We start from the raw sequence: 57,671 nt of genomic DNA, 5'->3' as shown, positions 1-57,671 counted from the left end.
ACAGAGAATTTATATTAAAATATTTTGATAATAAGTATATAACTAATTTTTGTAATAATTGTACAAATTGTATAAACAGTGATGAAATTCAAGACTTTACAAGAGAAAGTCAAATTATTTTATCAACTGTATTTAGAACTAGAGAAAGATTTGGTATATCTGTTTTAATTGATATATTAAGAGGAATAAAAGGCCCTAAAATAATACAAAATAAATTAGATAATATTACAACCTTTGGCATTATGAGAGAGTATAGCAATAAATTTATAAGAGAGATAATAAAAGGTCTAATACAATGTGGATATGTAAATTTAAAGCCAGGGACATATTCTATGTTAATATTAAATAATAAATCTATAAAAGTATTAAAGTCAGAAGAAAAAGTTCTTATGAAAATTGAAAAAGACTATGAAGAAATAATAAATAAAGAACTTTATAATGCTTTAAAATCATGGAGAAGAATTAAAGCAGTAAAAGAAAATATTAGACCTTATATAATATTTTCAGATTCAACACTTATAGAAATTTCAAATAAAAAACCAGAAAACAAAGAAGGTCTTATGAATATTCGTGGAATGGGTGAAAAGAAACTTTTAAAGTATGGAGAAGAAATAATAAGTTTAATAAAAAATATGAATTTAAAAAAACAATAACTGTATAAGAATTTTCTTATACAGTTATTTATTTTTTATAGATTTTTCTTTTTAGCTATACCTGTAAGCATAAGAGCAATTGCCCCGTCTCCTGTAACATTACAAGCAGTTCCAAAACTATCTTGAAGTGCAAATATAGTTAAAATAAGAGCAGTACCAGCTTCATCGAAAGCTAATATACTTATAATTAATCCAAGTGATGCCATAACAGTACCTCCTGGAACACCTGGTGCACCTATTGCAAAAATTCCAAGCAAGAATATAAATAATATCATTGTTGAAAGGCTAGGAAGCTTACCATAAAGTATTTGTGAAACTGTCATTAAGAAGAAAACTTCAGTAAGAACAGAACCACATAAATGGATATTAGAACAAAGTGGTATTGCAAAATCAACTATATCTTCTCTAAGAGATTTGGATTTTCTAGCACATTCTAAAGCAACAGGTAATGTAGCAGCACTAGACATAGTACCTACAGCTGTAAGATATGCTGGTCCATAATATTTAACAACTTCCCATGGATTTTCTTTTGATATAATTCCACCTATTATATATAAAACAGAAAGCCAAATAAAATGTCCTATTAGAACTATTATAATTACTATAAAAAATATTGGTAACTGAGTTTTTATTCCTCCCTCATATGTTAAAGCAGCAAAGTTTGTTGCTATAAAAAATGGAAGTATTGGAATAATTACTTTGTTTACAATACTTAATATTATATTTTGAAATTGATCTAATAGTTTTTCAAATAAATCTGATTTTGTCCAACCAGTAGCAAGTCCTAAAAGTAATGCTAGAGCTAATGCACTCATAACACTCATTATAGGTGGTATATCTAGTTTGAATAGTAGTTCAGGAAGTTTTTTCAAACCAGATGTATTTGATGCAATTGAAAGCTTTGGAATTAAATTATATCCAGCTATCATAGATAAAAATGCTGCAAAAACAGATGAAAGATAAGCTATAAGTACGGTATACATAACAAGCTTTCCAGCATTTTCTCTAAGTTTTGCTATGGATGGAGTAATGAATCCCAAAATTATTAATGGAACTGAGAAAAATATAATCTGACCTAGTATATATTTGATAGTTACTACTACACCTATTACTGAAGTAGAAGCAATATTACCAATTATAATACCAATTACAACTCCTAAAAGAAGCTTAAAAATTAAATTATTAAATAATTTCTTCAAAAGAAGTCCCCCTTTTTATTAATTTATTTATAAGCATAAAAAAACTCCTGCCTCTAAATACAGAGGCAGAAGTAATAGCTTCCACGGTTCCACTCTGTTTATATGTAACAAGATACATATAACTCAAAATTTTAAGTACAAAAATACTATAACGCTATAACGTGCGTTCACGCTTTAATCTACTTTTGATAAAATTCGACTAAAGAACTCATAGAGGCACTTTAAAATGGAAAATTACCTTAAAGTCTATCTCAGCTAAAAAGACTATTCTCTGTATAAGTTAAATAAACCACACTTTTCTAATCAAAGTTTTTAACATTATTTAATTATATTTAAAATAATAAAATACAATTAAATTATAAAGGAAAATTTTGAGAATGTAAATATAGTTTATATTATTAAATTTTATAAAATCTAAATATTTTTTTGTCATAGATTATATTACCTAATGAATATATTTTAACAAAAGGGGGGAGGAACAATATATGGATTTTAAACAATTTATTCAAAATGATAGAGAAAGCAGAGAAAAGGAAAAGTTTAATGGTACATTTCTTGACTATTTAGAAATAGTTAAAAAAGATCCAACTATTGCAAAATTAGCTCATAATAGACTTTATGATACTATTTTAAGAGATGGTGTAGAGGTTTTAAAAGGCGAAGATAACTATAAAGTAAAAAGAATTTATGGAAATGAAGTAATAAGAAAATATGGATTCTTTAAAGATGATTTTTTCGGAATTGATAAAATTTTAATGAAACTTGTTAACTATTTTCATTCAGCTGCAATGAGAGGAGAAGAAGCAAGGCAGGTTCTTTATTTAGTAGGTCCTGTTGGAGCTGGTAAATCATCATTAGTAGAATCATTAAAGAAAGCTCTTGAAAGTTGTGATCCTATTTATAGTATAAAAGGATGTCCAATGCATGAGGAGCCTCTTCATTTAATTCCTAAACATTTAAGACCTGAGTTTGAAGAACTTTTAGGAGTTAAAATTGAAGGTGATCTTTGTCCTGTGTGTAAGTATAGACTTATGCATGAATATGGAGGAAGATATGAAGATATTCCAGTGGAAAGAAAAACTTTTTCAATAAGATCAAGAAAAGGAATTGGAGTAGTGCCACCAGTTGATCCTAATAACCAAGATACATCAATTCTTACAGGTTCAATTGATATTTCAAAAATGGATATGTATCCAGAAGATGATCCAAGAATATTTTCATTAAATGGAGCATTTAATGTTGGTAATAGAGGAATGGTTGAATTTATAGAAGTATTTAAAAATGATGTTGAATATCTTCATACAATAATTACTGCAACTCAAGAAAAATCAGTACCTTCACCTGGTAAAGGTTCAATGATTTATTTTGATGGAGTAATTGTTGCTCATTCTAATGAAGCTGAATGGAATAAATTTAAAGCTGACCATACAAATGAAGCTATATTAGATAGAATAGTAAAAATAGAAGTTCCTTATTGTTTAGAACTTGATGAAGAAGTTAAGATTTATAAAAAGATTTTAGGAAAGAGTAGTTTTGATGCTCATATAGCTCCTCATACAATTGAAATAGCTGCTATGTTTGCAATACTTTCAAGACTTATGGGATCAAATAAAGTAGATCCTATAACTAAACTTAAAATATATAATGGTGAAGAAATAGTTGAAAAAGGCTCAACAAAGAGAATAGATATAGGAGAGCTTAGAGAAGAAGCTGGACCTTACGAAGGAATGAAAGGAATTTCAACAAGATTTATTATTAAGGCTATAGACAATGCTCTTTCTAATTCAGAGCATAATTGTATAAATCCACTTAGTATAATGGAAAGTATAATTAAATCAGTTAAAGAAATGGATATCGGAGCTGATGATAAAAAGAGATATTTAGGATTTATACAAGATACAATTAGAAAAGAATACAATAAAATTTTAGAAAAGGAAATTACAAAAGCATTTATCCATTCATTTAGAGAACAAGCTGAAAGTTTATTTAATAATTATATAGATAATGCAGAAGCATTTGTAAATAAGAGCAAAATAAAAGACTCATCAACTGGAGAAGAACTAAATCCAGATGAAGAATTTATGAGAAGTATAGAAGAACAAATAGGAGTATCTGAATCATCAGCTAAAGGATTTAGAGCTGATGTAACATCATATATGTTCTATCTAGTTAGAAATGGTGGAAAGATGGAATACACATCTTATGAACCAATTAAAGAAGCAATAGAAAAGAAACTTATGGCATCAGTTAAAGATCTTTCAAGAATAATAACTAAATCAAGGGTAAGAGATAAAGAGCAAACTGAAAAATATAATGCTATGGTAGAAGAAATGCAAAGAAATGGTTACTGTCTACATTGCTGTGATGTAATCTTAAAGTATGCTGCTAATAATCTATGGAAAGATTAAATAAGTATTATGGCTATATTTAGAGATAATACAATAAATCCTGTAGATCATGATAGATCTATTGAAGATAGAAGAAGACATAGGCAATTAGTAGAAAAATCCATTAAGGAAAATTTAGGTGATATTTTATCTGAAGAAAGCATTATTGGAGAAAGTAAAAATAAAAAATTTAAAATTCCTATAAGGGGAATTAAAGAATATCAGTTTGTTTATGGTAAAAATTCAAAAGGTGTTGCAACTGGTACTGGAGAAGAAAAGCGTGGAGATAAAATAGGTCAAGGAAAACCAGGACAAGGTCAAGGAAATAAAGGGGCTGGTAACTCAGAAGGTGATGATATTTATGAAACAGAAGTAACATTAGATGAGTTATTAGATTATATAGCAGAAGAATTAGATCTTCCTAATTTAGATAAGAAAAAGTATTCCGAAATAATTAGTGAAAGTGCAGGAAGAAGAAGTGGATATCAAAGATATGGAATAAGACCTAGACTTGCAAAAAAGAAAACTGTAATGTCTAAAATAGCTAGAAAGCAAGGAAAAAAGAGAGCACTTATGGAATTAAGTGATAGCAATAAATCTGTAGATGTAGGAAGGTTTCCTTTTAGGGAAGAAGATTTAAGATATTATAGAGTTAAACAAAAACCGAAAAGAGAAAGTAATGCTGTTATGGTATTTATAATGGATGTATCTGGTTCTATGGATAGTACAAAAAAATATCTTGCAAGATCATTTTTCTTTGTGTTATCTAAATTTTTAAGAAAGAAATATAATAACTTAGCATTTGAGTTTATATCTCATACAACAGTAGCTAAAAGAGTCAATGAATATGAGTTTTTCCATAAAGCAGAATCAGGTGGAACTTATATATCAAGTGGACTTAATTTAGCATTAGATATTATAAAAGAGGAATATCCTAAGGAGATGTGGAACATTTATCCTGTTTATGCAAGTGATGGTGATAACTGGACTGAAGATAATGAAAAAGCCATGGTAGCAGTAAAAGAACTTTGTGGTATTAGTAATATGTTTGGATATGCAGAGCTCTTACCGTCAACTTATTCAACAACTATGTATTATAGATTTAATAAAGAAATAAAAGAAGATAATTTTGCCACAGTTATTGTAAAAGAAAAGAAGGATTTATGGGAAGCACTTAAACAAATGCTAAGTAAGGAGATGGGGGAGGAGTAGATTTTCTTGGAATATAATTTAAAAGATTTAGAGATATGGAATGAGAAAATAGAAAAAGAAGCTAAAGCTTTAGGACTTAACTACTATCCTCAAGAGTTTGAAGTAATAGGTTTTAATGAAATGATAGGATATGAGGCATACGTTGGTATGCCTTCTAAATATCCTCATTGGAGTTATGGAAAGTCTTATGAAAAAAATAAGACTTTATATTCATTAAATCTTACTGGATTACCTTATGAAATGGTAATAAATTCAAACCCTTGTCTTGCTTATCTTATGAAGGATAATACTTTATTGCTTCAAATATTAACTATGGCTCATGTTTATGGACATAATGATTTCTTTAAAAATAATAGATTATTTAAAGAAGGTACAAATGCTGACAGAGCTCTTGAAATGTTTAAGTTAGATGCAGAAGTAGTAAGAGGATATATAAATAACCCTAATATAGGTTATGAAAAGGTTGAAAAAATACTAGATGCAGCTCATGCTGTAAGATATAGTATTAAAAGATCTATAGGAGTAAAGGAGTTAAGTGATAGTGAAATAAAAGATAGAAGAATTAATGATTATAAAGAGAAAATAGTAAATAGAGATTTTCTTGATATGGATACAAAAATAGAAGAACCTGAAGTAGATAAAATTCCTTTAGAGCCAAGAGATGATGTTGTTGGTTTCATAATTGAATATGGAAAGCTTGAAGATTGGGAAAAAAATGTTCTAAGAATAGTTAAAAGAGAAACTGAATATTTTCTTCCACAAATAGAAACTAAGACTATGAATGAGGGTTGGGCATGCTTTTGTCATTACAATATATTAAAAAATTTAGGATTATCAGAAGATTTATATTTAGAATTTTTGAAAAGACATAATGATGTAGTATCTCCAATACCTGGTGGTTTAAATCCTTATTATGTAGGGTTTAAAATATTTATGGATCTAGAAAAAAGATATGGAAGAGAAAAAATATTTGAAGTTAGAGCTCTTGAAAGAGATGCTTCATTTATAAGGAGATATCTTACAAAAGAGTTATGTGAAGAACTTAATCTTTTCCAATATGGAAGGAGAAGTTTTGACTTTGTAGTAGAAGAAGTTTCAGATGATGTTGGATGGGAAAGTATTAGGGATAATTTAGCATTTTCATCTGGTATAGGAAGTATACCTCATATTAGAGTTATAGATTTAAATAAGAGAGATTATACTTTAACATTAGAGCATGTTTTTGATGGACGAGAATTAGAATTATCTTATGCTAAAGAAACATTAAGATATTTAGGAAAGCTTTGGGGTTATAGAGTAAGACTTAACACTAAAGATAGAAATGGTGAGAAGTTTACTCTTATATGCGAAGGTGGCAAGGTAGCAATATCAGAAGGTAACAAATTTAAAAGATAGGAATAAAATAAATAGAAATTAATATTACTTAGGAGTATAAGGTGAAATTAAAAGGAAGTAAAACGGAAAAGAATCTTTATAAAACTTTTTCAGGAGAGTCAAGGGCACGAGGCAAATATAATTTGTATGCAGAGAAAGCTAGAGAAGAAGGATATAGATGGGTTGCTGAAATATTTGATGAAACAGCAGGAAATGAATATGCTCATTCAAGAGAGGTTTTTAAAAAATATTTAAGTAAAATAGGTTCTACAGAAGATAATTTAGTAGATTCAGCTTATTTTGAAAATCAAGAGAGTGAAAATATTTATAAAGAATTTGAAAAGGTTGCAGAAGAAGAAGGATTTGAAGAAATTGCAAAATTTTATAAAGAGCTTAGAGAAGTAGAAGAAAAACATAAGGAAAGATTTTTGGTTCTTTGTGAAAAAATAAGAACTGGTAAGATGTTTAAGTCAGATGAAGTAACTTATTGGCAATGTATGAATTGTGGTTATATACATGAAGGAACTGAAGCGCCAGCTGTTTGTCCATTATGCAAATATGAAAGATCATACTTTAAACCTTATTGCAAAATAAGTAAATAGGAGGAGTCTTTATGTATTGTAGATATCCAGATGGAAATGAATTCTTTTTTAAAGTTGATATATTAAATGATGAATTAGAAGAATTTGTTGAAGTAGAATTTGATTATAGAAATAAAGAGTGCTCAAAATGCCAAAAAAATATTAGTTGTGAAAAGGCAATGAATAATAAGGAGTTACAAGATGATTTTTTAAGATGGATAAATACAGATGTAGAATTTGCAGATGAAATTACTTCAAATAAGTAATTTATGGGCTGTTTTTTAGCAGCCCTATTTTTATGCTTTTTAGTAAAATTAAGTTATAAAAATCAGTATTAAAATAATGGAATAAAATATTTTTAAGAAAATAATATAAAAATATAGAACTATTTTGAAGGAGTACTTTATGCCAAAGAAAGCAATGGATGTACAATATGAAGAGCTTAGAAGATTATCAGATTTATTAAAGTCTTATGTTGATTCATATAGGTTATTAGTTGCTGGTGCGGCAGAGCTTAATAATATATATGGAAGAAAAGATAAGGAAGTAAAAAATGCAATTTGTAGAGTTGATGCAGTTGGGGAAAAAATAGATGAAATAATGGATGTTATAGAAAAACATCAACATAATTATTTGAAGTATAGCAAAATAAAAAATGATGTAGTATTTGATAGCTACACAAATGGAAAAGCAAAAAATGGAATGAAGAGTGTAATACAGACAGAAATAGATACAGAGTTAAATTTATTTAATGATTCAACACATCCTCATCCAATAAGGGATGAAGATGAAAGTGAATAAAAAATATCTCAGATACTAAAAATATCTGAGATATAAAATGTTATAATTTCTTAAGTTTTAATGTACTCACCATTAAATAAGATCCTAAAATCATAAGTATTACTGGTATAAATATGTTTATGTTTTCTATTTTGATATAAAATGATATAATTGCGAATAATGCCATAACACAACCTACGATTGTAATAGGAATTCCAGTAAATACACCATCAAATGTAGATGCATTGTATCTAGCTAATCTAAATGCACCACAAATTGGGAATGCTAAAAGTATAGCATAACCTATTATTCCAAATGGTCCTAAATCTTTAAAATTAAATAAAGTATAGATTAAAATAGAAGGAGCAACTCCAAATGATACAAGGTCTGCTAGTGAGTCTAATTCTTTTCCAAGTTCACTTGATACATTTAAATATCTAGCAACTCTTCCGTCATACCTATCTACTAATCCTGCAAGCAACACTAATATTGATGCTTGAACGTACTTTCCTTCAAATGTTGAAAGTAGAGAAAGAACTCCACATGACAAATTTATGAATGTAAATACGTTAGGAATACAACTTTTTTTCATATAACCACTCCTAAAAATCATAAATAACTTACAGTTAGTAATTATAGCATACAAATTACTGAAATATAAGGAAAAAATAAATCTTAAGAAAAATTTTAGATAGACTTTATAAATAATTATTAATTAATATTTCCGTTAAATTAAGTAGACAATATTTTCTAAGAAATGTATAATATTAGTTAACTTTGACTAAAGGAGGAATAATAATGAAAAGAGTACGTTTCATTTATAATCCTTACTCTGGAGAGAATGCAATAATAAATGAACTAGATAATATAATAAAAATATACCAAGAATATAATCATACAATAATTCCTTATAGAATAGAACGAGGAAGAGATATAAGTGAAGCTTTGGATTGTATTGATAATAGTTATGCACATATACTTATAGCTGGTGGGGATGGAACTGTAGATTCAGTTTTAAATGCCATGATGAAAAAAGGTGTTAATATACCGATAGCTATTCTTCCAGTTGGTACTGCAAATGATTTTGGAAAATTTATTGATATGCCTCAAGTTGTAAAAGAAGCATGTAATAGAATACTTACATCAATACCACAAAATGTTGACATAGGAAAAATTAATGATAAATACTTTATAAATGTTGCAAGTACTGGGCTTTTTACAGATGTATCTCAAAAAACTGATGTTCATCTTAAAAATGCAATCGGAAAGCTTGCTTATTATATAAAAGGAATTGAGGAATTACCTAATTTTAGAAAATTAAATGTAACGTTAAAATCAAAAGAAGTTAATTATAATGGAGAGATGTATTTATTATTAGTTTTTAATGGTAGAACTGCTGGAAATCTTAATTTAGCAACTAAAGCTGATATACAAGATGGAAAACTTGATTTAATTTTATTTAAAGCTGTTCCTGTTATAGAATTACTACCTCTTTTCTTAAAAGTTTTAAGAGGAGATCATTTAGAATCAGATAAAGTAATTCACTTTAAGACAGATGAAGTAATAATAGAATGTGATGAAGATATAGTAACTGATATAGATGGAGAAAAAGGACCAGATTTTCCGCTTAACGTTAAGTGCATAAAGGGTGGAATACAAGTTTTAGGTTTAAAGGAATAAAATAAAATAATATTTAATAAGTATAAGTAACATAGTTTTAAATTAGGAGTGTTTAATATGATAAGTATTATATATTACGTAGAACTTTTACTTATACTTTTTTTATTTTTAGGTATAATAAAAAAATTTAACAGAAAATTACCTATAAAGATAAAGGTATTTTTTATAATTGGTATGATGGGAATATTTTTAAGAAATTTAGCTATATTACTTATGTGTATAATAAAAAATTCTTCTATAGCATATAGTTTGAAAGGATTATTATATTTGGATTATTTAATAATACCATTAATTATAATAGGTATATATTATGTTTATTTTAGAATTGAAAAATTTTCATTTAATAAAATATATTTATTTAGTATTATATTTATAGCATTATATGTAATATTTAATAAATATTCTAAAGGTAAGATTATATTAAATAATACTTTTGGATATACATTAAAATTATATAATAATATATATATAAATCTAGTATTTATAATAATTTTAATTTTACTTTTAATTTTAGGAACATTATTTTTAAATAAAAAAAATGTTTTAAAGAGTAATTTAATTGAGTTAATGATAATAGTATCATTAATATGTATAGATATTATAACAATAATGATAGGAATAAATCCTATTCCATACTCTATATTTGGAGAAGCATTAATTTTAATAAGCTTAAATAGTTGTATTAAAACATTTAAATAATGTAGAAATATTATAAAAATGGTTGCCTTTTGAGTTTTATATAATATAATGTAATTATAGAGTAAGTTTATTATAAACATAAAATAAATTTATTATGTGAAAATTTATGCGGTTTTGTGTTATAACAAAGCCATTTTTTATTGTTATAAATTCAAGAAAAAAGGATGGTGAATTAATAAATGGAGACTGGACCCAATTTAAATGACAACCCAAAACTCAATAATGTCTTAGGGGAAACTCCTATTTAATTTATAAACTTTTTAACTGTCATAATTAATAGTTATAATGTTTCTCCTATAGGCAATAAGGAGGAGAATTATAATGAAGCAAATGACAGTATTTTCTTATACAGATATATTAGGAAAAAAGATATATGATGAATTTAACGATAGTATGGGTATATTAAAAGATGTATATGTAACTACAGAAGAAGGGTACCCAAAAATAATTGGTTATAAAGTAAAGAGAGATGGTTCTATATATCACTATGAATTTAGAGATATAAATTTTTATAAGTCTGATGGTAAAGTAACTATAGAAACAAAGGGAAGTAAAGAAATACTTCCAAGAACTTATAGTTATCTTTTATCAAGACATCTTCTTGATAAGAAGATTGTAGATATAAATGGTAAAAAAGTAGTTAGAGTTGATGATTTAAGAATAGCTAAAATTGCTGGTGAATATAGAGTTGTGGCAGTTGAAACTGGGCCACTTGTTAGATATAAAAGAATGGGACTTAGCTTTTTAATAAAACCTATATATAAATTGCTTGGGAAAAGTTTTGAAGAAACTGTTTTAATGTGGGATGACGTTGAATCATTAGAGATGATAAATAATAATTTAAAGTTACAAGTGCCATATAAAAAGCTTTCAAAATTACATCCAGCTGATCTTGCGGACATATTAGAAGAACTTGATACTAAATCAAGAAAGCAAGTTTTTGAATCACTTGATGATGATTTAGCTGCAAATACATTAGAAGAATTAGATCAAGAATATAAAGGTAAAATTATAAAGGAATTATCAGAAAGCAAAGCAGCTGAACTTTTAGAAAATATGCCAAGTGATGAAATTGCAGACCTTTTGGATGAATTAGATGAAGAAGAAAGAGAAAAAATATTAGTAAACCTTGAAAAAGAGGATGCTGAAGAAGTAAAAGAACTTTTAGAATATGAAGATGAAACTGTTGGTAGTATAATGGCTAAAGACTTCATATCATTAAATTTAGATATAACAGTTAAAGAAACAGTTGATATATTAAAAGAGATGCAACCTGATGAAGAAGTTATGTATTATATTTACATAACTGATAATGAGGACAAATTACAAGGTTCAGTTTCTTTAAGAGAATTAATATTAAGTAATGGAAATAATAAATTAAGTGAAATAATGGAAACGAATATTAACTATCTGAAACATGAAGATTATGTTGATGAAGCGGTAGAAATAGCTAATAAATATGATCTTTTATCAGTTCCGGTAGTTGACGAAGAAGAAAAACTTATAGGTATAGTTATAATTCATGATATAGTTGATGAATATTTATATCCATTATGGAAGAAGAAAAATAGAAAACCAAAAGAAAAATATTAAAATATAAGTGTGGTAAAACTATTTAAGATGTTTAAATCTTTTTAGTAATACTGCACTTTTTTTATTAAAATTTAAATTTTATAAAAGTGTTGACAATAAAATAAAAGAGAATATAATAATATATATAAAACATATCAGAATACTCTGAATTAAAAACTATGAAGAAGGAAAGTAGTATAAAGGAATATTACAGAGAGAAAAGCATTGCTGAGAGCTTTTTATAAAGAATTTATATGAAGTGCCCTTTGGAGTTGTGGTCTGAAATTTTAGTAAGACTCTCCGGATTCGCCCGTTATAGCGATAAAGTATTTTAATGTACTTGAATTTAAAAGAGGAATTATTTTAATTCAATTAGAGTGGAACCGCGGAACTTACTTCGTCTCTATATATTTAGAGAAGGAGTTTTTTTTATACATAAAATTAAAAATAGAAATTTTGGGAGGTATTAATATGATTTACAATAACAGTTTAGAAATGATAGGAAACACACCAATATTAAAAATGAGAAGTACGGATAAAGATAGTGCAGACATATATGTAAAACTTGAAAAATTTAATGTTGGTGGAAGTGTAAAAGATAGAGCTGCTCTTGGAATGATAGAAAAGGCAGAAAAAAATGGGATACTAAAAGAAGGAGATATCATTGTTGAACCAACAAGTGGTAACACAGGAATAGCTCTTGCAATGATAGGAAATCTTAAAGGATATAAAGTAATAATAGTTATGCCAGATACTATGAGTGAAGAAAGAAGAGCTTTAATAAGAGCTTATGGAGCAGAACTTATATTGACTGATGGAAGTAAGGGAATGAAGGGAGCTATAGAAAAAGCAACAGAACTTTCAAATAAAGATGGATACTTTATGCCACAACAATTTGAAAATAATGCAAACAAAGAAAAGCACTATGAAACTACAGCTATAGAAATATTAAATGATATAAATGATTTGGATGTTTTTGTTGCAAGTGTTGGAACAGGTGGAACAGTTACAGGAATTTCAAAAAAATTAAAAGAACAAATAAAAGATTTAAAAACTGTAGCAGTTGAGCCAGAAAATTCTAAAGTATTAAGTGGTGGAAAACCTGGACCACATAAAATACAAGGTATAGGGGCTGGATTTATTCCTGCAATATATGAAAGTGAATATGTTGATGAAATAATTACGGTAACAGATGAGGAAGCATTTGAGGCAGCAAGAGATTTTGCAAAAGAAGAAGGAGTATTAATTGGAATATCTTCAGGAAGTGCAATAGTAGCTGCTAAAAAGATAGCAAAAAAATTAGGAAAAGGTAAAAAAGTTTTAGCTATAGCACCAGATGGTGGAGAAAAATATTTATCAATGGGTTTATACTAAAGAAATTTAAAATCTAAAGGAGGAACTGCTCTTGTTTAAAAATTTAAATTATGATTTGGAAAGAATATTAAAAGAAGATCCAGCAGCAAGAAGTAAATTAGAAGTGTTTTTATTATATCCATCAGTTCATGCATTAATTGCATATAGAATATCAAATAAATTATATAAGCATAAATTATTCTTTTTAGCTAGATTAGTATCGCAAATAAGTAGATTTTTTACTGGAATAGAAATTCATCCAGGAGCTACAATAGGAAAAGGGTTATTTATAGATCATGGAATGGGTGTAGTAATTGGAGAAACAGCAGAAGTTGGAGATAATGTTACTATATATCATGGAGTAACTTTAGGAGGAACAGGAAAGCATAAAGGAAAGAGACACCCCACTATTGGAAATAATGTTATAATAGGAACTGGGGCTAAAGTTTTAGGTCCTATAAATATTGGGGATAATGTAAAAATAGGTGCTAATTCAGTTGTTTTAAAAGATATAGATGATAATAAAACAGCAGTTGGAATACCTGCAAAGGTTGTTCAAAAAGTAAGTGCTAAAATTATAACAATTAAAAATATTAAAGGTGAATATAAAGATATATATAACGAAATGATAATTTAAATATGGAGTTTAGTAAATGTGTTTGAAAATGGATATAAGAAATGAAATTTTAAAATTTTGTAGCAGTTTAAATTTAGATTTAGTTGGCTTTATAAAGTGTAGAAAATTTAAAGAACTTGAAAGTTTCTTAATAGAAAGAAAGGCTTTAAATCTTCAAAATGAATTTGAAGAAGAAGATATAGAAAAAAGAATAAATCCTAATATATATATGGAAGAGGGAAAGACTATTATATCAATAGCTTTCCCTTATGCTACTTTAGAAAACTTTAATGATAATGGTTTTTCTATTTATACAAAAGGGTTAGATTACCATAAAGTTTTGCATGAATATTTAGATAAAATATGTGAATTTATTAAAGAAATTGGAGGTAAGGCTGTTTCTTTAGTAGATAGTAATTCTTTACCTGAAAGATATATAGCAAGTTTAGCTGGTATTGGATTTGTTGGAAAAAATAATATGATAATTACGGAAAAGTATGGTTCATATATTTTTTTAGGTGAAATAATAACTGATTTGGAAATATATGAAGAAGATAAAATTACGTTAGAAGAATCATTAAAATATAAAAAATGTGGTGAATGTAACATTTGTTTTAATGAATGTCCAACTAAGGCAATTAATAAATTTAGGAAAAATACTAATATTTGTGTTTCTTATTTAACTCAAAAGAAGGAGTTAAGTGATAAAGAATTGAATTTATTAAATGGAAGAATTTTTGGCTGTGATAGTTGTCAATTAAAGTGTCCATATAATGAAAATATAAAATTTTCAAATATAGAAAAATTTAGAGTAAAAGACTTTATGAAAGATAATGATGAAGATTTTATAATAAATTTAAATAATAAAACATTTAAAGAAAGTTATAAAAATACTTCTTGTGGTTGGAGAGGAAAAAATACTTTGATAAGAAATGCAATAATAAGAAAAGCTAAGCTTAAAAAAGAATGTATAAAAGATATAAAAAGTGAATCTCCATACATAAATAATTATATAGATAGACTTTTGTAAGTATCTAGAATATAATATAGGTTGATTAATATTTTAGGAAGTGGGTGGGAATTTTATGTTATCACCATTTATGGCAAAGCTTATAGGAATGTTACCAGAAAGCTTAGTGGTGTACGTTGGAAAGAAAATTACTGACGGATACATAAAAAATCATGCAAATATGCATATCAATGGATATGAAAAAATAAAGGATATAAAAGGCCCTATAGTCTTTATATGTAATCATTTGAGTAATGCAGATGGGTTACTTTTAAATAAAATGCTAAAAGAAGATTTTGATCCATATTTTGTAGCAGGAGTTAAGTTATCAGGTGATCCTATAACTAATATAGGTATAAAAATGGTTAAAAATATTCCAATAAAACCAAATACAGCTGATAAGGAAGCTATGACAAGAATGGTAAAAGTATTAAGAGGGGGAGAAAATCTTTTAATATTTCCTGAAGGAACAAGAAGTAGAACTGGGGCTATGATAGAAGGTAAAAAAGGAATATTACTTCTTGCTAAAGTTAAAGGTGTAACTGTTGTACCAATAGGAATGGCTGGAACTGATAAACTTTTACCAATATGTAAAGATGGTGATATGGGTGGAGAAGTTTGGCAAGATGCTGATGTATATGTAAACTTTGGTGATCCATTAACATTACCAAAAAAAGAAAAAGAAGAAACTAAGCATGAATACGATGATAGATGTATGGAAATTTTAATGAAATCTATAGCTAAGGAATTACCAGAAAGTTATAGAGGTGTATATAAATAATTAAATTTTAAAAACTCGCTCTAATATTTTTTAGGGCGAGTTTATTTAAAATAGAAAACGGGGTGTGAATTATGAAGAAGAGAACAAAAGAAATACTTGAAATATTAAAAGAAATTTATCCAGATGCAAAATGTGAATTAAATTACAAAACACCTTTTCAATTATTAGTGGCAACAATTTTATCAGCTCAGACTACTGATAAAAAGGTTAATGAAGTAACAGAAACCCTTTTTAGAGATTATGGAGATTTAGATTCATTTTTAACTTTAACAAATGAAGATCTTGAAAAAAGAATAAAACAAATTGGTTTATATAGAAATAAAGCAAAAAATTTAGTGCTTATGGCAAGGCAGCTTAAAGAAAACTTTAATGGTGAAGTTCCAAAAACAATGGAAGAGATAATGTCACTTGCTGGAGCTGGAAGAAAAACAGCAAATGTAGTCTTATCAAATGCTTTTAATGTTCCATCTATAGCAGTTGATACACATGTATTTAGAGTTTCAAATAGATTAGGACTTGCTAACTCAGATAATGTTTTAGAAGTTGAAAAGCAGCTTCAAAAAGAATTACCTAAAAAGGAATGGTCACTTACACATCATCTTTTAATCTTTCATGGAAGAAGATGTTGTTCATCTCAGAGACCAAAATGCTTTGAGTGTCCTTTAAATCATTTATGCAAATGGAAAGATAAAAAAGAATATATGTAAAAAGCTAAGACAAATTTTGTCTTAGCTTTTTTAAAAATTATTTTAAAGATTTACTAGCTAATTTATTGTTATATATAAACATTGCAATTGAAGCTCCTATTACAATTAAATAACCAATTAAACTAAACTCTGTTGGAACTTGTCCGAAAAGTATAAATCCAATAAATGCAGTAAATATTATTTGAGTATATGAATAGATTGAAATTTCTTTTGCTGGTGCATATTTATATGCTGAAGTTAATGAGAATTGTGCAACAGATGCAGCTACCCCAGCCATTAATAAATAAAATAATTGAATTAGACTAAATGGTTTAAAAGTTACAATTACAAATGGTAATGTAAATAATATTGAAAATAATGAGAAAAAGAATACTATAGTAGGACCTTTTTCACGATTGCCTAAAAATCTAACAAAAGTATAAGCAGCACCTGCAAATATAGCTGAAGATAATCCAATTAAAGCTGGTATAATACTTAAGCTAAAGGAAGGTCTTATTATAAATAAGCTTCCAAGAAATGCAGTTATTAAAATTATAAATTGATTTTTTGTAATTTTTTCCTTTAAGAAAAGACTTGAGAATATTATTACAAAAAATGGTGAAAGTTGATTTAACATATTAGCGTCAGCTAATATTAAATGTTCTATTGCATAATAGTTAGCTATAATTCCAAGCGTTCCAAGAAGTGCTCTACAAAATAAGTATTTTCTATTTTCTTTTTTACCAAATAAACTATCTCCACTTTTTTTAATAACATAAAAAGCAACTACACAACTTACAAGATTTCTAAAAAGACTTTTTTGGATTGATGGTAAGTCGCCAGATAGTTTTACAAATGTACTCATAACAGCAAATGAAAGAGCTGATATTATCATAAGAATAATAGCTTTGTTTTTATTATTCATGTAAAAATCCTCCTATTTAAAATTTTTCTATGATAACAATATACTATTCTACAAATAAATGCAAATTTCATATTAAAGTTATACATTTTTTTTTAGATAGTGATATAATATTATAAGTTAAAATTTTATGCGCTTTGGAGGTACAGTATGAAAGTTGGAGTTATAATGGGAGGTATCTCATCAGAAAGAGAGATATCATTAAATAGTGGAGAATCAATATTAGAAAGCATAGATACTAAAAAGTATGATGTTTGTAAAATTGTAATAGATAAAAAAGAAGATATAATAAATAAAGTTAGAGATGAAAAGATAGATTTTGCATTACTTGCACTTCATGGTCAATTTGGTGAAGATGGAACTGTACAATCAGTATTACAATGTTTAAATATACCTTATTCAGGTTGTGGTCCATTAAGTAGTGCAGCATGTATGGATAAAGATATGACAAAAAGTCTTTTAAAAGCAGCAGGAATTAGAACTGCACCTTGGTTAAACTTAAGAAGTGTAGAAGAAATAAATTATGATAAAATAGAAGAACTTGGTTATCCAGTAGTAATAAAACCAACACATGGAGGATCAAGTGTTGCTACATTCATTATAAAAGATAAAAGTGAAGTTTTAAAAGCTGTAGAAGAAGGATTTAAATGGGATACAGAAGTTATGATTGAAAAATTTATAAAAGGAGAAGAAATAACTTGTCCAATTTTTAGTGATAAAATGTATCCAGTACTTGCTATAAAACCAAAATCAGAATTCTTTGATTTTGAATCAAAATACCAAGATGGTGGAGCAGATGAATTTATAATAAATTTAGAAGAAGACTTACATGAAGAAGTTGAAAATATGGCTCTTTTAACTTACAGAGCATTAAAATGTTCAGTATATGCAAGAGTAGATATGATAATAACAGAAGACAAGGTTCCATATATATTAGAAGTTAACACATTACCTGGTATGACTAAAAATAGTTTATTCCCAAAAAGTGCAGCTGGAATAAATATTTCATATAGTGGCCTAATAGATAATATAATAGAAGCTTCATTAAAAGAAAAAAGATAATAAATTTATAATATAAAAAAGGCTAGGCTTTAAAAGTTTAGCCTTTTATTTTTATATTATAATTTTTAAGAATTTATTAAGGAATTATTGTTTAATTATTTAAGATGTAAAAATTATAATTTTAAATATACTATTAAAATAGTTTGGAGGAATTAATTTGAGAAAAGAGAGAATTTTAATTGTTGATGATGAAAAAGAAATAAGAGATTTAGTTGAAATATATTTAAAAGGTGAAGGATACGAAACACTTAAAGCACAAGATGGGGAGGAAGCATTATATTTACTTAGAGAAAATGATATAGATTTAGTAATATTAGATGTTATGATGCCAAAATTAAATGGTATAGAAACTTGCCTTAAAATAAGAGAAGAAAGTGAAATGCCAATTATAATGCTTTCAGCAAAATCAGAAGATATAGATAAAATATTAGGGCTTAATATGGGAGCAGATGATTATTTAAGTAAGCCTTTTAATACATTAGAATTAATAGCTAGAGTAAAATCTCAGCTTAGGAGATACAAAAAATTTAACAATAAGCCAAAAGAAGATTCAGAATTAACAATAGTTATAGATGATTTATGCATAAAATTAGATACTCATGAGGTATTTTTAGGAGAAAATAGTATTAGATTTACTCCAACTGAATTTGATATATTGGTTTTACTTGCTAAAAACCGTGGAAAAGTATTTTCAATGAGAAATATATATGAAAGTGTATGGGACCAAGAATATATGGAATCTGATAATACGGTTATGGTTCATATTAGAAAGATAAGAGAAAAGATAGAGGAAAATCCAAGAAGTCCTAGGTTTTTAAAAACAGTTTGGGGGGTAGGATATAAAATTGATAAATAGAAAAAAGAAAAAAGATAAGGAGCCTAAAGAGAGAAAAAGAGAGAAGTTAAAAAGAAAATACGAAGAGTTTAAGGAAACAAAGTTAGGTATTAAAATTAGAGAATTAATTGAAAAATTTGATACTAAAATAAAGCAAAGTATTAGATTTGAACTTATGATTATGTTTGCTATATGTTTTATAATTTCAACAATATCATATGGAATATTAAATGATATGTTTAAAAATGTCCATACTAATGCAGAAATAAGATATGATTATAGTGATATGGAACATAGTGCTCAAGGTATAGTAAATGAGATAGAACATGAGAGTATAAGTAATGATATAAAAATAACTAATAAAGATTTCTTTAATAATTTAATTGATCGTTATTCAAGTGATAACAATAAAATTTATATAACTGATATAGATGGTAAAGTTTTATATAGAAATCAAAATGCATCAGAAGAAAAAATAGATATTTATACAGTACTTAAAAATGTTTCTAAAAATCCAAAAGATGAGTATGAATCAAGAGAATATACAGCAGTATATCCTATTGATGTTGATGGTGGTAAATTTTATATGATATATACTGGTATTCCTAGTGCAAGAATAGAATATGTTGATTATTTAGTTTCAAATTCTTATTTAGCTTTAACGTTATCTATAATAATATTTATAGTAATATTCTTAATTGCAACTAATAAGAAAACAAAATATTTAGATGAAATTGCAAAAGGAATTAAAGCTATAGCAGATGGTGATTTATCTCATAAAATACCTGAAAATGGAAATGATGAAATTGCTAATATAGCAACCAATGTAAATAACATGGCAAATGAAATAAATAATAGAATAGAAGCACAAGAAGAGGCTGAAAAAACAAAAGCTGATCTTATAACAAATGTTTCACATGATTTAAGGACACCATTAACTTCTATAATGGGATATATAGGTCTTTTAAAAGATAAAAGATATACAGATGAAAAATCAATGAATGAATATTTAGATATTGCTTATAATAAAGCAGAAAAGCTTAGAATACTTATAGAAGATTTGTTTGAATATACAAAGTATAATAATAAAGGAATAAAGCTTAATAAAGTTGATGTAAACTTAGGTGAATTTGTTGCCCAAGTTTCAGAAGAATTGAAACCTTATTTTGAAAGCTCAAGTGTAGATCAAATAAAAACATTATCAGATGAACCAATAATAGTAAGTATAGATCCAGATAAAATGGTTAGAGTATTAGAAAATCTTTTAACTAATGCAGTTAAATATTCTTATAAACCAGGAGCTGTAATTATTGGTGTTTATTCAAAAGATGGATATGCAACAATAGCTGTAAAAAATAGAGGAGAAAGTATTCCAAAAGAAAAGATGGATAAATTATTTGATAGATTTTATAGAATGGAAGAATCAAGAAACACAAATCTTGGAGGTTCTGGGCTAGGTCTTGCTATTTCAAAAAATATAGTAGAGATGCATAAAGGTGAAATTTGGGGAGAATGTTATGGAAATGATATAAGTTTCTATGTAAGGCTTAGAATTAAATAAATTATATAATTTTATGAATAATGTAACCTTAAGCTATTTTATTTAATATCTTAATAAGGAATAAGTATTTTTACTTTTGGAGGAGTTATGCAAGATAGAAATCCTAAAAGTACCTTTGGAATAGATATAAATGAATATAGCCAAGGTGTTGATTTTACGGTACTAGCAAAAACAATTGATTTTTTATATTTAAGATCTTCAGGGTCAGGCAGTGGATCTTTTAGAGTTGATAAGAAGTTTTTAGAATATGCTGCAGAAAGTAGAAAATATGGCATACCGGTTGGTGCATACCATTATGCAGTGCCTTCTTATAATCTTTTAACAGCTGATTCACAATGTGATGATTTTATAAACATTCTTCAAAAAGGATTTGGAAATAAAAATTATGGGGATTTATTTCCCGTATTAGATGTTGAAGCGCCAATAGAACCTAAAATAGGTACAGATGCACTTCTTAACTGGGTTGATAGATTTAGAAAAAGATTTGAGAAAAAAACTAGAAGAAGACTTATGCTTTATACAGGGTTATTTTTTATACAACTTTATGATGATTTTAAATCCAGTGAAGGAACATATCCATTAAAAAATATGCCTCTTTGGATTGCTATGTATACAAATATACCAAATAATCCAAAAGTTCCTCCAAATGTAGGAGGATGGACAAGGTGGAGAATTTGGCAATTTAGTGAAAGTCAAAAAGTTCAAGGAGTTAATAATCCACTAGATGCAAATTGGGGACCAGATAATTTAGATCTTTTAATGCAACCAAAACAAGTAAATGGATTAAAGGCATGGAAAGATGATAAATATATTTATGTATCATGGAAGAAAAATAGTGATATAGATTTATTGGGATATAATTTGTTTATAGATAATTATTGGGTTGGTACAGTTGATAGAGATGATACTTCTTTTAGAATTCCTTTAAGTAAAATTTATAAACCTAACAATAGGGTTTTAAATATTACTATAGAAGCTTTTGATTATGATGGTGAAACATCACAAATTAGAAGTTTATATAAGTTAGATGGTAGGATAATATAAAATAATATCATAGAAGTTAATAAGAGTCTTTCAAAATAAAAAATGAAAGACTCTTTTAATAAATTAAAAAAAAGTATTAAAAAATAATAAAAAATGTTATATAATGGAAAATGATGGAAGGGATTTTAAATGACAGGGGGAAGGTTAAAAATGAGTTCAAGTGGAGATGAATCATTAAGCAAAAAAGGTGATTCGAAAAAAAAGATAATTATAGGAATTACTGCTTTAGCTTCAATGATGATTATAGGTGGTATTGCATATGGTGTATCAGCCAATAATGCAATAAATGAATGGAGCAATAAAATTTATCCAAATGTTTTTATTAAAGAAATAAATGTTGGTGGTATGACAAAGGAAGAAGCTAAAAATGCATTAAACAATAATTATACAAAAAATATAGGAAATAAAGAAATTATAGTAAATATTAAAGGTAAAGATAAGGAGTTTGAAGCAAATTATTCTGAAATATCCCCTAAATATGATGTGGATAAAGCAATAGATGAGGCGTTTAATTATGGAAAAGACTCAAACTTTTTTAAAAAGAATTCCTTAATAAAAAATAAAAAAAATTATAAACAAGAAATTCAACTTAACTTTACTTATAACAACAAGAAATTAACTTCATTAGAAGATAAAATAGTTAAAAAGTTTACTATATTGCCTAAAGATGCTACTATATCAATAAATGGGAAAATTTTAATAACTCCTGAAAAAGTTGGGTATGGAGTAGATAAAAAAGAGTTAGATAATAAATTTAAAGAAGAATTAAATGGTGATATTGGAAATGAAACTAAGATAGTAGTAGAAGAAAAAGAAGTAATGCCTAAAGTAACTAAAAAGGAACTTTCAAAAATTGATGGTGTTATGGGAGAATTTACAACTTCATATCAATCATCGGATTCAAACAGAGCAACTAATATACAAGTTGTAACTAATTTTGTTGATGGTACAGTTTTAATGCCTGGAGAGGAATTTAGTTATAGTGAAACTAGTCAAAAAGATAAAAGTCTTTATAAAGAAGGAAATGCATATATAAATAATCAAGTAGTAAAAGATATTGGTGGCGGAATATGTCAGGTTTCAACTACTTTATATAGGGCTGTAATGAAGGCTAATATAAGATCAACAGAAAGATATAATCATTCACTAACAGTTGGATATTCAAAACCTGGACTTGATGCTACTGTTGCATGGGGATATTTGGATTATAAATTTAAAAATCCTTATGACTTCCCAATATATATAAAAGGAATAACACATAATAAAATGGTAACCTTTAAAATATATGGAGATGTAGATGGATTAAAAGGTAGAACTTATGATATGACAAATGAAGTACTTAGAGTTATAAATCCAACAGAAGAGATAATAAAGGATCCAAATTTAGAAGAGGGTAAGAGAATTGTTGAATCTAATGGACAAACTGGATATGTAGCAAGAGGTTATCAATTAACATATGAAAATGGACAGCTTATAAAAAAAGAATTAGTATCTACGGATAATTATGCTATGGTACCTAGAAAAGTTAGAGTTGGAACTAAGAAAAAATAAAGTTTGGATTAATGGTTAAAAAAGTTAAAAAACTCTTAATTAAATAAATGAATGTGGAAAAATATGATTATTTTTCATAAAATATAAAATAGGATATTATGAATTAAAAGCAAGTTATAATATATAACTTGCTTTTGTTATAGAAAGATATTGGAGATGGATATATGATTTATAAGATGGTATGTATAGATATGGACGGAACTATGCTTGGAAAAAGAAAATCTGTATCAGAAGAAAGCAAAAAGACTATAAAAGAAGTTAGTAAAAAAGGTGTTCAGGTAGTTGTTACAACAGGCAGACTTTATAATAATGCAGCTTATTATTCAAATCTTTTAGGTGCATCAGATGCTGTAATAGCTGGTAATGGAGCTGTTATAAGAGAAAAGTCTAAAGATAAACCTATATTTAAAAGTGAAATAGATTTAGAAATTATAAAAAAACTCCTTCTAGCAGCAAAAAAATGCAATGTAGTATTACATTTACATACAATTGATGAAGTTATAACAAATAGTAAAGTTAGCAGTTTAATAGCAAAAATAGTATTACCTGATATAAAAAATAGAGATTTCCCAGTAAATATTAAAGTTATTAAAAACTTAAAAGATATTGATGATAGTATAAAAGGTTATAAAGGAAAAGTAACTAAATGTATAATGTTTTCACCTTTTAAAGATAGAACAGAAATGTTTAGAAAAGAATTAGATAAAATTGATGGAATAACTTATTATTGTTCTGGTGGAAGAAGCATAGAAATAAATAAATTAGGTGTATCAAAAGGAAATGCTGTAAAAATGTTAGCTAAATATTATGGAATAAAGAGAGAAGAGATAATTTGTATTGGTGATAATGAAAATGATATATCAATGATAGAATATGCAGGACTTGGTATTGCTATGGGAAATGGAATTCCAAAACTTAAAGAAAAAGCAAATTATATAACAGATACAAATGTAAATGATGGTGTTAGAAAAGCTTTAGAAAAATTCATATTAAACAAAAGATAGAGAGATACTATTTTAGAGGTGATTTTATGTTTAATCCATCTAAAGTAGTATTTGATGAAAAATCATTAGAATATCCTTTAGGAAAAAAATTGTTAGAACTTTTTAAAAAAGAAAATAAAGATATAACAATAAATAAGGGTGGAAGAGTTATTGGAAAAAAAGGAGAAACTCCAATACAAAGTTTTGTATCTGGAAAAAGAACTTTAGTTATAGGAGTAAGAAAGATAACTGAATTTCAAAGTTGTAAGCCTTCAGCTAATTATCAATTACCATTAGTAAGTGGTTGCAGTGGTATGTGTGAATATTGTTATTTAAATACTCAACTTGGAAAAAGACCGGCAACTAAAGTTTATGTAAATATAGATGAAATTTTAAATAAGGCATTAAAATATATAGAAGAAAGAAAGCCGGCTATAACAGTATTCGAGGGTGCTGCAACATCGGATCCAATACCAGTTGAACAATACAGTGGTGCTATGAAGCGTGCTATAGAATTTTTTGGTGAAAATGAGTATAGTTTATTTAGATTTGTAACTAAATTTAAAGATATAGATTCATTAATTGGAGTTAAGCATAATGGAAGAACAACAATAAGATTTAGTTTAAATACAGATAAAATTATAAATGAATTTGAAAGAGGAACAGATTCTTTTAAAGAGAGGATAAATGGAGCTAAAAAGTTATATAATGATGGATATAAAATTGGATTTATAATAGCTCCTGTATTTTTATATGATAATTATAAAGAAGATTATTTAGAATTAATAAAAAGTATTGGAAATGAGTTTAAAAATAAAGAAAGAACAATAGAAATAGAAGTTATAACACATAGATATACAGAAAGAGCTAAAAATCAAATATTAAGTGTTTATAAAGATTCGAAACTTCCTATGAATAAAGAAGATAGAACATTAAAGTATGGACAATTTGGTTATACAAAATATGTTTATAATAAAGATATTTTGTTAGAAGTTAAAAATTTTTTTGAAGAAAATATAAAAAAATACATATGTAATTGTATAATAAAGTATATTATTTAAAAAATAATTTTATCTTATTTAAATTTAAATATTAATGATATAGCCAGCTTTAAATGCTTTGACTAAAGAGAAGGTATGTAGTATTATTTTTATTATAAGTTTAAAAATAAACTTTTGAAATCTTAAGATGAATGCGAATTCATCTTCTTTTTTCTGTTTATATGATTATGGAAGGTGATTTTTTTGAATTTAAATATAGTTATGTATCAACCAGAGATACCACAAAATACAGGAAATATAGCAAGAACTTGTGTATTAACAGGAGCTAAATTACATTTAATAAAGCCTTTAGGATTTGATATAAGTTCAAAACAAGTAAAAAGAGCAGGGCTTGATTATTGGGACGAATTAGAACTTGAAATTCATGAGAACTATGAAGATTTTATGAAAAAGTATGGGGATAAGAAAATATATTTAGCAACAACTCATGGTGGAGAACACTATGATGAAATTAAGTTTAATGAGGGAGACTTCATTATGTTTGGAAGGGAAACATGTGGAGTGCCAGAAGATGTTCATAATGCTCATGAAGGATTAAGAGTACCAATGATAAAAACAAGTACAAGAAGTTTAAATCTTTCAAATACAGTTGCTATAGTTGCATATGAAGCATTAAGACAAATGGGATTTCCTAATATGAAATAAAGTAAAGGGGAATGAGGGAATGGAAAAGATTAAAATTATTACAGATAGTACCGTTGATTTACCAAAGGAACTTTTAAAGGAATTGGAAGTTGAAGTATTACCAGTCCTTATAAATTTTGGAGAAGAAAGTTATTTAGATGGTGTTGAAATAAGTTTAGATGAAGTTTTTAAGAAAATAGATGAAGGGAATGTTTTCCCAACAACAGGTCAAATAACTCCAAATAGATTTGTTGAAACTTACAAAAAATATATTGATGAAGGTTACAAAGTTTTAGCTGTGTTAATGTCATCAGGTATGAGTGGAACATATCAATCAGCTTGTCTTGCAAAGCAAATGTTAGAGACTGAAGATGTTTATATTGTAGATTCACAAACAATAACAGCAGGACTTGGAGTTTTAGTTTTAAAGGCAACAAAGCTTAGAGATAGTGGATTATCTATAGAAGAAATAGTAAAAGAGTTAGAAGAGGTTAAACCTTATATAAATAGTTCATTAAGTTTTGACTCTTTAGATAACTTAGTTAAAGGTGGAAGACTTCCTAAGGCTGTAAGTGTTGTTACAGGAATGCTTGGAATAAAACTTATTCTTGAAGTTAAGGATGGAGTTATGGACGTAAAAGGTAAAGTAAGAGGTCCTAAAAAAGCAGTTAAAAGAATTATAAGTGATATGGAAGAACTTAAACCAAGAAAAGATATGCCAGTACTTTTAGTAGATGTAAATTATGATGAGATAACATCTCCATTAAAAGAATACTTAGAAAGCAATAATATTGATTATATTGAAGGTCCTGTTGGTTGTTCAGTAGGAATACATTCAGGAAATAAAGCAGGCGGATTATTTTTTATAAGTGAAAAATTAAATAAATAATATAAATAGAGGAGTATCAAATTTTGATGCTCCTTTATTTGTATTAAAAAATATTTTTGGGAAAAGATAAAATTATATAAATTTTATCGAGGTGAGTCGCTTATGGATAAACTAAAGAGAAACAAAGAAATCTCAATATTATTGTTATTATTAGTAAGTTTATATTTAATTATGTTAGTTGGAGGTTGTAAAGATGGAGTAAATTTAGTCAATAGACAGCAAATAAATATTGCTATTTTAGCTCAAAATTTTAATGATAAATCGTTTGGCTTTCTAGCAAAAAAAGGTTCTGAAGAGGCTAAAGCAAAATATGGAACAGAAACAGAATATGTTGAATTTCCATTTGAAGTTGAAGGTAGTTCTGAACAGATTGATAATCTACTTAGAAAGTCAAGTGAAGATAATTCAATGGTAATATGTATGGGAAGAGAAACAAAATCTTCAGTTGAAAAAGTTTCTAGAGAAAGAAGAGAAAAAAGTTTTACGATAATTGATTCAAAGGTTGAGGAAGCAAATGTTAAATCAATAATATTTAAACATCAAGAAGGTAGTTTTTTAATGGGAGTAGTTGCAGGTTCTGAAACAAAAACTAATCAAGTTGGATTTGTTGGAGCGCTGAATGATGAAATGGGATTAGAATTTTGCAATGGATATATGGCAGGAGTAAAAACTGTAAATGAAAAAGCTGCTAAAGGACTTATAGATGGAATAGATACTAGATTTATTCAAACTTATTCAGATGAAAAAAAAGCTTATGAAAAAGCTATTGAATTGTATAATCAAGGGTGTGATATAATATTTCAAACTTGTGGCAGGGCCGGAATTGGAGTTTTTAAAGCTGCTAAGGAAAGAGGTAAATTAGCTATAGGTGTAGATGTAGACCAAAAGGTAGAACTTCCAGAGTATAAAGATCAAATAATATCATCAATGATTAAGAAAGTGGATAAAACAGTATTGAATTCTTATAAGGAAATGGAAGAAGGAAGTTTTAAAAGTGGTATAGATAATATAGAAGAATATGGTGTTAAGGATGATATAATAGACTATGCACCTTCAACAGAAGAAAGTGTATCAAAGGAAACTATGGAAAAGTTAAAAAAATATAAAGAAAATATAAAAAATGGAGCGCTTGAAATACCTAAAAAAGTTTATGAAGTTATAGAATTTAAAGCAGAATAGTACAAAAATAGACAATTAAGAAAACAATTACATTTTAGTTTATAAGTAAATTTGTATATGATATAATAATTTATAAAACAAGTAATTTATAAAACTTTAGGTGGAGTTTATCTCCATCTAAATTAATATTATATTAAAACAAAATAAATTTTACATAAAACAAATAATTAAGTTATGGATGTTATATATTAATAATAAATTGTGGATGGGAAGGGTGATATTATGAAGATGGAATATTCTATGAATTTAACTCAAGAACAAAAGTTAGTAATGACGCAAGAAATGCAAATGTCTATAAAAATGCTTCAGATGTCAGTAAATGATTTAAGAGAATACATAGATAAAGAATATGAAGAAAATCCAATACTTGATATAAAAGACAATAGCCAAGAAAAATCTTCAATAAGTGAAGATAAGGTTATGGACAAGTATGATTATAAAGAGATGATAAAATATTTTGAGTTTGATAACTATGGTGCTCAAAGTTATAGCAATTATGATGATGAAGAATTATCACCATTTAATTTTATATCTGAGAAAAAATCATTAAAAGAATACTTACATGAACAACTTATGGAAGTTTCTATTGATGAGTACACAAAGCAAATTGGAGATTACATTATAGAAAACTTAGACCATAGAGGATATTTAGAATGCGATTTAAAAGAAATATGCATAGAACTTAAAATAAGTGATGAAAAAGGAGAGGAAGTTCTTGAGATAATTCAAGATCTTGAACCTTATGGTATAGGAGCTAGAAATATAAAAGAATGTTTACTTATCCAATTAAATAAATTAGCTTTAGATGATGATATTATAGTTAAAATGGTTGAAGATCATCTTGAAGATATAGCAGAAAATAGATATGGAGTTATTGCTAAAAAATTAAACATATCACCTAGAGAAGCTCAAAGATATGGAGATGTAATAAAAAGGTTAGAACCAAAGCCATCAAGAGGTTTTTATACTGGAGAAGAAGTTAAGTTTATAATTCCTGATGCAGCTATAAGAGAAATTGATGGAGAATTTATAATAATAATGAATGATAGTGTTTTACCTAAATTATCTATAAACAAAACATATAAAGATGTATTAACAAATAATGATGAAAATGCATCAGAATATGTAAAAGATAGACTTAATAAAGCTTTATTTTTAATAAAAAGTATTGAACAAAGAAGAAGTACTTTATATAGAGTTTTAGAAATAATAATAAAAAAACAAAGAGAATATTTTGAAAAAGGATATAATTATTTAAAACCTATGACATTAAAAGAAATTGCAGAGGAATTAGAAGTTCATGAATCAACAATAAGTAGAGCAATTAAAGAAAAATATATTTTAACTGATAGAGGAACTGTTAGAATAAAAGATTTATTTACAACAGCAATATCTGCATTAAATAGTGAAGATACTGGAGTTATAAAAATAAAAAATAAAATAAAAGAACTTATAGATTCAGAGGATAAAAAGAAACCTTATTCAGATCAATATATAAGTGATAAACTTAAAGAAATTGGAATGAATATATCAAGAAGAACAGTGGCAAAATACAGAGAGGAAATGCAAATAAGATCTTCAAGTAAAAGAAAAAGGTTATAAAGAATAAAGGAATAAATTTCCTTAAAATATAAAATAAAACGTTAAATTAGGTATAAAAATGAAAAAAAATAAAATTTATACTTTAAAAATTAGTCAATATAACTTATAATAAGGTTGTGGGACAAAAACATTAAGTGTGGGACGCTTTATGACCAAAGGAGTGTTGAAGTTGCAGGAAATATTAAAGTTAGAGAAAAAGATAGTTCCTGAACTTATAGAGGTACTCGAAAAAAGGTACAATATATTAAGGACTATATTTTTGAATCAGCCTATAGGAAGAAGAGTTTTAGCTAATGAACTTTTACTAAGTGAAAGAGTTGTTAGAACTGAAGTAAGTTTTCTTAAAGGGCAAGGATTAATAGAAGTTAACACAGCAGGTATGAATGTAACAAGTGCTGGTGAAGAGATAGTTGATAAATTAAGTGAATTTATTCATGAAGTTAGAGGATTATCAGAAATAGAAAAAGGAATTAAGACAGCTCTAAATTTAAAAGATGTTATAGTAGTACCAGGAGATATAAATATTAATCAATCAGTACTTAAAGATATTGGAAAAGCAGCGTCTAATTACTTAAGAAAAATAATAAAAGCCAATTCAATTATTGCATTAACTGGAGGAACTTCAGTTAAAGAAGTTGTTGAAGCTTTTGGAAGTTTAAGAAATGTTCCAAACATTTTAGTAGTTCCAGGAAGAGGTGGTCTTGGTAGAAATGTGGAAACACAGGCAAATACATTAGTAGCATCGCTTGCTAAAAAAGTAAATGGAACTTATAAAATGCTTCATGTTCCAGAAAGTGTTAGTTTAAAAGTTCTAAATTCTTTAAAAGAAGAAGATTCTATAAAAGATGTTGTAGATAGTATACATAATGCTAATATATTTATATATGGAGTTGGAAATGCTTTTGAGATGGCTAAAAAGAGAGGACTTACAGAAGAAAGTGTAAAAAAACTAACAGAGCTTAATGCTATAGGAGAAGCATTTGGATGTTATTTCGATAAAAATTCAATAGTAGTTTCAAGTACAACTGCTATTGGAATAAATATAAATGAAGCCAGAAAAATTAACACGCATATTGTTGTGGCTGGTGGAGAAAATAAAGTTGAGCCGATTATAGCGACTCAAAAAAATAATGAAAATGGTGTTTTAATCACCGATGAGGCTACTGCAAGAGAAATCTTGGACATTATGAGTAGCCAAAATAATTAATTTGTTTATAAAAAAAATTTTTATAAAAGCTATTTTTAGGAGGTATTTACATTATGGTAAATGTAGCAATTAATGGATTTGGAAGAATAGGAAGATTAGCGTTAAGATTAATGATCAACAACCCAGAGTTTAACGTTGTTGCAATCAATGACTTAACAGATGCTAAAACATTAGCTCACTTATTCAAATATGACTCAGCACAAGGAAGATTCGATGGAGAAATCGAAGTTAAAGAAGGAGCTTTCGTAGTTAACGGAAAAGAAATTAAAGTAACTGCAGAAAGAGAACCTAAGAACTTACCATGGGGAGAATTAAACGTAGATATCGTATTAGAATGTACTGGATTCTTCGCTTCAAAAGAAAAAGCTTCAGCTCATATCGAAGCAGGTGCTAAGAAAGTTGTTATATCAGCTCCAGCTGGAAACGACCTACCAACAGTTGTTTATAACATAAACAATGAAATATTAAAGGCTAGCGATACAGTTATATCAGGTGCTTCATGTACTACAAACTGTTTAGCTCCAATGGCTAAAGTATTAAATGATCAATTTGGATTAAAAGAAGGATTCATGACTACAATCCACGCTTACACAAATGACCAAAATACATTAGACGCTCCACACGGAAAAGGAGATTTAAGAAGAGCAAGAGCTGCTGCTGCTTCAATCATCCCTAACTCAACTGGTGCTGCTAAAGCAATCGGATTAGTTATCCCAGAATTAGCTGGTAAGTTAGACGGAAACGCTCAAAGAGTTCCAGTAATCACTGGTTCATTAACTGAGTTAGTTTGTGTACTTGACAAGAACACTACAGTTGAAGAAATAAACGCTGCTATGAAAGCTGCTGCAAATGAATCATACGGATACACTGAAGATCCAATAGTATCATCAGATGTAATCGGAATAAGCTTCGGATCATTATTCGATGCAACTCAAACAAAAATCATGGAAGTTAACGGACAACAATTAGTTAAAGTTGCTTCATGGTACGACAATGAAATGTCATACACTAACCAATTAATCAGAACTTTAGGATACTTCGCTAACTTAAAGTAATCTATTAATTAGATAGTAAACATAAAGTTTTATAAGTCTGGTTTTGTAGTATAAGGCTATAAGGCCAGACTATTTTAAAATATGGATATAATTTATTTTAAGAGGTGAAAAGAATGAACTTCAATAAAAAGACTATAGAAGATATCAATGTAAAAGGTAAAAAAGTTCTAGTAAGATGTGACTTTAACGTACCACTAAAAGATGGCGTTATAACTGATGAAAATAGATTAAATGGAGCACTTCCAACAATCAAATATTTAGTTGATAATGGAGCACAAGTTATCCTTTGCTCACATATGGGTAAACCAAAGGGAGAACCAAAGCCAGAATTATCATTAGCACCTGTTGCTAAAAGATTAAGCGAAATGCTTGGAAAAGAAGTTGTTTTTGCAGCTGACGACAATGTTGTTGGAGAAAATGCTAAAAAAGCAGTAGCAGAAATGAAAGACGGAGACGTTGTTTTATTAGAAAACACTAGATACAGAAAAGAAGAAACTAAAAACGGAGAAGAATTCTCAAAAGAATTAGCTTCACTTGCTGAAATATTCGTAAACGATGCTTTTGGAACAGCTCACAGAGCTCACTGTTCAACAGTTGGTGTTACTGATTTCATAGATACAGCTGTATGCGGATACTTAATTCAAAAAGAATTAAAATTCTTAGGAGATGCTGTTGAAAATCCAGAAAGACCATTTGTTGCAATTTTAGGAGGAGCTAAGGTTTCAGATAAAATCGCTGTAATAAATAATCTTTTAGATAAAGTTGATACTTTAATAATTGGTGGAGGAATGGCTTACACATTCTTAAAAGCTCAAGGATTTGAAGTTGGAACTTCATTAGTTGAAGAAGATAGAGTTGAATATGCTAAAGAAATGATCGAAAAAGCTAAAGCTAAAGGAGTTAACTTCTTACTACCAGTAGATCATAGAGTAGCTACAGAATTCAAAGATGTAGAAGCAACTATAACAGAAGATCAAAATATTCCAGCAGGAAGTATGGGATTAGATATCGGACCAAAAACAGAAGAATTATATGCTGATGCAATTAAAGATGCTAAAACAGTTATCTGGAATGGACCAATGGGAGTATTCGAATTCGAAAACTTCAACAAAGGTACAATTGCAGTAGCTAAAGCTATGGCTGATTCAAACGCTACAACTATAATAGGTGGAGGAGATTCAGCTGCAGCTGTAAACATCTTAGGATTTGGAGATAAGATGACTCACATCTCAACTGGTGGTGGAGCATCACTTGAATTCTTAGAAGGTAAAGTATTACCAGGAATAGATGCTTTAAACAGCTAATTGGCTGCCTAAATAGTTTTTATAAATAAATATTGCCACTCTTTATACAAAAAAAAGGAGTGGCAATATGTTTCGTTAGAATTTAATAAAAAGAAACATTAAATAAATTTAGAGGTGATTTCAATGAGAAAAGCAATAATCGCAGGAAACTGGAAAATGCACAAAACTCCAGCAGAAGCTGTAGAGTTTATAAATGAATTTAAACCATTAGTAAAGGATGCTACTTGTGATGTAGTTCTTTGCCCAACTTTTGTATGTTTAGAAGCTGCTGTAAACGCTGCTAAAGGATCAAATGTTAAAATAGCTGCACAAAACATGCACTTTGAAGAAAGCGGAGCTTTCACAGGAGAAGTTGCTCCAGGAATGCTTGAAGCTATGGGAGTTGAATATGTAGTAATCGGACATAGTGAAAGAAGAGAATACTTCAATGAAACTGATGAAACTTGCAATAAGAAAGTTAAAGCTGCACTTAAGCACAACATAACTCCAATCCTTTGCTGTGGAGAAACTTTAGAGCAAAGAGAATCAGGAAAATATGTAGAAGTTTTAGCTGGACAAATCAAAGCTGATTTAGAAGGATTAACTAAAGAAGAAGCAGAAAAAGTTGTTATAGCTTACGAACCAATCTGGGCTATCGGAACTGGAAAAACTGCTACATCAGAACAAGCAAACGAAACTATAGCTGCTATAAGAAACGTTGTAGCTGAAATGTTCGGACAAGAAGTTGCTGATAAAGTAAGAATTCAATACGGTGGATCAGTTAAGCCAGCTACAATAAAAGAGCAAATGGCTCAATCAGATATTGATGGAGCTTTAGTTGGAGGAGCTAGCTTAGTAGCTTCAGACTTTGCTCAAATAGTTAACTACTAGTATTAATTAGATTTAATAGCTAGAATTAACATGAAAGGCAATAGTCATGATTGAATAATACCAATTCTTTCATACTATTGCTTTTTGTTGTTTGTAGTATTATCTTGTAGTATAATATAAATGAAAAAAATAGAGTATAATATAGTAATATGTATTATTATTTATTAAAAGGTAAATAAATGGAGGTAGAGTAATGGCAAAGAAACCAGTAATGTTAATGATACTAGATGGTTTTGGAATAGCAGAAGCTTCAGATGGTAATGCTGTTTCATTAGCTAAAAAACCAAATTATGATAGATTAGTGAAGGAATATCCACATTCAATGTTACAAGCTTCAGGAATGGCTGTAGGTCTTCCAGAAGGACAAATGGGTAACTCAGAAGTTGGACATTTAAATATAGGTGCAGGTAGAATAGTATACCAAGAACTTACTAGAATAACTAAAGCAATAGCTGACGGAGAATTCTTCCAAAATGAAGAATTATTAAAGGCTATGAAAAATGCTAAAGAAAATAATTCAGCATTACACTTAATGGGATTATTATCAAATGGTGGAGTTCATTCACACATAGATCACTTAAAAGGACTTTTAGAATTTGCTAAAAAAGAAGGTCTTCAAAAAGTTTATGTTCATGCATTTATGGATGGTAGAGATGTTGCTCCTTCATCAGGTAAAGAATTTATAGAAAAAACTGAAGCTATGATGAAAGAAGTTGGAGTAGGACAAATCGCTACAGTAAGTGGTAGATACTACGCAATGGATAGAGATAATAGATGGGAAAGAGTTGAACTTGCATATAATGCAATAGTTAAAGGAACTGGTGAAACTTCAAATAGTGCAGTAGAAGCTATAGAAAACTCATACCATGATAATAAAACTGATGAGTTTGTATTACCAACAGTAATATTAGAAGATGGACACCCAACTGCAACAATAAAAAATAAAGATTCAGTAATATTCTTTAACTTTAGACCAGATAGAGCTAGAGAACTTACAAGAGCTTTAACTCAAAAAGATTTTGATGGATTTAATGCTGAAAAGTTGGATTTAACTTTTGTTACAATGACTCAATATGATAAAACTTTTGAAGGAGTTAATGTTGCATTTAAAGCACAAACATTAACAAATACTTTAGGAGAATATGTTGCAGATAAAGGATTAAATCAATTAAGAATAGCAGAAACTGAAAAGTATGCTCACGTAACATTCTTCTTTAATGGTGGAGTAGAAAAGCCAAATGAAAATGAAGATAGAGCATTAATAGCTTCACCAAAAGTTGCTACATATGATTTAAAACCAGAAATGAGTGCATATGAAGTAACTGAAGAATTAATTAAGAGAATAGATAGCGATAAATATGACATGATTATATTAAACTATGCTAATCCAGATATGGTTGGACATACAGGAGTGATTCCAGCTGCTGTTAAAGCTGTTGAAACTGTAGATGAGTGTTTAGGAAAAGTTGCTGATAAAATATTAGAAAAAGATGGATCATTATTTATAACTGCAGACCACGGAAATGCAGAAACAATGATAGATTTCTCAACAGGAAATCCATTCACTGCTCATACAACTGATCCAGTTCCATTTGTTTGGGTTTCAAATCATTCAATAGGAAAAACTTTAGAAGATGGTAAATTATCAGATATAGCACCAACAATGCTTAAAGAAATGGGTGTAGAAAAACCAGAAGAAATGACTGGACACTCATTAATAAAATAATATTTTAATTGATATTAAAGAACTCACAAAATTTTTGTGAGTTCTTTTTGTATTAATCTTAATATAAATATAATTTGAATAATATTTATATTAAAAATATAAAATTTATAAATTTTATATAAGCATAATTTATAAAGTATTTTAATTTTAAATATAAAAAACATATATTTTTATATTATTTAAAGAAAAAATATAGTAAAATAAAAAAATAAGATATATTAAATAATAATTAATATTAATGGAGGAGTTATGAAGAAATTAATAAATACATCATTTATTTATGCTATATTAGCGTTAGTGTTAGGAGTTTTTTATCGTGAATTTACTAGAATGTTCAATTATGAAGGTAAAACTACTTTAGCAGTCACCCATGTACATTTATTTGTAATGGGAAGCTTAGTGTTTTTAATACTTGTATTATTCGAAAAACAATTTAAAATAACAGAAAATAAACTATTTAATAAGTTTTTTATAACATATAATGTTGGACTAGCATTTATGGTTATCATGTTTATATGGAGAGGAATAGATCAAGTTTTATTGTTAAATGGAGGAGCTATGATCTCAGGAATAGCGGGGATTTCACATATATTATTTTCTATTGGAATTATAATGTTATTTATTATAATTAAGAAAGAAGTAGTAAAAGATAATGCATAAAATAAGAAAATAACAGTAGAATTTCTACTGTTATTTTTTATTTTATATCAATTTATAAAAATTTTTATTTAAATAATTTAAATACTGTTTGGACTCCTATTCTTAAGTTGTTATTAACTATTTCAAATGAATTTACAGATATATTGTAGTTATTTTTTAACTTAAGTATTATGTTGGAATTAGCTTTATCAAAACTTATTGAATCAGTACTAGTTAAATTATCAAATATAATATCTTTATTAATATTTATAAATCCAAGTTTACCACCTTCATAATGAAGAATTCCATTTCCATCTTTAGAAGAGCATGTAAAAGTAAGTTTTGCTTCTAATGGTATATTTAAATATTTAAATTGGACATAAAGATTTAAATATTTCCCATCAATTAATACTTTTAATCCATCTATTTTTTGACTAAGATTTGAATCTTTTTGTATAGCAAGTATAGCTAAATTAGTTAAATCAACATCAGAAAGTTCAATATTTGATTTTGTTACAATTTCTTTTAAGGAAAAGTCTAAATCATTAGGAATTAATTTTATTGCGATATCTAATGGATCAACTTTTATTTCTGACGTTATAGGTGTAACTGGAACTTTTGGTTCAAATGAAAACTTATATAAAGAAAAAGCACCAATTATTATTACAAGTAATATTATAATAGGTATTAAAATAAATTTACCTTTGCTTTTTGACATAATATCAATCTCCTTTAAAATTCGTTGTATATATTTATGATAACATAAATTAAATAGGCCAAATTTTAATAATATAAAAATAATAGCTAAAGATATAATTATATCTTTAGCTATTTTAAAATTAATATTTATTTATCCAGTATAAACATTTGTTATCCTATAAGTGTTTCCACTTCTTTCGATATCTACAAAATTAATTTTACCTATAATCCAGTTTTGATCAGAGATTATGCCATTTCCAGCATACCATCCATCAGTTTCGTTTGCTGCTTGAACATCATAACTTATTAAAGCAGTAAATTTATTACCTTTTATATTATGGATATTGATATCATTAATTTTATAGTCTATAACTACAGGTAAAGGATCTCTTTTTAAATTATTATCAAGAACAAATGCCCAGTCTGTTGAGTGAATTTTTATGTATTTTTCAAATAAATCACTTGAAATTAAAATCTTATCTTTTTTAGATGTTTTTATTGTTGGATATCTATCCTGTAAAGTATAATCTTTAGGATTGTCTTCTAAAGTTAAAATAATATTATTATATCCTATAAAAGATAAACAAAATAATATTATAAGAAATAATAAATTAAGTTTTTTAAACATAATATTAAGTTTTCCTCCCACATTAACCCTTTTGTGAATTATTATACTTTAAATTTATAATAAGGTAAATATTGTTATATTCAAATAATATTATAAATTATCACAATAAAAAATAACTTTAATATTATATAGTGAGGAAACAATATATTGGGATAATAAAATGAAAAAAAATTATAATTATTCAGTTTGCTTTGATAAGAAAACAGAAGCATTGTTTAAAAAATCAAAGTATTTAGGTCAAGGTAATAATGGGATAGTATTTGAATTACCAGAAAATAAAATAATAAAAATATTTCAAAAAGAAAAGATATGTAAGGCAGAAGCTAATACTTTAATTAAGTGTAGGAAGTCAAAATATTTTCCTAAAGTTTACGCATCAGGTTCATTGTATATTATAAGAGAAAAAGTAAATGGTGTACGTTTGGACAAGTACATAAAGAGAAACGGATTATCAATGGAATTAACAAAAGAAATATATAAATTATTGATGGAATTTAAAAAACTTAAATTTACAAAGATAGATACAAGGTGTAGAGATGTATATGTAACAAAAGATTTTAAACTTATGATGATAGATCCAAAAGGATGTTATAGTAGAAAGGTAGACTTTCCAAGGCATTTAATGAAAAAACTTAATAAGCTTGGAATTTTAAAGACTTTTTTAGAAAATATTAATGAGATAGATTCAAAAGCAGCAAAGTATTGGAAATATCAGCTTGATAAATATTTTGAAAAAGAAAATATAGAGTATTTATAAAGTATAAAAAAGTCCTATTATGGGCTTTTTTATACTTTATAAACATGTAAAATAAATGAATTAATAAAATATAATGTTATGGAAATATATACAATATTAATAAAATTGAAACAAGATATCAGTTGATTGACATTATCAATAAAAGATGTATAATATATATAAACAAAAGATGTATATTATATATAAATAAAATATATTAAACTTGTAAATAATATTTAGAGTGAGAGTGTAAAAGGAGGAGATTACATATGAAACAATATGTAGAAATAGTAGATATAGTAGCAAGAGAAATTTTAGATTCAAGATCATTTCCAACAGTTGAAGTTGAAGTATACTTAGAAGATGGAACAGTTGGAAGAGCAGCAGTACCATCAGGTGCATCAACTGGTATATTCGAAGCTGTTGAACTTAGAGATGGAGATAAAGAAAGATTTAATGGAAAAGGTGTTTTAAATGCAGTTAAAAATGTAAATGACACAATTGCTGATGAACTTATTGGTCTTAATGCTTTAGATCAAACATTTATCGATAAAACTTTAATAGAATTAGACGGAACTAAAAACAAAGGAAAACTTGGAGCAAATGCAATACTTGGTGTATCACTTGCAGTAGCAAGAGCAGCTGCTGAATATTTAGGATTACCTTTATATCAATATGTTGGTGGAGTAAATGCTAAAGTTTTACCAGTACCAATGATGAATATTATAAATGGTGGAGAACATGCTGATAATTCAGTAGACCTTCAAGAATTTATGATTATGCCAGCTGGAGCTAGTGATTTTAGAGAAGCATTAAGAATGTGTTCAGAAGTATATCATGCTCTTAAAAAGTTATTAAATGAAAAAGGATATTCAACAGGTGTTGGTGATGAAGGTGGATTTGCACCAAACTTAAAATCAAATGAAGAAGCAATTGAAGTTATAATAGAAGCAATTGAAAAAGCTGGATTTAAACCAGGTAAAGAAATTTTCATAGCTTTAGACCCAGCTTCATCAGAATTCTTTGAAGATGGTAAATATGTATTAAAACATGAAGGAAAAACATTAACACCAGAAGAAATGGTTGGATTCTATGAAAACTTAGTAAATAAATATCCAATTATATCAATTGAAGATGGTATGGCAGAAGAAGATTATGAAGGTTGGAAAATCATGACTGAAAGATTAGGAAACAAAATCCAATTAGTTGGTGATGATTTATTTGTAACAAATACTGAAAGATTAAAAATGGGTATTGAAAAAGGTCTTGCAAATTCAATACTTATAAAACTTAACCAAATTGGTACATTAACAGAAACATTAGATGCTATTGAAATGGCAAACAGAGCTGGATATACAGCAGTAATTTCACATAGATCAGGAGAAACAGAAGATACAACAATTTCAGATTTAGTTGTAGCTGTAAATGCAGGTCAAATTAAGACTGGTGCTCCAGGAAGATCAGAAAGAGTTGCTAAGTATAATCAATTATTAAGAATAGCAGAAGAACTTGATGATGTGGCTGAGTATAGAGGTATGAATGCTTTCTTTAATATAAAAAAATAATATAAAGCGTATTTTTGTATAAATTTTCAAGATGAGTATAGAAATAAATTTTTCTTTATGATATACTGATTAAGTTAAATAGTATAAAATTAGCTTTTAAATATTAGGAGGTGTTCCCATGCAAACAGCTTTATTAGTACTTGAGGTTATACTTGGAATTGTTGTTGTTATATCAGTTCTTATGCAACCAAGTAAGTCAGATGCTTTAAGTGGACTTATACAAGGAAGTAACAATGATACTTTCTTCTCAAGAAACAAATCAAGAACAAAAGAAGTTATGTTAGAAAGAGTAACTATAATAAGTATGTTACTATTTGCTATAAACACAATGGTTTTAAATATGATATAACATGTGTGGGAATCACAAGTTAAATTTTAATCTGGTACAAATTTAATTTTGTATCAGATTTTTATTTTTTATAAAAATATCTTAAATTAATTTATATTAAATTCTAATAATCATATAAATCTCATAGGTATATAATAGTACAATTTGTACAAAATTATATTAAGTGAGGTGTAAATATGAATCTTTTAATATTACCATTACTTTGTGGAATTATATCATTGATAGTTCTATTATTTATGAAAAGTGGAATTATGAAAAAAGATGCTGGAAATGAAAAAATGAAAGAGATTGCATCACATATAGAAGAGGGAGCTATGGCATTTATAAAGAAAGAGTATAAATATCTTTCAATATTTATTGTATGTATTTTTGCACTTATTTTTGCATTTTTAAATTATAAAACAGCTATAGCATTTTTATTTGGAGCAATATTTTCTATGATTGCTGGATATGTTGGCATGAGAACAGCTGTTAAAGCTAATGTAAGAACAGCAAATGCAGCAAAACATGGGATTAAAGATGCACTTGGAGTTGCTTTTTCAGGTGGAGCTGTTATGGGGCTTTGTGTTGCTTCACTTGGAATAATTGGATTAACTATATTTTCTTATATATTTGATTTAAATGCGGAATATATAACAGGATTTGGACTTGGAGCATCATCAATTGCACTTTTTGCAAGAGTAGGTGGAGGAATATATACAAAGGCTGCAGATGTTGGGGCAGATTTAGTTGGTAAAGTTGAAGCGGGAATACCAGAAGATGATCCAAGAAATCCAGCTGTAATAGCTGATAATGTTGGTGATAATGTTGGTGATGTATGTGGAATGGGAGCGGATTTATTTGAGTCTTATGTTGGTTCTATAATATCTGCAATAACCTTAGGTTCAGTGTTAGCTTCTTCTCTTGGAAAAGAAACTATTTTATATCCATTAATATTAGCATCAGCTGGGATCTTTGCATCACTTATAGGGATGTTTGTAGTAAAGTCTTATAAGGGGGATAATCCTCAAAAGGCTCTTAATTTAGGAAGTTTTTTAGCTGGAGGAATAGCACTTATACTTAGCATAATAGCATGTTTATACTTATTCTCTAATTTAACATTATTTATACCAGTTTTAGTTGGTGTTTTAGTTGGGCTTTTAATTGGAAAGATTACAGAAGTTTACACATCATCAGATTATAAATCAGTAAAACTTATAGCTAAGGAAAGTGAAACTGGTGCTGCAACTAATATAATTTCAGGACTTGCAGTAGGGATGAAATCAACGGTTATGCCAATACTTTTAATTGTTATTGGTATTTTAATATCTTATTTTTTTACAGGAGGAGCTGAAAATTCAATAATAGGATTATATTCCATTGCTATATCTGCTGTAGGAATGCTTTCAACAACAGCAATAACAGTTGCTGTTGATGCTTATGGACCAATAGCTGACAATGCAGGTGGAATAGCAGAAATGAGTGAATTAGATGAAAGTGTAAGGGAAGTTACAGATAAATTAGATTCAGTTGGTAACACAACAGCTGCAATAGGTAAAGGGTTTGCAATAGGTTCTGCAGCTCTTACAGCATTGGCTCTTTTTGCATCATATACTCAATCAGTTAATTTAGAAACAATAAATCTTTTAAATCCATTAACTTTAGTTGGCGTTCTAATTGGAGGAATGCTTCCACTTTTATTTGGCGCACTTACAATGCAATCAGTTGGAAAGGCAGCTGGACAAATGGTTGAAGAAGTAAGAAGACAATTTAGAGAAAAGCCTGGTTTATTAAAAGGAACAGAAAAACCAGATTATTCAACTTGTGTTGAAATATCAACAAGAGCAGCGCTAAGAGAAATGATATTACCGGGATTAATAGCTGTTTTATCTCCAATAATAGTTGGAATTTTATTAGGAGCTGAAGCTCTTGCAGGGCTAATTGCAGGTAGCGTTATAACTGGAGTAATGATGGCTATACTTATGGCAAATGCAGGTGGTGCTTGGGATAATGCTAAAAAGTATATTGAAGGTGGAGCGCATGGTGGAAAAGGTAGTGATGCGCATAAGGCAGGAGTAGTTGGAGATACTGTTGGAGATCCTTTTAAAGATACATCAGGTCCAAGTATGAATATATTAATTAAGCTTATGACAATTGTTGCTGTAGTATTTGCACCGCTTATAGTTGAGTTTGGAGGAATACTATTTTAAATTATATAAATTTTTATAAATAATATTTAAAATTTTAATTTAAAAGAGCTAAATAATATACTTAGTGTCTATTATTTAGCTCTAATTTTATAATAAAAAATTAATAAGTCTAATATTTTTACAAAAATATTTTTATATAATTTTCTAATTAAGGAATTATAGTATATAATATGGTACTATATAGGTAGAATAATATATAGTCGGAATGGAGAACATATAATAATAATATAGATATTAAATGGAGGAAAACAATGGGAATAAAAGATACATTATTACAGTTTATGCAAGAAGATGCATATAAACCAATGGACCTTAGTGAATTAACAGCAGTTTTTGATATAAAGTCAAATGAATATAAAGCTTTTAAAAAAGTACTTAAGACAATGGAGAAAGAAGGATTAATAGTTAGAAATCAAAAGGAAAAGTATACAACACCAGAAAGAACTGGATTAATAACAGGAAGACTTCAAGGACATCAAAGAGGTTTTGGATTTTTAATATCAGAGGTTGAAGGGGAAAAGGATGTATTTATACCATCATCATGTATGAATGGTGCTATGAATGGAGATAGAGTTTTAGTTAAAATAACTAGAGATGATAGAAATGGTAAAAAAAGAGAAGGAGAAATTGTTGAAGTAATTGAAAGAGCTAACAAAACAATTATTGGAGTTTATGAAAGCAGCAGAAATTTTGGATTTGTAGTTCCAGAAGATACAAGATTACATCAAGATATATTTATATCTAAAAAAGATAAAAATGGTGCTACAGATGGAGATGTTGTATTAGTAGAAGTTACTAAATGGCCTGAAAAAAGAAGAAGCCCAGAGGGTGTGGTTAAAGAAGTTCTTGGTAAGAAGGGTGATAAAGGACTTGATATACTTACAATAATTAAAAAGTTTGGATTACCTGAAGACTTTCCAACTAAAGTTTTAACATTTGCAGATTCAATACCAGAAGAAATTGATAAAAAGGAATATAAGAGAAGAACAGACTTTAGAGATGTAAGAATGGTAACTATTGATGGAGAAGATGCAAAAGACTTAGATGATGCTGTATCAATAGAAAGATTAAAAGATGGAAAGTTTAAACTTGGAGTGCATATAGCAGATGTTACTCATTATGTTAAAGAAAACAATCCTTTAGATAAAGAAGCTTTAAAAAGAGGAACATCAGTATATCTTATAGATAGAGTAATTCCAATGTTACCTAAAAAGCTTTCAAATGGTTTATGTTCACTTAATCCAAAGGTAGATAGATTAACTCTTAGCTGTATAATGATTATTGATAAAAATGGTAAAGTCGTTGAGCATGAAATACATGAAGGTATAATAAGAACAAATGAGAGAATGACATATACTGATGTAACAAAAATCTTAAAAGATAAAGATGAAGAATTAATCAAAAAATATGATTATCTTTATGATGATTTTTTAGCTATGGAAGAGTTAGCTAACATATTAAACAAAAAAAGGGTGAGAAGAGGAGCTATAGATTTTGATTTTGAAGAAGCAAAAATAACTTTAAATGAACTTGGAAAACCAATAGAAATAAAACCATATCCAAGAGAAATTGCAAATAGAATAATAGAAGAATTCATGCTTGCTTGTAATGAAACTATAGCAGAATATATGTACTGGACTAACTTACCATTTGTATATAGAGTTCATGAAAATCCAGATGAAGAAAAACTTATGAAATTTAGAGAGTTTATTTATAATTTAGGATATACAATGAAAATGAGTCAAGATGTACATCCAAGATGTCTTCAAGAAGTTCTTGAAAAAGTTAAAGGTAAAAAAGAAGAAACAGTAGTTAGTACATTACTTTTAAGATCAATGATGAAAGCTAGATATTCACCAGAAAGTCTTGGACACTTTGGATTAGCAGCAAGATATTATTGTCACTTTACATCACCAATTAGAAGATATCCAGACCTTCAAATACACAGAATAATAAAAGAACAATTAAATGGTAAAATTGATGGTGGAAGAGCTAAGAAACTTATAGGAATAGTTGATTATGCTTCAAAACAATCATCAGAAACAGAAAGAGTTGCACAAGAAGCGGAAAGAGAAGTTGATGATTTAAAGAAGGCAGAATATATGGAAGATAGAATTGGAGAAGAGTTTGAGGGAATTGTATCTTCAGTTACATCATTTGGTATGTTTGTAGAACTTCCAAATACAATAGAAGGATTAGTCCATATTAATTCATTAGAAGATGATTACTATATATATGATGAAAATCATCTAGCATTAATAGGTGAAAGAACAAAGAAAATTTATAGACTTGGTGATGAAGTAAAGATTAAATGTAGTAGAGTAGACATTGAAAATAGAGAAATTTATTTTGATTTATTAGAAGATAAAGAAGAGGATGAAGATGAAAATTTCTCAAAAGAACTTCAGGAAAAAATACCATATGTTAAAGATAAAGTAAAAGAAGCTTTAGCAAATGGTGAGATTGAGGAATTACTTATTGAAAAATCATTAGAAGAAGAATAAAATATTTTATATTAATAATAAGGGGCTGTATGCCCCTTATTTTAAGGATTATATAAAATAAATATAACTATTAAAGCAGAGAATTGATAATAAATAAAATATATAATATAATTTTAGTAATGTATAACTTTGTATGTAAAAGTAGGTGAACAAAATGGCAAGAAAGAAAAATTCAAATTCTTTAGTAGAAAATAGAAAAGCAAGACATGATTATTTTATACAAGAAACTGTTGAAGCTGGATTAGTTTTAGTAGGAACTGAAGTAAAATCAATAAGAAATGGAAGAGCTAATCTTAAAGATTGTTATGCTGAAGTTAGAAATGGTGAAATCTTTATAAGAGGAATGCATATAAGTCCTTATGAACAAGGAAATATATTTAACGAGGACCCTTTAAGAGATAGAAAGTTACTTCTTCATAAATCAGAAATTGGAAGACTTGCAGGTCTTGTATCAAGAGAAGGATTAACACTTGTTCCTTTATCATTATATTTAAAAAATGGAAGAGTAAAGGTGGCACTTGGAGTTTGTAAGGGTAAAAAAAATTATGATAAGAGAGATTCTTTACTTGAAAAAGCTCATAATAGAGAAATGCAAAGAGAACTTAAAAATAAAAATAGATATTAATTTTAAAGAGTATTTTAGTAATTCTAGAGTACTCTTTTTTTATACATAAAAAAACATAGAATTAATATTTATTAATTTCATATAAGATTATTAAAATAATTATTACAAATAAAATTAATATTAAAGAAATTTAATATGATAGTCCTTTGTATAAAATTTATAATTAGATAATATATTAAGTTGTTTTATATTGATTTTTCAAAAGAAGACATATAAATTTTTTATTTTAGTATTATAATGAGAAATTATCATTTATATTATTATAAATATTATATAAAAGAATTTATACAATTATATTTTTTAGTATTATAATAGTAAATGTGGAAAATATTGAAATGATTGGGTCAGTAGGAGGAGCTAGTATGGAATTTAATAATAGAAATATAATTATTAATTCGCATAAAAGAAGTAGGAAATATGGAATAAAAGAAGATAGAAAATTATCTAATAAAAGAATTAGAAGTGATATATTAGAAAAGCTTCTTAAGGAAAATTGTGAACTTATAAGAACTTCTAAAATATATATGGATATATTTAAAGATGTATTAAAGGATGAAAATTTTATAATAGTTCTTACAGATAAAGAAGGATGTATATTACATATAAGTGGTCAAGATGAAATAATAAAAGAATATGAGAAAATTAATATAAAAAATGGTATGTATATGGACGAAAAAAATATAGGTACAAATGCGATGGCAATAGCACTTGAAGAAGATAGGGCGGTTCAGGTAACTGCTGATGAGCATTACATAAATATATTTAAAAGCTTAACATGTTCTGCAGCTCCTATACATGGAATAGATGGAAGTATAATAGGTACACTTAACTTAACGTCTGATTGGACTAATAAGCATCCACATACATTGGGATTAGTATTATTTGGAGTAAAAGCTATAGAGAATGAATTAGAGAGAAGCCATGTTAGTGATATATTAAAAGAAACATATAATTATGTTGGAAGTGTAATGAATAATGTTGATAAAGGAATTATTACTGTAGACTCAGAAGGTAATATTAATAATGTAAATGACTTGGCTATAGAAGTGTTAGAACTTACTCAGGGAGATTTAATAGGAAAGAAAATTGAGAATATTATTCCAGCATGGAAAAATATATATATAAGTTTTAAAAAAGAAAATTATAATACATATGTAAAAGAAATAAAAGTATCCAATAAGAGAATAGTTTTAAAGATGAAAGCTATAAGGTTAAATGATAAAGTAGTTGGTGCTGTTATAATTATGTCTAATGAAGGTGAAAAAATAAGCAATAAAGCATTGGGAGCTTATAAAACCTTTGATGATATATTAGGTGAAAGTGATGCTATATCAAATGTTATAACAAACTGTAAAATTGTAGCAAATAGTCCATCAACTATATTAATTGAAGGAGAAAGTGGAACTGGAAAAGAAATTTTAGCACAAGCAATACATAATTATAGTTGTAGAAGAGAAAATAAATTTGTTGCTATAAATTGTGGGGCGATACCAAAAAATTTAATAGAAAGTGAACTTTTTGGTTATGAGGAAGGAGCTTTTACAGGAGCGAAAAAAGGCGGCAAAATAGGAAAGTTTGAACTTGCAAATGGTGGAACTGTATTTTTAGATGAAATTGGAGAAATGCCACTTGAAATGCAAGTGCATTTACTTAGAGTAATACAAGAAGGTAGAATTTGTAGAGTTTCAAGTGATAAAGAAATTCCAATTGATGTTAGAATAATTGCAGCAACAAATAAAGATTTAAAAGAAGAAGTTAAAAAAGGAAATTTCAGAGAAGATTTATTTTATAGATTAAGTGTTATTCCTATATATTTGCCACCACTTAGAGAAAGAAGTGGAGATGTGGAAAAGCTTATAAATCATTTTTTAAGAGTAAAAGCATTTAAACTTAATAAAGAAGTACCTAAAATAAGTGAAGTTTTATATAATAAGTTAATAAATTATTCATGGCCAGGGAATATAAGAGAACTTGAAAATTGTATAGAGAATATAGTTAATTTAGATGGCGATATGTCATATGAATTTACAGGAGATATAATAAATAAAGAAATTGCTGCAACATCATCTATTAATAAAGATAAAAGGGATAAAAATATTAATGATTGTGATTATTTAGACGATAAAGGAATATATATTGAAATTGGAAATGGATTTAATATAAAAGATATAGAAAAAACTTTAATTGAAAGAGCAATAAAATTTAATGATTATAATATGAGTAAAACAGCAAAATCTTTAGGTATAAGTAGGAATACTTTGTATTATAAACTAGACAAGTATGGAATATATTAAAAATGAAATGTGTTAATTAATAGAACACTGTACTAAAAAGATACAATGAAAAAAGCGCTTACTGTAATATTTTATTACACAAGTGCTTTTTATTTAAAATTTAATTGTTAAAAAAATGACACAGTTAAAGGGTTTCGAAAAATTTTTTATAAAATAAGAATATTGGCACGGTAATTGCTAATATATTTAAGTGTTAAGAATAAATTAAAAAAATTTAAAGTTTTGAATATTAAAATTTGAGGGGAGTTTTTTTATATGGCAAGATTTACATTACCAAGAGACATTTATCATGGAAAAGGTACAATAGACGTATTAAAAGAAATAAAAGGTAAGAAAGCAATGATCGTAATGGGCGGAGGCTCAATGAGAAGATTTGGATTCTTACAAAGAATAGAAGAAAACTTAAAAGAAGCAGGACTTGAAGTTCAAGTTTTTGATGGCGTTGAATCAGATCCATCAGTTGAAACTGTTATGAAAGGTGCAGAAGCTATGAGAAGCTTCGAACCAGATTGGATTATAGGACTTGGTGGAGGTTCACCAATAGATGCTGCAAAGGCTATGTGGATATTCTACGAATACCCAGATTTTACTTTTGAACAAGCTGTAGTTCCATTTGGATTACCTGAATTAAGAAAGAAAGCTAAATTTATTGCTATAGCTTCAACAAGTGGTACAGCTACAGAAGTAACAGCATTTTCAGTAATTACAGATTATAAAGCAAAAATTAAATATCCATTAGCAGATTTTAACATAACACCAGATATTGCAATAGTAGATCCAGAACTTGCAGAAACAATGCCAGCTAAATTAGTTGCACATACAGGTATGGATGCAATGACTCATGCAATTGAAGCATATGTATCAACAATTGCAGATAATTTTACAGATCCATTAGCTCTTAAAGCTATTGAAATGGTTAGAGATAACATAAAGAAATCATATGAAGGTGATATGGAAGCAAGAGATGAAATGCATGATGCACAATGTTTAGCAGGAATGGCATTTAGTAATGTTTCACTTGGAATAGTTCACTCAATGGCTCATAAAATAGGAGGAGTATTCCATGTACCACATGGATGTGCTAATGCAATATTACTTCCATCAGTTATAGAATTTAATGCAGTAGAATGTGAAGATAGATATGCAAAAATAGCAAAAATGCTTGGACTTGAAGGAAATAATAATAAAGAGTTAACTAAATCATTAGTTAAATTAATAAGAAGTTTAAATGAAGAATTAAATATTCCAAAAACATTTAAAGAATATGGAGTAGATGAAGCTGAATTCATTTCATATTTAACATACATGTCAGAAAATGCAGTTTTAGATGCATGTACAGCTACAAATCCAAGAAAGATAGACAATGAACAAATGGCTAGACTTTATAAGGCAACTTTCTATGGAGAAGAAGTTAACTTTTAGTATTTAGGTTAAGATTTAGAAAAGCCTTAGAATACTAGCTAAACCTGAGAGTGTTATTATATTTTCAAGTGTTAGCTTTGTGTTTTAAGACTTTTCTTTTTGAAAATAATCCTTCTATATAATTAGAATGAAGAGGTGTATAAAATTTATGTATAAAATAGTTTCAAAAAGAAAGCTTACAGATAACATATATTTAATGGATATAGAAGCTAGAAGAATTGCCAAATCAGCAAAACCAGGACAATTTATAATTTTAAAGATAGATGAACATGGAGAAAGAATTCCTTTAACAATAGCAGATTTTAATAAAGAAAATGGAACAGTTAGTATAGTATTTCAAGTAGTTGGTAAGGGAACTAAAGACTTAGAAAATTTAGAAGTTAATGATTACATAAGTGATTTTGTAGGTCCTCTTGGAAGACCTAGTGACTTTGTATCAGAAAATATAGAAGATTTAAAGAAAAAAAATATTATATTTATTGCAGGTGGAGTTGGAGCAGCTCCAATATATCCACAAGTAAAATGGATGAAAGAACATGGAATAAATGTTGATGTTATAATTGGAAGTAGAACAAAAGATCTTCTTATTTTAGAAGAAGAAATGAGTAACGTAGCTAATAATTTATATATAGCAACTGATGATGGTTCATATGGTTTTAATGGAAGAGTTACAGATATGTTAAATTATTTAGTTAAAGATTTAGGTAAGGAATATGATGAAGCTATAGTAATAGGACCTATGATAATGATGAAATTTATGTGCATGTTAACTAAAGAATTAAACATTCCTACAGTAGTAAGTTTAAATCCAATTATGGTTGATGGAACAGGTATGTGTGGAGCATGTAGAGTTACTGTTGGAGATGAAGTGAAATTTGCATGTGTTGATGGACCAGAATTTGATGGACATTTAGTTAATTTTGATGAAGCAATGAGAAGACAAGCTATGTATAAAACAGAAGAAGGAAGAGCAATATTAAAGGAAATAGAAGGGGATACACACCATGGTGGATGTGGTCATTGTGGAGGTGAAAACTAATGGATATGAAAGAAAGAATGATTAGAATACCAGTAAGAGAGCAAAACCCAAAGGTTCGTGCGACTAATTTTGAAGAAGTTTGCCTAGGATATAATGAAGAAGAGGCTATTAAAGATGCAAAAAGATGTCTTCAATGTAAAAAACCAATGTGTAGACAAGGTTGTCCAGTATCAATAGATATACCAGGGTTTGTTAAAGAAGTTTCGGAAGGTAATTTTGAAGAGGCTGCAAGAGTAATTGCAAAATATAGTGCACTTCCAGCAGTTTGTGGTAGAGTATGCCCACAAGAAACACAATGTGAAGGTAAATGTGTTCTTGGTGTTAAAGGAGACGCAGTTTCAATAGGTAAACTTGAAAGATTCGTAGCTGATTGGGCTAGAGAACATAATATAGAATTTTTAGAAAAAGAAGAGTCAAAAGGAAAAAAAGTAGCTGTTATTGGTAGTGGTCCTGCTGGACTTACATGTGCTGGAGATTTAGCTAAAAAAGGTTATGATGTAACTATATTTGAAGCACTTCATGAACCAGGTGGAGTACTAGTATATGGAATACCGGAGTTTAGACTTCCTAAGGAAACAGTAGTAAAGGGAGAAATAGAAAATATAAAGAGATTAGGAGTTAAAATAGAAACTAATGTTATTATAGGAAGAACTATAACTATTGATGAACTTTTAAATGAAGAGGATTTTGATGCAGTATTTATAGGTTCAGGTGCAGGACTTCCAAGATTTATGGGAATCAAAGGTGAAAATGCAAATGGAGTATTTTCAGCAAATGAGTTTTTAACAAGAGTTAATTTAATGAAAGCTTTTAAAGATGAATATGAAACTCCAGTAAAGTTAGGAAAGAGAGTAGCTGTTGTAGGTGGTGGTAATGTTGCTATGGATGCAGCCAGAACAGCACTTAGACTTGGATCAGAAACACATATTGTTTATAGAAGAAGTGAATCTGAACTTCCAGCAAGACTTGAAGAAGTTCATCATGCTAAGGAAGAAGGAATAATATTTGATGTTTTAACTAATCCAACAGAAATATTAACTGATGAAAATGGATGGGTTAATGGAATGAGATGTGTCAAAATGGAACTTGGAGAACCAGATGATTCAGGTAGAAGAAGACCAGTTGAAATTGAAGGATCAGAATTTATTATGGATGTTGATACAGTAATAATGTCACTTGGAACTTCTCCAAATCCTCTAATATCATCTACAACTGAAGGATTAGAAATAAATAGAAGAAAATGTATTGTAGCAGAAGAAGAGACAGGTAAAACTTCAAGAGATGGAGTTTATGCAGGTGGAGATGCTGTAACAGGTGCTGCAACAGTAATACTTGCTATGGGAGCAGGTAAAGATGCTGCAAAAGCAATAGATGAATATTTAAATAAAGAATAACTTAACTAAAAAACCTTAAGTGAATTTTACAAAAGGCACTTAAGGTTTTTTTATTTATGTAGAAAATGAATTAATAAATATATATAATAAAAAATTAGTTAACAAAATTTTATTTTTAAAATAAATTATAATGGTTAAATCAGCAAAATAAGTGCAATTAATAGATTATTATATGTATAAACTGTAAACAATAAGATTAAAATAAGAAAAATTTTAAGATTTATAGTACAATGTTATTTGTTCAATGTAAACATTAAACACATTGAATTTACTTATACTATATAATATTTATTAAAAATAGACAGAAAGGAAGACTTGAAATGAACAATAAGAAAAAAGGAATCTCTCTTGTATTAATTGCAACTCTTTTTTGGGGAATGATGGGTGTTACAAGTAGAACACTTACAAATGCAGGAATAGATTCAATGAGTATTTCATTTTTTAGATGTTTAATAGCATCAATTGGCTTTTCAATATTTTTATTAATTTTTAATAGAAAAGCATTTAAAGTAGACTTAAAAGGAATTATAATTAGTGGTATTTATGGAATTGTAACATTTGGATTATCATTTACTACATTTAATATTGCAGTAGAAAGAGTACCAATTGCTGTTGCAACAGTACTTATGTTTACTAATCCAATATGGGTAACTATATTTAATGCAATATTCTTTAAAGAAAAAATAACTGCAAGAAAAGCATTTATAATATTACTTGCAATAACAGGATGTGTATTAATATCAAACATATTTGGAGTTGGATTTGAAAATCTTGATGTAATAGGACTTTTAATAGGACTTTCAACTGGAATTTTATTTGCGCTTCAACTTGTAATACCAAGATTTTTTACTGATACGTATTCAAAAGACAGTATGCTTATATATGGCTTTATATTTAGTACAATAGCATTAGCATTCTTTACAAACTTTGATTCAATAGGAACTGCAATATCAAGCAATTCATCATCAGTATTTGTTATTGCAAACATATTATCAATAGGGGTGTTAAGTACATTTATAGCAAATATAGCATATGTTAAAGCAACTGATTACATAGAAACTGGTGTTGCATCAGTGCTTGTTGCATTAGAACCTGTACTTGGTAGTCTTTTTGCTTATTTAGTATATGGTGAAACATTAACAGCATTCCAATTACTTGGGGGAGTATTTATAATAGCTGCTGCAATTTGGCTTGCAAGAACATCTGATTAATAAAATAATTAATAAAGCTACTAGATAAATTGTATATCTAGTAGCTTTTGTTATATAGTTAATATTAGATAATATTAATTTTTTTGGTGGAAATAATAAAATAGGGAGGTTAATTTATGGATTATAAAAAAACTAAAGAAAAAACAAAGGTTATGAGTTTAATAAATAATACATATAAAAATTTTAAGGTAAATTTCTGGGCATTCACATATTTTGAAATGTGCTATAGAATATTAACTGCTTTTATATTTGGACCAATCATTTTTTTTATACTTAAGTATTTTATGAAAACAGAAGGCTTCTTTTCTTTGACTAATAAAGATTTTATAACTTTTGGATTAAGTATTAAAGGAATAATATGTATATTTGTTTTGTTGGTTATGGCTTTTATTATGATATTTATTGAAATAGGAGCCCTTACTTATATTGGGGTAGAATCGCATAGGGGTAAAAAAGTTAAAGTTATTGATAGTATATTTAATATGTTTGGTATATTAAAGGATACATTTGATATTGGAATAATCCCCCTTATATTAATTACAGGTGTTATAGGTCCGTTAACTGGAGTTGGACTTTGTAGTTCACTTATTAAAAATTATTCTATACCACCTTTTATAACTATAGAACTTAGTAAAACTATATTAGGAAAAATTTTATTATTATTAATAGGGTTAGTTTTAATATTTTTATTATTAAGATGGATACTTTCAATTCCGGTAGTAGTTATAGAGAAGGTAAAGGGAAAATATGCAATTAAAAGAAGTAATCAATTATATAAGAAAAATAAATGGGTAGTATTAAAATCTATTATTTTATTTGAGGTAGTTTTAATAGTATTTTCAGTAATATTAATTTCAATTTTTTTATTTGGTGGAATTTCAATTGGTGAGTATATATTAGGACCGGATTCTTACTTAAGTAAAATAGTTCTTGGAATTTTACTTGTTTTATTTTTTATAGTTTTTGTAATAATGACTATTTTAGTGACACCTCTTTTTGTAAGCTTTTTAGTTGAACTTTATTATAATATTAGAAAAGAAAATGTTAAAGAAAGAGAATTTAAAACATTTAAAGATTATAAGAATAATTCTTTATATAACTTTTCTAAAATAGGATCAAAATGGTTTGTTTTTGTATTAATTATTTGCTTTGTTATTTATAGTGGAACTATTGCTTATGGAACAGTATTTAATAGAGTAATAAATGATAAAGTTCAAATAACTGCACATAGAGGAGCTAGTAAAAATGCTCCGGAAAATACTTTAGCTGCAATTGATGAGGCTATTAAACAAGGAGCTAATTTTGCAGAAATTGATGTTCAAACAACAAAAGATGGAGAGACTATATTACTTCATGATAATACTTTTAAAAGAACTGCTGGAGTAAATATGGCACCAAAAGATTTAACATTAAAGCAAATAAAAGAACTTGATAATGGATCCTTTTTCTCGTCTAAGTATAAAGGAGAAAAGGTACCAACTTTAGGTGAAGTTTTAAAAGAAGCAAAAGGAAAAATTAAACTTAATATTGAGCTTAAACCAAAAGGGAATTTGGATAAGTTACCTGAAAATGTGAATAAGTTAATAGAAGAAAATGGGATGGAAAATGAAGTTATAATATCTTCAAATAATTTTAGTGCTCTTCAAGAGATGAAAAAAATTAATCCGAAAATTAAAGTTGGATATATTGTACTTGCGGCATTTGGAGATTTTGAAAATTTAAGTGTAGACTTCTTTAGTATGGAACAATCTTTAATAAACTCACAAACTGTTTATGCTCTTCATGCAATAGGTAAAGAAGTTCATGCATTTACTATAAATGATGAAGAAAGTGCAGAAAAAATGCTAAGACTTGGGGTAGACAATATAATTACTGACAATGTAAAACTTATTAAAGAAACAGAAAGTGAAATGAAAGAAGAGAAAAGTTATGATTATGTAACATTTTATTATGAATCTATTATAAGTTTAATAAAATTTGCAAAAATTTAATTAAATTAGTTGCAAAATTTAAAAAAAGTGATATTATATAGTAAAAGAAAATTTAATATCGATAATCCGTTTTAGAAGGAAGAGTAGGTAATTTAAGCTTTATTAAAGAGAGTTAGTGATGGTGAGATACTAGCAAGAAGAGAGTTATTGAATGGACCTTTTAGGAATAAAACGAAATCTATATTTAGAAAGTAGCATTTATGGTGGGCTGCACCTTATAGCAGATAGAGTATGTTAGTACTTGAAATTTAGAGGTGGTGATTAATACATAAATTTAATCACAATTTAGGTGGCAACGCGGAAGTTTTATTCGTCCTATGATTTAGTTCATAGGGCGTTTTTTTATTATAAAAATTTAAAGGAGGTGGTCTAAGTGTTATGAAATAGTGAGGAAGTAGGAGAGCTTAGAAAAAACAAAAATTTAAATAAAAAAGGAGAAATATATATGAGAAATACTGAAAAAACAAAAAGGATGATAATTAATGCATTATTATTAGGAATAGGAGTTATACTTCATCAAATTACACCAGCACTTGGATTGCCTATGCAACCAGATTTTGCGCTTATTATGTTATTTATAATTATGATAATAAATAAAGATGATTATAAAACATGTTTAATATCTGGAATAATTACTGGGATATTTACAGCTATGACAACGAAATTTCCAGGTGGACAACTTCCTAATATGATAGATAAATTAATTACTGTAAATTTGATGTTTGTTGTTATTATGTTAATTAATAAATTAAAAATAATAAAAAATATGGCAGACAGTAAGAGAAGAACTATTGAAAGTTTAATATTATTTCCAGTTGGAACATTAGTAAGTGGATTAATATTTTTATTATCAGCAAGTGTTTTAGTTGGATTACCAGTTGGATTTAGTTCATTATTCATAGTAGTTGTACTTCCTTCAGTTGCTATAAACTTAGTTGCAGGATTTATGTTATTTAAAATTATAAGAAGTTCTATGAGGAGTATAAGCCTAAAAGAAAACTAATATAAAATATATAATAAAAAAATTATAAGATCAAAACTAATATTAAATTTATAAAATTATATATTTAAATATGTTATTTATATTTAGGTTATAATATATGAAATTTAGTTTAATATTAGTTTTTTTATCTTTTAATCAAAAATTATAAAGATATTTGGAAAATATTGAATAATTAAACCCTTTGCATTATAATAAAAATGTTACAAAAAGATTAATAATATTAACAAAAAAACAACGATGGGAATAAGGGGTGTTCTTTTGAAAAGTAAAAAATTAAAAATGATAATAAAAACTACATTAATTATGTTAGCTATATCGGTTTCACCGTTATATGGAAAAGTAGCATTTGCAGATAATATATCGAATTTAGAACAGCAATTTTTATTAGTAACAGATGGATATAATAGTGATGAAATAGTTGTAGAAAATGGAATTTCATTGAAGTTTGGAGAAACTTTGAATTTATCAAAATATAAAAATGCTAAAATGTCAAATTCAAACATAATATCAATTAGTGAAACAGGTATTGTTACTCCTAAAAAAGAAGGAACAGTTTATTTAAGTAAAAAAATTGGAAATAAAATTCATGTGATGGAAATTTATGTTTCAAGTAATAATAAATCTGATTATTTTACTAGATCTTCAAAAGAAGTAGATAGAAATTATTATAAAGTTTTTATAGACCCAGGTCATGGTGGACATGATGATGGTGCTTCATCATTTGGACTTAAAGAGGATGAATTAAATTTAAAAATAGGTTTAAAAATACAAAAAAAATTAGAAGCTAAAGGTATAGAAGTTAAAATGAGTAGAACTTCGGATGAATATCTTTCATTAGATGAAAGAGCTAAAATGGCAAATGAATATGGTGCGGATATTTTTGTATCCAATCATATAAATTCATTTGAAAAAGATTCAGCTTATGGAATAGAAACTTATTATCATAGAGATAAATCTCCTCACAAACCTTTAAGTGATAATATACAAGAAAATGCAATAAAAGAAACAGGAGCATTTAATAGAGGAGTTAAAAATGCAAATTTTGCAGTTTTAAGAGAAAGTGAAATGACCTCATCACTTTTTGAGGCTGGATTTATTTCAAATAAGGTAGAATCAGATAAGTTAAAAGATGATAAATATCAAGAAAAGATTGCGAATGCTATTGTTGATGGAATAGATAAATATTTAAAAGATAATATAAAGTTAAATGGTAATACTACAAAGCCAGATACTAAACCTGAAGAAAAGCCAAATGAAAATCCAAATGATAAACCAGAAACTACAGTAAAAAAAGGCATAGTAACGGCAAGTAGCTTGAATGTAAGA

51 protein-coding genes and 1 other annotated feature (1 of these 52 running past the window's edge) are annotated in these 57,671 nt (G+C 27.4%); of the genes, 46 read left to right on the top strand and 5 right to left on the bottom strand.

What is annotated here, in order from left to right; translation table 11 throughout:
* Window positions 1–653 carry the 3' end of a DNA helicase RecQ gene (gene recQ, locus O212_RS0109185; protein ID WP_024614817.1) on the top strand. Its footprint begins 1,126 nt before the window's first position, so the window shows 653 of its 1,779 coding nt (coding positions 1,127–1,779); its start codon lies beyond the left edge, outside the window; the stop codon is at window positions 651–653.
* A gap of 35 nt (window positions 654–688) precedes the next feature.
* Here the strand turns inward: recQ and O212_RS0109180 are convergent, their stop codons facing one another.
* Complete coding sequence (locus tag O212_RS0109180; protein WP_024614816.1) at window positions 689–1,852, bottom strand: dicarboxylate/amino acid:cation symporter; 1,164 nt, start codon at window positions 1,850–1,852, stop codon at window positions 689–691.
* A 485-nt stretch (window positions 1,853–2,337) separates the two neighbouring features.
* Here O212_RS0109180 and O212_RS0109170 point away from each other — a divergent pair, with 485 nt between their 5' ends.
* From O212_RS0109170 to O212_RS0109145, 6 genes are all read left to right on the top strand, one after another.
* A complete protein-coding gene (locus O212_RS0109170; protein ID WP_024614815.1) occupies window positions 2,338–4,260 on the top strand; it encodes a PrkA family serine protein kinase in 1,923 nt (640 codons plus the stop codon).
* A gap of 9 nt (window positions 4,261–4,269) precedes the next feature.
* Window positions 4,270–5,451, top strand: a complete 1,182-nt coding sequence (gene yhbH, locus O212_RS0109165; protein WP_024614814.1) for a sporulation protein YhbH — start codon at window positions 4,270–4,272, stop codon at window positions 5,449–5,451.
* Between the two features lie 6 nt (window positions 5,452–5,457).
* Window positions 5,458–6,846 (top strand): SpoVR family protein, encoded by a 1,389-nt coding sequence (locus tag O212_RS0109160; protein ID WP_024614813.1) that lies wholly within the window; start codon window positions 5,458–5,460, stop codon window positions 6,844–6,846.
* A gap of 41 nt (window positions 6,847–6,887) precedes the next feature.
* Entirely contained in the window at window positions 6,888–7,427 is a 540-nt protein-coding gene (locus tag O212_RS0109155; protein ID WP_024614812.1) for a rubrerythrin family protein, read from the top strand.
* A gap of 11 nt (window positions 7,428–7,438) precedes the next feature.
* Window positions 7,439–7,672 carry a hypothetical protein gene (locus O212_RS0109150; protein WP_024614811.1) on the top strand — a complete coding sequence of 78 codons (234 nt, stop codon included), beginning with the start codon at window positions 7,439–7,441 and terminating at the stop codon, window positions 7,670–7,672.
* Between the two features lie 139 nt (window positions 7,673–7,811).
* Entirely contained in the window at window positions 7,812–8,207 is a 396-nt protein-coding gene (locus O212_RS0109145) for a hypothetical protein (protein ID WP_024614810.1), read from the top strand.
* A gap of 40 nt (window positions 8,208–8,247) precedes the next feature.
* Here the strand turns inward: O212_RS0109145 and pssA are convergent, their stop codons facing one another.
* Complete coding sequence (gene pssA, locus O212_RS0109140; RefSeq protein WP_024614809.1) at window positions 8,248–8,778, bottom strand: CDP-diacylglycerol--serine O-phosphatidyltransferase; 531 nt, start codon at window positions 8,776–8,778, stop codon at window positions 8,248–8,250.
* 206 nt (window positions 8,779–8,984) lie between these two features.
* Here pssA and O212_RS0109135 point away from each other — a divergent pair, with 206 nt between their 5' ends.
* From O212_RS0109135 to nth, 8 genes are all read left to right on the top strand, one after another.
* Window positions 8,985–9,866: a YegS/Rv2252/BmrU family lipid kinase gene (locus O212_RS0109135; RefSeq protein ID WP_024614808.1), complete on the top strand. Its 882-nt coding sequence runs from the start codon at window positions 8,985–8,987 to the stop codon at window positions 9,864–9,866.
* A 57-nt stretch (window positions 9,867–9,923) separates the two neighbouring features.
* Window positions 9,924–10,565: a hypothetical protein gene (locus tag O212_RS0109130; protein ID WP_024614807.1), complete on the top strand. Its 642-nt coding sequence runs from the start codon at window positions 9,924–9,926 to the stop codon at window positions 10,563–10,565.
* Window positions 10,566–10,886: 321 nt separating this feature from the next.
* The gene (locus O212_RS0109125; protein WP_024614806.1) at window positions 10,887–12,158 is read left to right on the top strand and encodes a CBS domain-containing protein; all 1,272 of its coding nucleotides are present in this window, start codon (window positions 10,887–10,889) and stop codon (window positions 12,156–12,158) included.
* A gap of 149 nt (window positions 12,159–12,307) precedes the next feature.
* Window positions 12,308–12,545, top strand: a binding site (T-box leader).
* Between the two features lie 63 nt (window positions 12,546–12,608).
* A complete protein-coding gene (gene cysK, locus O212_RS0109120; protein WP_024614805.1) occupies window positions 12,609–13,511 on the top strand; it encodes a cysteine synthase A in 903 nt (300 codons plus the stop codon).
* 31 nt (window positions 13,512–13,542) lie between these two features.
* Window positions 13,543–14,127: a serine O-acetyltransferase EpsC gene (gene epsC / locus O212_RS0109115; protein ID WP_029699282.1), complete on the top strand. Its 585-nt coding sequence runs from the start codon at window positions 13,543–13,545 to the stop codon at window positions 14,125–14,127.
* Window positions 14,128–14,155: 28 nt separating this feature from the next.
* Window positions 14,156–15,136: a tRNA epoxyqueuosine(34) reductase QueG gene (gene queG / locus O212_RS0109110; protein ID WP_024614803.1), complete on the top strand. Its 981-nt coding sequence runs from the start codon at window positions 14,156–14,158 to the stop codon at window positions 15,134–15,136.
* Window positions 15,137–15,191: 55 nt separating this feature from the next.
* Entirely contained in the window at window positions 15,192–15,896 is a 705-nt protein-coding gene (locus O212_RS0109105; protein ID WP_024614802.1) for a lysophospholipid acyltransferase family protein, read from the top strand.
* 71 nt (window positions 15,897–15,967) lie between these two features.
* Complete coding sequence (nth, locus tag O212_RS0109100) at window positions 15,968–16,603, top strand: endonuclease III (RefSeq protein ID WP_024614801.1); 636 nt, start codon at window positions 15,968–15,970, stop codon at window positions 16,601–16,603.
* A gap of 37 nt (window positions 16,604–16,640) precedes the next feature.
* Here the strand turns inward: nth and O212_RS0109095 are convergent, their stop codons facing one another.
* Window positions 16,641–17,507: a DMT family transporter gene (locus tag O212_RS0109095; RefSeq protein WP_024614800.1), complete on the bottom strand. Its 867-nt coding sequence runs from the start codon at window positions 17,505–17,507 to the stop codon at window positions 16,641–16,643.
* A 147-nt stretch (window positions 17,508–17,654) separates the two neighbouring features.
* Here O212_RS0109095 and O212_RS0109090 point away from each other — a divergent pair, with 147 nt between their 5' ends.
* The 17 genes from O212_RS0109090 to O212_RS0109010 all read left to right on the top strand — a co-directional run bounded on the left by O212_RS0109090 (window position 17,655) and on the right by O212_RS0109010 (window position 36,717).
* Window positions 17,655–18,566 (top strand): D-alanine--D-alanine ligase, encoded by a 912-nt coding sequence (locus O212_RS0109090; RefSeq protein WP_024614799.1) that lies wholly within the window; start codon window positions 17,655–17,657, stop codon window positions 18,564–18,566.
* 157 nt (window positions 18,567–18,723) lie between these two features.
* Entirely contained in the window at window positions 18,724–19,422 is a 699-nt protein-coding gene (locus O212_RS0109085) for a response regulator transcription factor (protein ID WP_024614798.1), read from the top strand.
* Window positions 19,412–20,962: a HAMP domain-containing sensor histidine kinase gene (locus tag O212_RS0109080; RefSeq protein WP_024614797.1), complete on the top strand. Its 1,551-nt coding sequence runs from the start codon at window positions 19,412–19,414 to the stop codon at window positions 20,960–20,962. Before O212_RS0109085 ends, O212_RS0109080 begins: the two co-directional genes overlap by 11 nt.
* 87 nt (window positions 20,963–21,049) lie before the next feature.
* Entirely contained in the window at window positions 21,050–22,006 is a 957-nt protein-coding gene (locus O212_RS0109075) for a glycoside hydrolase family 25 protein (protein ID WP_024614796.1), read from the top strand.
* Between the two features lie 150 nt (window positions 22,007–22,156).
* Window positions 22,157–23,557, top strand: coding sequence for a VanW family protein (locus O212_RS0109070; protein WP_024614795.1), 1,401 nt, complete (start codon window positions 22,157–22,159; stop codon window positions 23,555–23,557).
* A gap of 164 nt (window positions 23,558–23,721) precedes the next feature.
* Complete coding sequence (locus O212_RS0109065) at window positions 23,722–24,561, top strand: Cof-type HAD-IIB family hydrolase (RefSeq protein ID WP_024614794.1); 840 nt, start codon at window positions 23,722–23,724, stop codon at window positions 24,559–24,561.
* A gap of 26 nt (window positions 24,562–24,587) precedes the next feature.
* Complete coding sequence (gene splB, locus O212_RS0109060) at window positions 24,588–25,601, top strand: spore photoproduct lyase (RefSeq protein ID WP_024614793.1); 1,014 nt, start codon at window positions 24,588–24,590, stop codon at window positions 25,599–25,601.
* Window positions 25,602–25,784: 183 nt separating this feature from the next.
* Window positions 25,785–26,246, top strand: a complete 462-nt coding sequence (locus O212_RS0109055; RefSeq protein WP_024614792.1) for a tRNA (cytidine(34)-2'-O)-methyltransferase — start codon at window positions 25,785–25,787, stop codon at window positions 26,244–26,246.
* Window positions 26,247–26,265: 19 nt separating this feature from the next.
* Window positions 26,266–27,114, top strand: coding sequence for a DegV family protein (locus O212_RS0109050; protein ID WP_024614791.1), 849 nt, complete (start codon window positions 26,266–26,268; stop codon window positions 27,112–27,114).
* A gap of 102 nt (window positions 27,115–27,216) precedes the next feature.
* Window positions 27,217–28,293, top strand: a complete 1,077-nt coding sequence (locus O212_RS0109045; protein WP_024614790.1) for a BMP family ABC transporter substrate-binding protein — start codon at window positions 27,217–27,219, stop codon at window positions 28,291–28,293.
* Window positions 28,294–28,515: 222 nt separating this feature from the next.
* The gene (gene rpoN, locus O212_RS0109040; RefSeq protein WP_024614789.1) at window positions 28,516–29,895 is read left to right on the top strand and encodes an RNA polymerase factor sigma-54; all 1,380 of its coding nucleotides are present in this window, start codon (window positions 28,516–28,518) and stop codon (window positions 29,893–29,895) included.
* 148 nt (window positions 29,896–30,043) lie between these two features.
* Window positions 30,044–31,102 carry a sugar-binding domain-containing protein gene (locus tag O212_RS0109035; RefSeq protein ID WP_029699279.1) on the top strand — a complete coding sequence of 353 codons (1,059 nt, stop codon included), beginning with the start codon at window positions 30,044–30,046 and terminating at the stop codon, window positions 31,100–31,102.
* 53 nt (window positions 31,103–31,155) lie between these two features.
* On the top strand, window positions 31,156–32,157 hold the full coding sequence (gene gap / locus O212_RS0109030; protein ID WP_024614787.1) for a type I glyceraldehyde-3-phosphate dehydrogenase: 1,002 nt from the start codon (window positions 31,156–31,158) through the stop codon (window positions 32,155–32,157).
* A 113-nt stretch (window positions 32,158–32,270) separates the two neighbouring features.
* Window positions 32,271–33,461, top strand: a complete 1,191-nt coding sequence (locus tag O212_RS0109025; protein WP_024614786.1) for a phosphoglycerate kinase — start codon at window positions 32,271–32,273, stop codon at window positions 33,459–33,461.
* A 123-nt stretch (window positions 33,462–33,584) separates the two neighbouring features.
* Window positions 33,585–34,331, top strand: a complete 747-nt coding sequence (gene tpiA / locus O212_RS0109020; RefSeq protein ID WP_024614785.1) for a triose-phosphate isomerase — start codon at window positions 33,585–33,587, stop codon at window positions 34,329–34,331.
* 193 nt (window positions 34,332–34,524) lie between these two features.
* A complete protein-coding gene (gene gpmI, locus O212_RS0109015) occupies window positions 34,525–36,057 on the top strand; it encodes a 2,3-bisphosphoglycerate-independent phosphoglycerate mutase (RefSeq protein WP_024614784.1) in 1,533 nt (510 codons plus the stop codon).
* A 249-nt stretch (window positions 36,058–36,306) separates the two neighbouring features.
* Window positions 36,307–36,717, top strand: a complete 411-nt coding sequence (locus O212_RS0109010) for a DUF2871 domain-containing protein (protein WP_024614783.1) — start codon at window positions 36,307–36,309, stop codon at window positions 36,715–36,717.
* Window positions 36,718–36,781: 64 nt separating this feature from the next.
* Here O212_RS0109010 and O212_RS0109005 read toward each other — a convergent pair whose 3' ends face one another.
* Complete coding sequence (locus O212_RS0109005; protein WP_024614782.1) at window positions 36,782–37,414, bottom strand: hypothetical protein; 633 nt, start codon at window positions 37,412–37,414, stop codon at window positions 36,782–36,784.
* Window positions 37,415–37,546: 132 nt separating this feature from the next.
* Window positions 37,547–38,023, bottom strand: coding sequence for a hypothetical protein (locus tag O212_RS0109000; RefSeq protein ID WP_024614781.1), 477 nt, complete (start codon window positions 38,021–38,023; stop codon window positions 37,547–37,549).
* Between the two features lie 160 nt (window positions 38,024–38,183).
* Between O212_RS0109000 and O212_RS0108995 the strand changes: the two genes are divergently transcribed.
* From O212_RS0108995 to O212_RS16220, 14 genes are all read left to right on the top strand, one after another.
* On the top strand, window positions 38,184–38,780 hold the full coding sequence (locus O212_RS0108995) for a protein kinase (RefSeq protein ID WP_024614780.1): 597 nt from the start codon (window positions 38,184–38,186) through the stop codon (window positions 38,778–38,780).
* A 248-nt stretch (window positions 38,781–39,028) separates the two neighbouring features.
* The gene (eno, locus tag O212_RS0108990; protein WP_024614779.1) at window positions 39,029–40,324 is read left to right on the top strand and encodes a phosphopyruvate hydratase; all 1,296 of its coding nucleotides are present in this window, start codon (window positions 39,029–39,031) and stop codon (window positions 40,322–40,324) included.
* Window positions 40,325–40,442: 118 nt separating this feature from the next.
* Window positions 40,443–40,673: a preprotein translocase subunit SecG gene (gene secG / locus O212_RS0108985; RefSeq protein WP_024614778.1), complete on the top strand. Its 231-nt coding sequence runs from the start codon at window positions 40,443–40,445 to the stop codon at window positions 40,671–40,673.
* Window positions 40,674–40,849: 176 nt separating this feature from the next.
* Complete coding sequence (locus O212_RS0108980; RefSeq protein WP_029699277.1) at window positions 40,850–42,862, top strand: sodium-translocating pyrophosphatase; 2,013 nt, start codon at window positions 40,850–40,852, stop codon at window positions 42,860–42,862.
* Between the two features lie 251 nt (window positions 42,863–43,113).
* Window positions 43,114–45,366 (top strand): ribonuclease R, encoded by a 2,253-nt coding sequence (gene rnr / locus O212_RS0108975; protein ID WP_024614777.1) that lies wholly within the window; start codon window positions 43,114–43,116, stop codon window positions 45,364–45,366.
* Between the two features lie 154 nt (window positions 45,367–45,520).
* Window positions 45,521–45,991 carry an SsrA-binding protein SmpB gene (smpB, locus tag O212_RS0108970; RefSeq protein WP_024614776.1) on the top strand — a complete coding sequence of 157 codons (471 nt, stop codon included), beginning with the start codon at window positions 45,521–45,523 and terminating at the stop codon, window positions 45,989–45,991.
* Between the two features lie 362 nt (window positions 45,992–46,353).
* Complete coding sequence (locus O212_RS0108965) at window positions 46,354–48,285, top strand: sigma-54-dependent Fis family transcriptional regulator (RefSeq protein WP_024614775.1); 1,932 nt, start codon at window positions 46,354–46,356, stop codon at window positions 48,283–48,285.
* A gap of 255 nt (window positions 48,286–48,540) precedes the next feature.
* The gene (locus tag O212_RS0108960) at window positions 48,541–49,707 is read left to right on the top strand and encodes an iron-containing alcohol dehydrogenase (RefSeq protein WP_024614774.1); all 1,167 of its coding nucleotides are present in this window, start codon (window positions 48,541–48,543) and stop codon (window positions 49,705–49,707) included.
* 148 nt (window positions 49,708–49,855) lie between these two features.
* Window positions 49,856–50,746, top strand: coding sequence for a sulfide/dihydroorotate dehydrogenase-like FAD/NAD-binding protein (locus O212_RS0108955; RefSeq protein ID WP_024614773.1), 891 nt, complete (start codon window positions 49,856–49,858; stop codon window positions 50,744–50,746).
* Window positions 50,746–52,140 carry an NADPH-dependent glutamate synthase gene (gltA, locus tag O212_RS0108950; protein WP_024614772.1) on the top strand — a complete coding sequence of 465 codons (1,395 nt, stop codon included), beginning with the start codon at window positions 50,746–50,748 and terminating at the stop codon, window positions 52,138–52,140. The genes O212_RS0108955 and gltA overlap by 1 nt, the downstream gene beginning before the upstream one ends.
* A 320-nt stretch (window positions 52,141–52,460) precedes the next feature.
* Window positions 52,461–53,351: a DMT family transporter gene (locus O212_RS0108945; RefSeq protein ID WP_024614771.1), complete on the top strand. Its 891-nt coding sequence runs from the start codon at window positions 52,461–52,463 to the stop codon at window positions 53,349–53,351.
* A 116-nt stretch (window positions 53,352–53,467) separates the two neighbouring features.
* A complete protein-coding gene (locus tag O212_RS0108940; RefSeq protein ID WP_024614770.1) occupies window positions 53,468–55,342 on the top strand; it encodes a glycerophosphodiester phosphodiesterase in 1,875 nt (624 codons plus the stop codon).
* Between the two features lie 445 nt (window positions 55,343–55,787).
* Window positions 55,788–56,345, top strand: a complete 558-nt coding sequence (locus O212_RS0108935) for a tryptophan transporter (RefSeq protein WP_024614769.1) — start codon at window positions 55,788–55,790, stop codon at window positions 56,343–56,345.
* Window positions 56,346–56,603: 258 nt separating this feature from the next.
* A partial coding sequence (locus O212_RS16220; protein WP_024614768.1) for an N-acetylmuramoyl-L-alanine amidase occupies window positions 56,604–57,671 on the top strand: 1,068 nt, incomplete at its 3' end.

The organism is Clostridium sp. Ade.TY, from assembly GCF_000498355.1.
GTDB lineage: Bacteria > Bacillota > Clostridia > Clostridiales > Clostridiaceae > Clostridium.
The sequence above is the reverse complement of the archived record's forward strand: the minus strand, read 5'-3'. Positions and strand labels throughout refer to the sequence as shown.

Bases quoted from the DNA above. Each gene is read 5' to 3' on its own strand.
- splB (WP_024614793.1), top strand. From the start codon at position 24,588: ATGTTTAATCCATCTAAAGTAGTATTTGATGAAAAATCATTAGAATAT.
- O212_RS0109105 (WP_024614802.1), top strand. From the start codon at position 15,192: ATGTTATCACCATTTATGGCAAAGCTTATAGGAATGTTACCAGAAAGC.
- O212_RS0108940 (WP_024614770.1), top strand. From the start codon at position 53,468: ATGGATTATAAAAAAACTAAAGAAAAAACAAAGGTTATGAGTTTAATA.
- gap (WP_024614787.1), top strand. From the start codon at position 31,156: ATGGTAAATGTAGCAATTAATGGATTTGGAAGAATAGGAAGATTAGCG.
- eno (WP_024614779.1), top strand. From the start codon at position 39,029: ATGAAACAATATGTAGAAATAGTAGATATAGTAGCAAGAGAAATTTTA.
- O212_RS0108945 (WP_024614771.1), top strand. From the start codon at position 52,461: ATGAACAATAAGAAAAAAGGAATCTCTCTTGTATTAATTGCAACTCTT.
- queG (WP_024614803.1), top strand. From the start codon at position 14,156: ATGGATATAAGAAATGAAATTTTAAAATTTTGTAGCAGTTTAAATTTA.
- O212_RS0109045 (WP_024614790.1), top strand. From the start codon at position 27,217: ATGGATAAACTAAAGAGAAACAAAGAAATCTCAATATTATTGTTATTA.
- O212_RS0108955 (WP_024614773.1), top strand. From the start codon at position 49,856: ATGTATAAAATAGTTTCAAAAAGAAAGCTTACAGATAACATATATTTA.
- O212_RS0109150 (WP_024614811.1), top strand. From the start codon at position 7,439: ATGTATTGTAGATATCCAGATGGAAATGAATTCTTTTTTAAAGTTGAT.
- gpmI (WP_024614784.1), top strand. From the start codon at position 34,525: ATGGCAAAGAAACCAGTAATGTTAATGATACTAGATGGTTTTGGAATA.
- nth (WP_024614801.1), top strand. From the start codon at position 15,968: ATGAAGAAGAGAACAAAAGAAATACTTGAAATATTAAAAGAAATTTAT.
- gltA (WP_024614772.1), top strand. From the start codon at position 50,746: ATGGATATGAAAGAAAGAATGATTAGAATACCAGTAAGAGAGCAAAAC.
- O212_RS0108980 (WP_029699277.1), top strand. From the start codon at position 40,850: ATGAATCTTTTAATATTACCATTACTTTGTGGAATTATATCATTGATA.
- O212_RS0109075 (WP_024614796.1), top strand. From the start codon at position 21,050: ATGCAAGATAGAAATCCTAAAAGTACCTTTGGAATAGATATAAATGAA.
- O212_RS0109010 (WP_024614783.1), top strand. From the start codon at position 36,307: ATGAAGAAATTAATAAATACATCATTTATTTATGCTATATTAGCGTTA.
- O212_RS0108935 (WP_024614769.1), top strand. From the start codon at position 55,788: ATGAGAAATACTGAAAAAACAAAAAGGATGATAATTAATGCATTATTA.
- tpiA (WP_024614785.1), top strand. From the start codon at position 33,585: ATGAGAAAAGCAATAATCGCAGGAAACTGGAAAATGCACAAAACTCCA.
- O212_RS0109050 (WP_024614791.1), top strand. From the start codon at position 26,266: ATGGAAAAGATTAAAATTATTACAGATAGTACCGTTGATTTACCAAAG.
- yhbH (WP_024614814.1), top strand. From the start codon at position 4,270: ATGGCTATATTTAGAGATAATACAATAAATCCTGTAGATCATGATAGA.
- O212_RS0109005 (WP_024614782.1), bottom strand. From the start codon at position 37,414: ATGTCAAAAAGCAAAGGTAAATTTATTTTAATACCTATTATAATATTA.
- rpoN (WP_024614789.1), top strand. From the start codon at position 28,516: ATGAAGATGGAATATTCTATGAATTTAACTCAAGAACAAAAGTTAGTA.
- cysK (WP_024614805.1), top strand. From the start codon at position 12,609: ATGATTTACAATAACAGTTTAGAAATGATAGGAAACACACCAATATTA.
- O212_RS0109145 (WP_024614810.1), top strand. From the start codon at position 7,812: ATGCCAAAGAAAGCAATGGATGTACAATATGAAGAGCTTAGAAGATTA.
- O212_RS0108995 (WP_024614780.1), top strand. From the start codon at position 38,184: ATGAAAAAAAATTATAATTATTCAGTTTGCTTTGATAAGAAAACAGAA.
- O212_RS0109000 (WP_024614781.1), bottom strand. From the start codon at position 38,023: ATGTTTAAAAAACTTAATTTATTATTTCTTATAATATTATTTTGTTTA.
- O212_RS0109125 (WP_024614806.1), top strand. From the start codon at position 10,887: ATGAAGCAAATGACAGTATTTTCTTATACAGATATATTAGGAAAAAAG.
- pssA (WP_024614809.1), bottom strand. From the start codon at position 8,778: ATGAAAAAAAGTTGTATTCCTAACGTATTTACATTCATAAATTTGTCA.
- O212_RS0109170 (WP_024614815.1), top strand. From the start codon at position 2,338: ATGGATTTTAAACAATTTATTCAAAATGATAGAGAAAGCAGAGAAAAG.
- O212_RS0109065 (WP_024614794.1), top strand. From the start codon at position 23,722: ATGATTTATAAGATGGTATGTATAGATATGGACGGAACTATGCTTGGA.
- O212_RS0108965 (WP_024614775.1), top strand. From the start codon at position 46,354: ATGGAATTTAATAATAGAAATATAATTATTAATTCGCATAAAAGAAGT.
- O212_RS0109130 (WP_024614807.1), top strand. From the start codon at position 9,924: ATGATAAGTATTATATATTACGTAGAACTTTTACTTATACTTTTTTTA.
- O212_RS0109070 (WP_024614795.1), top strand. From the start codon at position 22,157: ATGAGTTCAAGTGGAGATGAATCATTAAGCAAAAAAGGTGATTCGAAA.
- O212_RS0109035 (WP_029699279.1), top strand. From the start codon at position 30,044: ATGACCAAAGGAGTGTTGAAGTTGCAGGAAATATTAAAGTTAGAGAAA.
- O212_RS0108960 (WP_024614774.1), top strand. From the start codon at position 48,541: ATGGCAAGATTTACATTACCAAGAGACATTTATCATGGAAAAGGTACA.
- O212_RS0109025 (WP_024614786.1), top strand. From the start codon at position 32,271: ATGAACTTCAATAAAAAGACTATAGAAGATATCAATGTAAAAGGTAAA.
- smpB (WP_024614776.1), top strand. From the start codon at position 45,521: ATGGCAAGAAAGAAAAATTCAAATTCTTTAGTAGAAAATAGAAAAGCA.
- O212_RS0109135 (WP_024614808.1), top strand. From the start codon at position 8,985: ATGAAAAGAGTACGTTTCATTTATAATCCTTACTCTGGAGAGAATGCA.
- O212_RS0109090 (WP_024614799.1), top strand. From the start codon at position 17,655: ATGAAAGTTGGAGTTATAATGGGAGGTATCTCATCAGAAAGAGAGATA.
- rnr (WP_024614777.1), top strand. From the start codon at position 43,114: ATGGGAATAAAAGATACATTATTACAGTTTATGCAAGAAGATGCATAT.
- secG (WP_024614778.1), top strand. From the start codon at position 40,443: ATGCAAACAGCTTTATTAGTACTTGAGGTTATACTTGGAATTGTTGTT.
- O212_RS0109095 (WP_024614800.1), bottom strand. From the start codon at position 17,507: ATGAATAATAAAAACAAAGCTATTATTCTTATGATAATATCAGCTCTT.